The organism is Amycolatopsis kentuckyensis, from assembly GCF_002155975.1.
GTDB lineage: Bacteria > Actinomycetota > Actinomycetes > Mycobacteriales > Pseudonocardiaceae > Amycolatopsis > Amycolatopsis kentuckyensis.
Map to the genome: position 1 here is coordinate 1 of NZ_MUMI01000068.1, position 45,619 is coordinate 45,619.

50 protein-coding genes are annotated in these 45,619 nt (G+C 70.9%); 16 read left to right on the top strand and 34 right to left on the bottom strand.

The annotated features are described in order from the left end of the window. The 5 genes from CCN39_RS07035 to CCN39_RS07055 form a co-directional block, all read right to left on the bottom strand. A partial coding sequence (locus CCN39_RS07035; protein ID WP_086839536.1) for an ABC transporter ATP-binding protein occupies positions 1 to 724 on the bottom strand: 724 nt, incomplete at its 3' end. Then, entirely contained in the window at positions 717 to 1,256 is a 540-nt protein-coding gene (locus CCN39_RS07040) for a DUF6498-containing protein (RefSeq protein ID WP_086839538.1), read from the bottom strand. The genes CCN39_RS07040 and CCN39_RS07035, both read right to left, overlap by 8 nt. Then, positions 1,253 to 1,522, bottom strand: coding sequence for a helix-turn-helix transcriptional regulator (locus CCN39_RS07045; protein ID WP_043776467.1), 270 nt, complete (start codon positions 1,520 to 1,522; stop codon positions 1,253 to 1,255). Before CCN39_RS07045 ends, CCN39_RS07040 begins: the two co-directional genes overlap by 4 nt. 69 nt (positions 1,523 to 1,591) lie before the next feature. After that, a complete protein-coding gene (locus CCN39_RS07050; RefSeq protein WP_086839540.1) occupies positions 1,592 to 3,133 on the bottom strand; it encodes a glycerol-3-phosphate dehydrogenase/oxidase in 1,542 nt (513 codons plus the stop codon). Then, the gene (locus tag CCN39_RS07055; RefSeq protein ID WP_086839542.1) at positions 3,130 to 3,693 is read right to left on the bottom strand and encodes a TetR/AcrR family transcriptional regulator; all 564 of its coding nucleotides are present in this window, start codon (positions 3,691 to 3,693) and stop codon (positions 3,130 to 3,132) included. The genes CCN39_RS07050 and CCN39_RS07055 overlap by 4 nt, the downstream gene beginning before the upstream one ends. 97 nt (positions 3,694 to 3,790) lie before the next feature. On the opposite strand from CCN39_RS07055, the gene CCN39_RS07060 reads away from it, so the two are divergent. Beyond that, positions 3,791 to 5,410, top strand: a complete 1,620-nt coding sequence (locus CCN39_RS07060) for an FAD-binding oxidoreductase (RefSeq protein ID WP_434781090.1) — start codon at positions 3,791 to 3,793, stop codon at positions 5,408 to 5,410. Here CCN39_RS07060 and CCN39_RS07065 read toward each other — a convergent pair. From CCN39_RS07065 to CCN39_RS07075, 3 genes are all read right to left on the bottom strand, one after another. After that, complete coding sequence (locus tag CCN39_RS07065) at positions 5,388 to 5,942, bottom strand: gamma-glutamylcyclotransferase family protein (RefSeq protein WP_086839546.1); 555 nt, start codon at positions 5,940 to 5,942, stop codon at positions 5,388 to 5,390. The genes CCN39_RS07060 and CCN39_RS07065 overlap by 23 nt on opposite strands. A 65-nt stretch (positions 5,943 to 6,007) precedes the next feature. Beyond that, positions 6,008 to 7,105, bottom strand: coding sequence for an S-(hydroxymethyl)mycothiol dehydrogenase (locus CCN39_RS07070; RefSeq protein ID WP_086839548.1), 1,098 nt, complete (start codon positions 7,103 to 7,105; stop codon positions 6,008 to 6,010). A 589-nt stretch (positions 7,106 to 7,694) separates the two neighbouring features. Beyond that, positions 7,695 to 8,555, bottom strand: a complete 861-nt coding sequence (locus CCN39_RS07075) for a sigma-70 family RNA polymerase sigma factor (RefSeq protein ID WP_086839550.1) — start codon at positions 8,553 to 8,555, stop codon at positions 7,695 to 7,697. A 78-nt stretch (positions 8,556 to 8,633) separates the two neighbouring features. On the opposite strand from CCN39_RS07075, the gene CCN39_RS07080 reads away from it, so the two are divergent. Beyond that, entirely contained in the window at positions 8,634 to 9,083 is a 450-nt protein-coding gene (locus CCN39_RS07080; protein ID WP_086839620.1) for a carboxymuconolactone decarboxylase family protein, read from the top strand. Positions 9,084 to 9,119: 36 nt separating this feature from the next. Here CCN39_RS07080 and CCN39_RS07085 read toward each other — a convergent pair whose 3' ends face one another. The 9 genes from CCN39_RS07085 to CCN39_RS07125 form a co-directional block, all read right to left on the bottom strand. Next, entirely contained in the window at positions 9,120 to 10,382 is a 1,263-nt protein-coding gene (locus CCN39_RS07085; protein WP_208630164.1) for a C39 family peptidase, read from the bottom strand. A 71-nt stretch (positions 10,383 to 10,453) separates the two neighbouring features. After that, positions 10,454 to 10,855: a PaaI family thioesterase gene (locus CCN39_RS07090; RefSeq protein WP_086839554.1), complete on the bottom strand. Its 402-nt coding sequence runs from the start codon at positions 10,853 to 10,855 to the stop codon at positions 10,454 to 10,456. 53 nt (positions 10,856 to 10,908) lie between these two features. Continuing rightward, complete coding sequence (locus tag CCN39_RS07095) at positions 10,909 to 12,633, bottom strand: TIGR03767 family metallophosphoesterase (protein ID WP_086839556.1); 1,725 nt, start codon at positions 12,631 to 12,633, stop codon at positions 10,909 to 10,911. A 143-nt stretch (positions 12,634 to 12,776) separates the two neighbouring features. After that, positions 12,777 to 13,355, bottom strand: a complete 579-nt coding sequence (locus CCN39_RS07100; protein ID WP_244210654.1) for a TetR/AcrR family transcriptional regulator C-terminal domain-containing protein — start codon at positions 13,353 to 13,355, stop codon at positions 12,777 to 12,779. Between the two features lie 34 nt (positions 13,356 to 13,389). Then, on the bottom strand, positions 13,390 to 13,524 hold the full coding sequence (locus tag CCN39_RS52560; RefSeq protein WP_279629562.1) for a hypothetical protein: 135 nt from the start codon (positions 13,522 to 13,524) through the stop codon (positions 13,390 to 13,392). A 272-nt stretch (positions 13,525 to 13,796) separates the two neighbouring features. Beyond that, positions 13,797 to 14,579, bottom strand: coding sequence for a carbohydrate ABC transporter permease (locus tag CCN39_RS07110; protein ID WP_086839622.1), 783 nt, complete (start codon positions 14,577 to 14,579; stop codon positions 13,797 to 13,799). A 29-nt stretch (positions 14,580 to 14,608) separates the two neighbouring features. Then, complete coding sequence (locus CCN39_RS07115) at positions 14,609 to 15,505, bottom strand: carbohydrate ABC transporter permease (protein ID WP_086839560.1); 897 nt, start codon at positions 15,503 to 15,505, stop codon at positions 14,609 to 14,611. Then, positions 15,502 to 16,791 (bottom strand): ABC transporter substrate-binding protein, encoded by a 1,290-nt coding sequence (locus tag CCN39_RS07120; RefSeq protein WP_086839561.1) that lies wholly within the window; start codon positions 16,789 to 16,791, stop codon positions 15,502 to 15,504. The genes CCN39_RS07115 and CCN39_RS07120 overlap by 4 nt, the downstream gene beginning before the upstream one ends. Before the next feature lie 99 nt (positions 16,792 to 16,890). After that, a complete protein-coding gene (locus CCN39_RS07125) occupies positions 16,891 to 18,519 on the bottom strand; it encodes a long-chain fatty acid--CoA ligase (protein WP_086839564.1) in 1,629 nt (542 codons plus the stop codon). A 444-nt stretch (positions 18,520 to 18,963) separates the two neighbouring features. Between CCN39_RS07125 and mihF the strand changes: the two genes are divergently transcribed. Both mihF and CCN39_RS07135 read left to right on the top strand, forming a co-directional pair. Next, positions 18,964 to 19,275, top strand: a complete 312-nt coding sequence (gene mihF / locus CCN39_RS07130; protein WP_051767699.1) for an integration host factor, actinobacterial type — start codon at positions 18,964 to 18,966, stop codon at positions 19,273 to 19,275. Between the two features lie 84 nt (positions 19,276 to 19,359). Beyond that, on the top strand, positions 19,360 to 20,511 hold the full coding sequence (locus CCN39_RS07135; RefSeq protein WP_143263974.1) for an isochorismate synthase: 1,152 nt from the start codon (positions 19,360 to 19,362) through the stop codon (positions 20,509 to 20,511). Between the two features lie 6 nt (positions 20,512 to 20,517). Here CCN39_RS07135 and CCN39_RS07140 read toward each other — a convergent pair whose 3' ends face one another. Then, on the bottom strand, positions 20,518 to 21,204 hold the full coding sequence (locus CCN39_RS07140; protein ID WP_434781091.1) for a 4'-phosphopantetheinyl transferase family protein: 687 nt from the start codon (positions 21,202 to 21,204) through the stop codon (positions 20,518 to 20,520). 328 nt (positions 21,205 to 21,532) lie between these two features. On the opposite strand from CCN39_RS07140, the gene CCN39_RS07145 reads away from it, so the two are divergent. Continuing rightward, positions 21,533 to 21,793 carry a hypothetical protein gene (locus tag CCN39_RS07145; protein ID WP_086839570.1) on the top strand — a complete coding sequence of 87 codons (261 nt, stop codon included), beginning with the start codon at positions 21,533 to 21,535 and terminating at the stop codon, positions 21,791 to 21,793. On the opposite strand, the gene CCN39_RS07150 is transcribed toward CCN39_RS07145, so the two are convergent. Then, a complete protein-coding gene (locus tag CCN39_RS07150) occupies positions 21,757 to 21,966 on the bottom strand; it encodes a hypothetical protein (RefSeq protein WP_086839572.1) in 210 nt (69 codons plus the stop codon). The two genes, CCN39_RS07145 and CCN39_RS07150, sit on opposite strands and share 37 nt — an antisense overlap. Positions 21,967 to 22,131: 165 nt before the next feature. Here CCN39_RS07150 and CCN39_RS07155 point away from each other — a divergent pair, with 165 nt between their 5' ends. Then, complete coding sequence (locus tag CCN39_RS07155) at positions 22,132 to 23,301, top strand: acyl-CoA dehydrogenase family protein (RefSeq protein ID WP_086839574.1); 1,170 nt, start codon at positions 22,132 to 22,134, stop codon at positions 23,299 to 23,301. 59 nt (positions 23,302 to 23,360) lie between these two features. Here the strand turns inward: CCN39_RS07155 and CCN39_RS07160 are convergent, their stop codons facing one another. Genes CCN39_RS07160 through CCN39_RS07175 form a run of 4 tightly spaced genes read right to left on the bottom strand, consistent with a single transcriptional unit; the run spans position 23,361 to position 26,629 of the window. Further along, complete coding sequence (locus tag CCN39_RS07160; protein ID WP_086839577.1) at positions 23,361 to 23,681, bottom strand: hypothetical protein; 321 nt, start codon at positions 23,679 to 23,681, stop codon at positions 23,361 to 23,363. 58 nt (positions 23,682 to 23,739) lie between these two features. Beyond that, positions 23,740 to 24,375, bottom strand: coding sequence for a TetR/AcrR family transcriptional regulator (locus CCN39_RS07165; protein WP_086839579.1), 636 nt, complete (start codon positions 24,373 to 24,375; stop codon positions 23,740 to 23,742). Beyond that, on the bottom strand, positions 24,372 to 25,895 hold the full coding sequence (locus CCN39_RS07170) for an ATP-dependent acyl-CoA ligase (RefSeq protein ID WP_086839582.1): 1,524 nt from the start codon (positions 25,893 to 25,895) through the stop codon (positions 24,372 to 24,374). The genes CCN39_RS07165 and CCN39_RS07170 overlap by 4 nt, the downstream gene beginning before the upstream one ends. Next, positions 25,892 to 26,629, bottom strand: a complete 738-nt coding sequence (locus CCN39_RS07175; RefSeq protein WP_086839584.1) for an enoyl-CoA hydratase/isomerase family protein — start codon at positions 26,627 to 26,629, stop codon at positions 25,892 to 25,894. The genes CCN39_RS07170 and CCN39_RS07175 overlap by 4 nt, the downstream gene beginning before the upstream one ends. Before the next feature lie 48 nt (positions 26,630 to 26,677). Here CCN39_RS07175 and CCN39_RS07180 point away from each other — a divergent pair, with 48 nt between their 5' ends. Beyond that, on the top strand, positions 26,678 to 28,264 hold the full coding sequence (locus CCN39_RS07180; protein ID WP_086839586.1) for an amidohydrolase: 1,587 nt from the start codon (positions 26,678 to 26,680) through the stop codon (positions 28,262 to 28,264). 4 nt (positions 28,265 to 28,268) lie between these two features. Here the strand turns inward: CCN39_RS07180 and CCN39_RS50645 are convergent, their stop codons facing one another. Next, positions 28,269 to 28,586, bottom strand: coding sequence for a hypothetical protein (locus CCN39_RS50645; protein ID WP_167454999.1), 318 nt, complete (start codon positions 28,584 to 28,586; stop codon positions 28,269 to 28,271). A 56-nt stretch (positions 28,587 to 28,642) separates the two neighbouring features. Here CCN39_RS50645 and CCN39_RS07190 point away from each other — a divergent pair, with 56 nt between their 5' ends. From CCN39_RS07190 to CCN39_RS07215, 6 genes are all read left to right on the top strand, one after another. Beyond that, the gene (locus tag CCN39_RS07190) at positions 28,643 to 29,083 is read left to right on the top strand and encodes a GNAT family N-acetyltransferase (RefSeq protein WP_086839588.1); all 441 of its coding nucleotides are present in this window, start codon (positions 28,643 to 28,645) and stop codon (positions 29,081 to 29,083) included. Between the two features lie 40 nt (positions 29,084 to 29,123). Further along, complete coding sequence (locus CCN39_RS07195) at positions 29,124 to 29,807, top strand: metal-dependent transcriptional regulator (protein ID WP_086839591.1); 684 nt, start codon at positions 29,124 to 29,126, stop codon at positions 29,805 to 29,807. Between the two features lie 69 nt (positions 29,808 to 29,876). After that, entirely contained in the window at positions 29,877 to 30,695 is an 819-nt protein-coding gene (locus CCN39_RS07200; protein WP_086839626.1) for an LLM class flavin-dependent oxidoreductase, read from the top strand. Positions 30,696 to 30,767: 72 nt separating this feature from the next. Continuing rightward, positions 30,768 to 31,100: a transcriptional regulator gene (locus CCN39_RS07205; protein WP_167455000.1), complete on the top strand. Its 333-nt coding sequence runs from the start codon at positions 30,768 to 30,770 to the stop codon at positions 31,098 to 31,100. 31 nt (positions 31,101 to 31,131) lie between these two features. Then, entirely contained in the window at positions 31,132 to 32,190 is a 1,059-nt protein-coding gene (locus tag CCN39_RS07210; RefSeq protein WP_208630165.1) for an alcohol dehydrogenase catalytic domain-containing protein, read from the top strand. 248 nt (positions 32,191 to 32,438) lie between these two features. After that, the gene (locus CCN39_RS07215; protein ID WP_208630166.1) at positions 32,439 to 33,065 is read left to right on the top strand and encodes an alpha-ketoglutarate-dependent dioxygenase AlkB family protein; all 627 of its coding nucleotides are present in this window, start codon (positions 32,439 to 32,441) and stop codon (positions 33,063 to 33,065) included. Here CCN39_RS07215 and CCN39_RS07220 read toward each other — a convergent pair. Next, positions 33,062 to 33,643 (bottom strand): ArsR/SmtB family transcription factor, encoded by a 582-nt coding sequence (locus CCN39_RS07220; RefSeq protein WP_086839599.1) that lies wholly within the window; start codon positions 33,641 to 33,643, stop codon positions 33,062 to 33,064. The genes CCN39_RS07215 and CCN39_RS07220 overlap by 4 nt on opposite strands. A 78-nt stretch (positions 33,644 to 33,721) precedes the next feature. Between CCN39_RS07220 and CCN39_RS07225 the strand changes: the two genes are divergently transcribed. Together CCN39_RS07225 and CCN39_RS07230 are read left to right on the top strand one after the other, a co-directional pair. Further along, positions 33,722 to 34,075, top strand: coding sequence for a hypothetical protein (locus CCN39_RS07225; RefSeq protein WP_086839601.1), 354 nt, complete (start codon positions 33,722 to 33,724; stop codon positions 34,073 to 34,075). Then, the gene (locus CCN39_RS07230) at positions 34,068 to 34,307 is read left to right on the top strand and encodes a hypothetical protein (protein ID WP_086839603.1); all 240 of its coding nucleotides are present in this window, start codon (positions 34,068 to 34,070) and stop codon (positions 34,305 to 34,307) included. Before CCN39_RS07225 ends, CCN39_RS07230 begins: the two co-directional genes overlap by 8 nt. A 15-nt stretch (positions 34,308 to 34,322) precedes the next feature. Here CCN39_RS07230 and CCN39_RS07235 read toward each other — a convergent pair whose 3' ends face one another. From CCN39_RS07235 to CCN39_RS07255, 5 genes are read right to left on the bottom strand one after another with little or no spacing between them, the layout of a single operon-like run. After that, positions 34,323 to 35,159, bottom strand: a complete 837-nt coding sequence (locus CCN39_RS07235) for a 5-oxoprolinase subunit C family protein (RefSeq protein ID WP_086839604.1) — start codon at positions 35,157 to 35,159, stop codon at positions 34,323 to 34,325. Beyond that, positions 35,156 to 35,767, bottom strand: a complete 612-nt coding sequence (locus CCN39_RS07240; RefSeq protein WP_086839606.1) for a 5-oxoprolinase subunit B family protein — start codon at positions 35,765 to 35,767, stop codon at positions 35,156 to 35,158. Before CCN39_RS07240 ends, CCN39_RS07235 begins: the two co-directional genes overlap by 4 nt. Then, on the bottom strand, positions 35,764 to 36,513 hold the full coding sequence (locus tag CCN39_RS07245) for a LamB/YcsF family protein (protein WP_086839608.1): 750 nt from the start codon (positions 36,511 to 36,513) through the stop codon (positions 35,764 to 35,766). The genes CCN39_RS07240 and CCN39_RS07245 overlap by 4 nt, the downstream gene beginning before the upstream one ends. Before the next feature lies 1 nt (position 36,514). Continuing rightward, positions 36,515 to 37,309: a putative hydro-lyase gene (locus CCN39_RS07250; RefSeq protein WP_086839610.1), complete on the bottom strand. Its 795-nt coding sequence runs from the start codon at positions 37,307 to 37,309 to the stop codon at positions 36,515 to 36,517. A gap of 9 nt (positions 37,310 to 37,318) precedes the next feature. Beyond that, on the bottom strand, positions 37,319 to 38,563 hold the full coding sequence (locus tag CCN39_RS07255; RefSeq protein ID WP_086839612.1) for an MFS transporter: 1,245 nt from the start codon (positions 38,561 to 38,563) through the stop codon (positions 37,319 to 37,321). 117 nt (positions 38,564 to 38,680) lie between these two features. Between CCN39_RS07255 and CCN39_RS07260 the strand changes: the two genes are divergently transcribed. Next, positions 38,681 to 39,403 (top strand): GntR family transcriptional regulator, encoded by a 723-nt coding sequence (locus tag CCN39_RS07260; protein WP_086839614.1) that lies wholly within the window; start codon positions 38,681 to 38,683, stop codon positions 39,401 to 39,403. A gap of 210 nt (positions 39,404 to 39,613) precedes the next feature. Here the strand turns inward: CCN39_RS07260 and CCN39_RS07265 are convergent, their stop codons facing one another. Genes CCN39_RS07265 through CCN39_RS07280 form a run of 4 tightly spaced genes read right to left on the bottom strand, consistent with a single transcriptional unit; the run spans position 39,614 to position 45,151 of the window. Next, the gene (locus tag CCN39_RS07265; RefSeq protein ID WP_086839616.1) at positions 39,614 to 40,972 is read right to left on the bottom strand and encodes a chitinase; all 1,359 of its coding nucleotides are present in this window, start codon (positions 40,970 to 40,972) and stop codon (positions 39,614 to 39,616) included. Continuing rightward, positions 40,969 to 42,828 carry a ricin-type beta-trefoil lectin domain protein gene (locus tag CCN39_RS07270; RefSeq protein ID WP_244210655.1) on the bottom strand — a complete coding sequence of 620 codons (1,860 nt, stop codon included), beginning with the start codon at positions 42,826 to 42,828 and terminating at the stop codon, positions 40,969 to 40,971. The genes CCN39_RS07265 and CCN39_RS07270 overlap by 4 nt, the downstream gene beginning before the upstream one ends. Continuing rightward, on the bottom strand, positions 42,825 to 43,886 hold the full coding sequence (locus CCN39_RS07275) for a glycoside hydrolase family 75 protein (protein ID WP_244210656.1): 1,062 nt from the start codon (positions 43,884 to 43,886) through the stop codon (positions 42,825 to 42,827). The genes CCN39_RS07270 and CCN39_RS07275 overlap by 4 nt, the downstream gene beginning before the upstream one ends. Before the next feature lie 53 nt (positions 43,887 to 43,939). Then, positions 43,940 to 45,151 carry a glycoside hydrolase family 16 protein gene (locus tag CCN39_RS07280; protein WP_086839617.1) on the bottom strand — a complete coding sequence of 404 codons (1,212 nt, stop codon included), beginning with the start codon at positions 45,149 to 45,151 and terminating at the stop codon, positions 43,940 to 43,942. Positions 45,152 to 45,619: the final 468 nt, after the last annotated feature.

Here is a 45,619-nt window from a genome sequence, read left to right on the forward strand (position 1 = left end):
CCGCGGCCCAGCCCGCGGGCGCGGCGGGCGCGGTGACGACGAGCTTGCTGCGCGCCCCCGACGTCAGCTCACCGACCGTGCCGACGGCGACCATCCGGCCGCCGCGGATGATCCCGACCCGGTCGCACAGCCGCTCGACGAGGTCGAGCTGGTGGCTGGAGAACACCACCGGCACCCCCGCGGCGGCCTTTTCGCGCAGGACGCCGCTCATCACGTCGACGGCGAGCGGGTCGAGGCCGGAGAACGGCTCGTCGAGCACCAGCACCGCGGGGTCGTGCACCAGCGCGGCGGCCAGCTGGACGCGCTGCTGGTTGCCGAGGCTGAGCTTCTGCACCTCGTCCTTGCGGCGCTCGGCCAGGCCGAGCCGGGTGATCCAGGTTTCGGCGTTGCGGTGGGCTTCGTTGGCGCTGAGCCCGTGCAGCTCGGCCAGGTAGACGAGCTGGTCGAGCACCTTCATCTTCGGGTACAGCCCGCGTTCTTCGGGCATGTAGCCGATGTGGGTGCGCGTCTCGTGCGTGACCGGCTTGCCGTCGAAGCGCACTTCGCCACCGTCGGCGGCCAGCACGCCCAGCGCGATCCGCATGGTGGTGGTCTTGCCGGCGCCGTTGCTGCCGACGAAGCCGAACAGCTCGCCGGCCCGGACGTCGAACGAGACGCCGTCCAGCGCGACCTTGGCGCCGTAGCGCTTGGAGATCCGGTCGATCTCCAGGTTCCCCTCAGGCATTTCCCATCCCCTCTTCGAAATCCTCGGGGTCGTCGTCCGGCAGCGACCAGCCCAGCACGATGGCCGGGATGGTGGTGCCGGTGACCAGCAGCGCGGACAGCATCATCGCGCCGGCTTCCGCGGTGCCGGCGACGAACAGGCCGTAGAGCATGGCGATCAGCATCAGGTAGCTGAGCGCCTGGTAGCCGATGTAGGTGACGCGGTGGCGCCATTCGCGCTCGCGTTCGTCCAGCAGGCGCGAGAAGCTGCCGCTCATCCGGCCGGTGAGGATGCGCAGCGTGATGAACGCGAACCCGCCGAGGAACAGCCCGCTCAGCCAGAAGGCCGGGAAGACCCAGATCGGTTGTGCTTTGAACTGGGTGGCCCCGGTGACCAGGGCGAGGTCGGCGAGCACGAGGAGGACGACGAGCGTCCGGCGGTGCTTCCGGGTGCGCCAGCCCGGCAGCCTCCGGGCCCGTTTCCGTTCGGCTTCCTCCATCTTGTCGAGCTGGCGTTCCCAGTAGGCCGCGAGGCGGCCCGGCTGCTCGGTCATGCTCCCCCCTCGCGGTACACCTGGGTGGAAAGAGGCGTGAACGGCTCGCGGCTGAAGACCGCCTCGACGGGCAGGTCGAACACCGCGCAGATCCGGAACGCCAGGTCCAGGCTCGGATAGTGGTCGCCGCGTTCGAGCGCGCCGATGGTCTGTGGGTTGACTTCGACGGCGCTCGCGAGCGCGGCTCGGGTCATCCCGCGCTCGGCCCGGAGCACGGGAAGCCGGTTGTAGATCGGCAGCTCTTTGCCGCGTCTGACCGGACTCATAGAACGTACTGTTGCAAAAACCCAACAGCTCGTCAACTCAAGAGAACATCAAGTCCGGTTGACGCAGGGTCAGAGAAGACCGGCCAGCGACTTGTCGACAAGTTCCGCCACCCGCGCCCACGCGGCCTCGGCGTCCGACGGGATCAACGCCAGCCGCGTCCGGCGTTCCAGGACGTCTGCCACGTCCAGCGCTCCCTCGTTCCGGACCGCCCACACCACCTCGGCCGCCGTGATCTCCGTCCCCGGTGCCACCGGGGTCGCGAACTCCGCGTCCAGCTCGCCCAGCGCCGCGACCCGGGGCGCCTCCGTGCCGTACCGGGCCACCAGCCGCGGCGCGGCGTCCACAAGGGACAGCTCCGGTCGCGGAGCCGCGCCCAGCAGAGGCAACCGGGCCGTCCGGCACGGCACGGCGGGAAGCCCCGCCAGGCGGACAGCCGCGTCGACCGCGTCCTCGGCCATCCGGCGGTACGTCGTCAGCTTGCCGCCCACCACCGTCAGCAGTCCGTCGGAACCGGCCAGGACCGCGTGCTTGCGGGACAGGTCCGCCGACCGGCCGCCCGTTCCCTCGACCAGCGGCCGCAACCCCGCGTACGACCCGGCGACGTCGGCGCGCGTGAGCGGCCGCGACAGAACCGACGAAGCCAGCGACAGCAGGAAGTCCACATCGGCCTCCGGAACCACCGGCACGGGCGGGATCGGGCCCGAAACGGGCTCGTCCGTCAGTCCCAGGTAGACCCGCCCGTCCGGCTGGGGGAGCAGGAACACGAACCGGTTCGTCTCCCCGGGCACGCCGATGTTCACCGACGTCGTCCCCATCGGCACCGTGCCCGGCGCCAGTACCAGGTGCGAACCGAGCGACGGCCGCAACCGCACCGCGCCCGTCAGTGTTCCCGCCCACACCCCCGTCGCGTTGATCACCTGCCGCGCGTGGATGTCCACTGTGGAGCCGGAAAGGCCGTCGCGTGCCTGGACCCGGTCCGCCGAAACCGAAACAGCCGAAAGCCGGGTGAGGATCCGGGCGCCGAACGACGCCGCCGTCCGGGCGAGGGTGACCACCAGGCGCGCGTCGTCGACCAAAGCTCCGTCGTAAGCCAGGAGGGCGCCGCGCAGGCCGTGCGCGGAAAGACCGGGCGCGAGGGACAAGGCGAGCGCGGCGGGGATCGAGCGCGGCCGGGGCAGCACCGAAGAAGGCGTGCGAGCCGCCCGGCGGAGAGCGTCGCCCGCGCGCAAGCCCGCCGCGACCAGGGCCTGCTGGGCGCGGGACGTGCTGGGGTACAACGGGAACAGCTGCGGCATCGCCCGCGTCAGGTGCGGTGCCGTGCGCGTCATCAGGATTCCGCGCTCCACCGCGCTTTCGTGCGCCAAGCCGAGCTCGCCGTGCGCCAGGTACCGCAGGCCGCCGTGGACCAGCTTCGACGACCAGCGGGACGTCCCGAACGCCAGGTCGTGCGCCTCCACGAGCGCCACCGACAGGCCCCGCGAAGCCGCGTCCAGGGCGATGCCCGCACCGGTGACGCCGCCGCCGACCACGACGATGTCCACGCGCTCGCCCGACGCCAGCTCCGCGAGCTCGCGTTCGCGGCGCCGCGCGTTGAGCGAGCCGGACGTCATGGCCGCAAGGCCGCGTCGAGCACGTGGGTGAACTCCGCCATCAGCGCCGCCTCGTCGACGTCGACGGTGGCCGGGCGCAGCGAGAACGCGAACGACTGCACCACCAGCAGCACCGACCGCGACTGCACCGCGACCGGCGCGCGCCGGATCGAGCCGTCCTGGTGGCCGGCCTCCAGGAGCCCGTGCAGCGCCTGCTCGGCGAACTTCTGCGTCGCGCCGAGCCGCTCCACGATGTACGGGAGCACCAGTTCCGGGTCGACGTCGAGCAGGGTGCGGAACAGCGGGTCGGTCGCCAGCGCGCGGACGCCGGCCGCCGCGATGAGCACGAGGCGGTCGCGGCTGGTCGCCGCGTCGGCGCCGCCTTCGCTCGCCGTGCGCAGCAACCCGCTGAACTCGCGGGTCATCAGCGCCGCGAGCACGCTGCGGACGTCGGGGAAGCGGCGGTAGACCGTCATCCGGCTGACGCGGGCGGTGCGGGCGATTTCGGCGAGTGTGGTGCGGCGCACACCGACGGCCAGCACGCACGAGCGCGCGGCGTCGAGCAGCACGTCATCGGCCACTCGCGTCGCCGTTTGGCGGTTGCGGGTGTCCGCGAGCGCGGAGGAACCCGCCGTCTGCGTGGTGTGACGTTTTACGTCCATATGTCACACTGTAGTCGTGAACGCTCTCATTGACCACCGCCTCCGCCGGTCCTGGACCGCGGAAGCCGCCGGCGCCGCCCCGCTGCCCGCGCGTGCGGCCAGGTGGCTCGACCAGCGTATCGGCCCCGTGGTCCCGGGTGCCGCCCCAACCGGCGACTTGCCGGTAAAAATACCGTCAACGAAACTGGCGGAACCTGCCGCGGAAGCGCTCGCCAAGGTGGTCGGCGCGGAAAACGTGCAGGTCGACGCCCCGGCGCGGCTCGCGCGGGCGACCGGGCTGTCCTACCTCGACCTCTTGCGGCGCCGTTCGCCCTCGGCGGACTTCCCGGTGCCCGACGCCGTCGTGCTGCCCGCCGATCCGGACGAGGTCCAGGCGGTCCTCGACGTCTGCGTGCAGCACGACATCGGCGTCGTGCCCTTCGGCGGCGGGACGTCGGTGGTCGGCGGCGTCTCGGCGCTGCGCGGGGAGAAGACGTCGGTGATCGCGCTCGACCTCGTCCGCCTCGACGCGCTGGTGTCGGTGGACGCCGAGTCGCGCATCGCCGTCCTGCAGGCCGGCGTCCGCGGCCCGGAGGCCGAGCGGCTGCTCGCCGGGCACGGCCTGACGCTCGGGCACGTCCCGCAGTCGTTCGAGCGCGCCACGATCGGCGGCTTCGCGGCGACGCGCTCGGCGGGGCAGGCATCGTCGGGTTACGGGCGCTTCGAGGACATGGTGACCGGCGTGCGGCTGGCCACCCCGCGCGGCGCGTGGAAGCTCGGCGTCGCGCCGGCGTCCGCGGCCGGGCCGGACCTGCGCCAGCTGGCGATCGGCAGCGAGGGGACGCTCGGCGTGATCACCGAGGTCGCGCTGCGGGTGCGGCCGGCGCCGCCGGTCCGGCGCTACGAGGGTTACGCGCTGCCCGGCTGGGCGGCCGGGGCCGAAGCGGTGCGGGACCTCGCGCAGCACCACGCGCTCGCCGACGTCACCCGGCTGTCCGATGTGGACGAGACCGAGGTGTCGCTCGCGCTGAACGCGGGGGTGAAGACGGCGGCGCTGCGCCGCTACCTCGCCGCGCGGGGCGTGCGACGGCCGTGTTTCCTGATCGTGGGCTGGGAAGGCACCGCGCACGACGTCGCGCTGCGCCGCCGGGAGACGGCCCGGAGGCTGAAGGCTTCCGGTGCCGTGCGCGTCGGCAAGGCGCTCGGCGAGTCGTGGCGGCACGGCCGGTTCGCCGGACCCCGGCAGCGGGACACGTTGCTGGACATGGGCGTCTGCGTGGAGACGCTCGAAACGGCGGCCTACTGGTCCAATGTGGACGAGTTGCGCGACGACGTCCGCGCGGCGCTGACGGCCTCGCTGGGCCGGTCGATCGTCATGTGCCACATTTCGCACGCGTACGAAACCGGCGCGTCGCTGTACTTCACGGTGCTGACGGCCCGCGACGAAGCCGACCCGGTCGGCCAGTGGCAGCGCGCGAAGGCGGCGGCCTGCGAGGCGATCGCCGGGCTGGGCACGATCTCGCACCACCACGCCGTCGGCGTCGACCACGCGCCCTACCTGAGCGCGGAAATCGGTTCGCTGGGCGTCGAAGTGCTGCGCGCGGCCAAGTCCACTGTGGATCCGACCGGGATCCTCAACCCCGGAAAGCTGGTGTGACGACTTCGCAGGGCACGCCGTGGCCGTCGGCCGCGACGCCCTCGAGCGCGGCCGCCTCGGTCTGCGAGACGTCGGCGGTGCGCACCGGCGCGCCGCCGACCAGCAGCGGGTAGCGGATCGGCGCGGCGCCGACGTACGTGTGGACCTCGGTCAGGCGGGTGCCGTCCTCGAGGGTGATGTCGGGGTCGGTGAGCCGGGCCAGGTGGTAGCGGGTGCCGCGGCCTTCGCAGCGGTCCAGGACCGCGAGCTGGTCCGGCGTCACGAACCAGATGGCGTGCTCCTCGACGCCGGGCAGCGCGGTGAGCGTGGCCGGGCGCTGGTCGTCGACCACGCGGAAACCGGCCGCCCACACCGCGGCGAGCCCGGCGCAGCGCGCGTGTGCCACGACGACCGGGCCTTCGAGGCCGAGCCGCCCGCGCAGCCAGGTGATCTTCGACGGGTTGGCGTTCGAACCGTAGGCCAGCACGGCCATCCGGTCGCGCCAGCCCGCGGGGGCGGATGCCAGGGGGTGCCCGACGCCGTCGACGTGCACGAACGAGTGACCCGGCCGGGCGCCCGGGTAGGGCTCGGCCGGGTACTCGTCGTCGGTGAAGAGGGTCAGAAGGTCACCACGCTGCGCAGGACGTCACCGTGGTGCATCCGCTCGAAGGCCTGCTCGACGCCGTCGACGCCGATCCGCTCGGTGACGAACTTGTCGAGCGGCAGCCGGCCCTGCAGGTAGAGGTCGACGAGCATCGGGAAGTCCCGGCTGGGCAGGCAGTCGCCGTACCACGAGGACTTGAGTGAGCCGCCGCGCGAGAAGAAGTCGATCAGCGGCAGGTCGTTCAGCCGCATTTCCGGGGTCGGCACGCCGACCAGCACGACCGTGCCGGCCAGGTCGCGCCCGTAGAACGCCTGCCGCCAGGTCTCGGGCCGCCCGACGGCGTCGATGACGACGTCGGGGCCGAAGCTGTTAGTGGCGTCCTGCATGGCTTCGACGACGGCCTCTTCGGAGAGGCCCTTGCTGTTGATGGTGTGCGTCGCGCCGAAGTCCTCGGCCCACGCGAGCTTCCGGTCGTCCATGTCGATGGCGACGATCGTGGTGGCCCCGGCGAGCTTGGCGCCGGCGATGGCGGCGTCCCCGACACCACCGCACCCGATGACGGCGACCGAGTCCCCGCGCGTGACGGCGCCGGTGTTGATGGCGGCACCGAGCCCGGCCATGACACCGCACCCGAGCAGCCCGGCGACGGCGGGTTCGGCTGCCCTGTCCACCTTCGTGCACTGTCCGCTGTGGACAAGGGTCTTCTCGAGGAAGGCCCCGACGCCGAGCGCGGGCGACAGCTTGGTGCCGTCGCCGAGCGTCATGGGCTGGGTGGCGTTGAAGGTGGAGAAGCAGTACCACGGCTTGCCGCGCTTGCAGGCCCGGCAGGTGCCGCAGACGGCGCGCCAGTTGAGGATGACGTAGTCGCCGGGCTCGAGATCGGTGACGCCCGCGCCGACGGCCTCGACGACCCCGGCGGCCTCGTGACCGAGCAGGAACGGGAACTCGTCGTTGATGCCGCCCTCGCGGTAGTGCAGGTCGGTGTGGCAGACCCCGCAGGCTTGGACGTTCACGACGGCTTCGCCGGGACCGGGATCGGGCACGAGGACGGTCTCCAGCGAGACGGGCTCGCCCTTCGCCCGCGAAACGACCCCCTGGACCTCGTACGGCATTCGAACCACCTTCCGGCTGCACTGCTGGTCGACCGCAGCTAATCACGGATCATGCGGAGATGGCGACATCCGCATGAGTGAGGTTTTGCGCAACATGTTGCGTGTTACGCAACTGCAGCGCGCCAGGTGGCGATGGTGGCGAGGTCTTGGCCGGTGAGGCCGGTGCGTGCCTCGACGGTGTGCAGCAAGGCCGGGCCGGGGTGGTGGCGCTGCCGCCGCCGAGCCCGCCGGGGGCGGTCGATGCCGCGGGGTGGCCGCAGCTGCGGCGCGGACGATCGGCACGGCTGAGGCCGGCGCGTGGCTCGCCCCCTCGCGGAACTGGCTCGGCATGTGCCTTCGACCTCGAACGGCTCGGCGGGTCGCTCGGGGCAGGGCCAGTGCAGGCCCGTGGCTCGGAGCGGTCCGGTCCGGTCCGGTGCGTGGCGCGGTCCGGTCCGTGGCTCGGTGCATGGCAGGCGCGGTCCTTCGGTCACCCGGGACTGGCTCGGCGCGTGCCTCCACCCTCGCGGAACCGGCTCGGCGCATGCCCCACCCTCGCGGAACCGACCCAGCGCGTCGCAGGCGCGGGCCTCCGGCCCCGGTTTCCAGCTTACCGAGCACCACCGACAGTTCCCGGCGGCTCCGGCAGGGCCATCGACGCCAGCTTCACCGGGTCCGCCACCGCGGCGATGGTCGTGATCCGGCCTTCCGCCACCGTGAACGCCACCACCGACAGCGGCGTTCCGTCCGCTCGCCACGCCACCACCCCCGGCAAGCCGCCCACCAGGACCGTGCGGCCACCCGCCGCCGCGCCGAAGCGGGCTCCGGTGGCCACGTTCGTTGCTCCCAGGACCACCACCACGCCGTCCGGGGTGTCCACCGTCAGGCGGACCTCCGGGTCCAGAACCCGCAGCAGCTGCTCGAAGTCGCCGTCGCGGGCTGCTGTCAGGAATGCCTGGACCACCTCCCTCTGCGAAGATCCCGTCGGTGGCGGAGGCGTCCGGACCTTGCGACGGGCTCGGCTCGCCAGCATCTTGGCCGCCGCCGTCGACTTGCCCAGGATGCGGCCGATCTCCTCGAACGGGACCGCGAACAGGTCGTGCAGCACGAACGCCAGCCGCTCGCTCGGGCCGAGGGACTCCAGGACCACCAGCAGCGCCAAGCCCACCGAGTCGGCGAGCTCCGCGTCCTCGTCCGGGGAGGGGCCGTCGTCGGGCGTCACGACGATCTCTTCGTACGGCGCCTCGGGGCGCGATCGGCGCGAGCGCAGCACGTCCAGGCTGATCCGGCCGACCACCGTCGTCAGCCAGCCTTCGAGGTTCTCGATCGTGGCCGCGTCCTGGCGGGACAGGCGCAGCCAGGCCTCCTGGACCACGTCTTCCGCGTCGGCGTGGGAGCCGAGGATGCGGTGGGCCACCGCGCGCAGCCGGTCTCGCTGCGCTTCGAACGTCGAAGCCACCCTGTCGGACATGGTCGTTACCTTCCTCGCTGCTGCTCCGTCGTGGACATGACGGGCCCGGAGGGGCACAGGTAACCGATGGAGGAACCGATGGAACCACGGCTGAAGACGCAGAGCGATCCCGAAGTGACCGGCGCGGTCCAGCAGCTGTTCAAGGTGGTGCACGCCGCCGGGGTCGATCCGCTGCTGCTCGAGCTGGTCCACCTGCGGGCCAGCCAGATCAACGGCTGCGCCCCCTGCACCTACGCGGGTGTCCGGGCGGCGAAGCGGCAGGGGGAGACCGACGACCGGCTGCACAGCGTCGTCACCTGGCGCGAGACGCCGTTCTTCACCGAGCCGGAACGGGCCGCGCTCGCGCTGACCGAAGCCGCCACGCGGATCCAGGACGGCCAGCCCGGCGTGACCGACGAGATCTGGGCGGCCGCCGCCGCGCACTTCGACGAGACGCAGCTGTCCGCGATCGTCACGCACATCGCGCTCACCGGCTTCTTCAACCGGATCAACCGCGCGATCCGGGAGCAGGCCGGCAAGGCCTGGTGAGCCCGGCGGGGCGCCGGAACGGCGCCCCGCCAGGGGTCAGGCCGGCGTGATGATGTACGCGATGCCGCCCGGGCCGCCCGCCACGGTGCCGTCCGCGCGGTACCGCTTCGTCCGCTGCCAGATCTTCTCGAACTGGTCGCGCTTGTAGACGTTGCGCACCTTGTCGTTGCTACTCGACGCCGGGTCGTTCGCGATCACGTCGCCGTCCTTCGTGAAGCCGACGACGACCATGATGTGCCCCGCCGTGCCGTAGCCGGCGCCGTCGAGCTCCGACGACAGGAACGACTGCGACGTGATCACCGGGATGCCCCGCGCGATGTAGTTCTCCAGCTCGTTCAGCGAGTGCAGCCGCGTGATGTGGCCGCGCAGCCCGCGCGACGCCGCGTACGCCGTGTTGAACGGCCAGTTGCCGGTGCCGTCGTAGGCGTGGTCGTAGGTGTAGCGCGCCGCGAAGGCCACCTGCGGGTCGACGTAACCCGCCGGGATCCACGCCATCTCCTCGGCGGACGGCTTCTTGCCCCAGTACTCGGCCACCATCTCGGTCGACGTCGGGCTGCACCAGGCCTCGCCGCCCCCGCCGTACTCCGGGAACTGTCCCTTGTGGAGGTTCTGCGCGTACGCGGGCACCTTCAGCTCGATCCCGGTGGCGCGCCCGGGCTTCGTCGGCTGGACCTCGAAGCGGTCCGGGACGGCCGAAGTCATCGCCCCCAGCAGGCTCACCGACGGCGTCGCGCGCGACCCGGCTTCGCGGTAGAGGCTGATCCGCAGGTGGTAGGACTTCAGCGTCACGCCGGTCTTCATGACCAGCGTGTCGACGTCGACCATGGCGTTCGCGTCGTCCTGGCCGTCGACGCTGGTGCGCAGGATGTCGGCGTCGCCGCTGGCCCACCGGCCCAGCACGTACCAGGCGGTTTCGGCACCCGCCGACGTCCGGCCCCGCGCCTCGACCTGTAGCCAGGTCTTCGCGGGCGTCTTCGCGTTCCAGGACGCGACCAGCTGCGTCGCGCCGAAGCCCGGCCGGTACTCCGGCGACGTCCACTGGCCGTACTCGTAGGTTCTGGTCGTGCCGAGCTCCGGCTCGGTGTGCTCGACCGTGCCGGCCGGGTGCGTGATGCGCAGGCCGTCACGGGTGAGCGCGACCCCGGCGAAGCCGCCTTCGTGGAAGCGGCCGCCGGTCCACTCGTGGTAGTCGATCGCCTCGTCGTCGCGCGGCCGGACCGGCGCGGCCTCGGCGACTTGCGTGGTTACCGCAGACAACACAACCACTGACAATAAGGTGAACAACTTGCGTGCGCGCATCGCGGCTCCCTGATAGACCCACCCAGTAGCCAGGGATTTTCGCCGGTCCGGCCCGCCCTGTAAACAGGTACCTACAGGACGGCCTGCGTCTGTGTCACTTTCGCGACCAGCTTGCCGTCGTCGTCGTGGATTTCGGTTTCCACCACGACGAACTTGCGGCCCGCGTGCAGTGGTCTGGACGACGCAACGGCGTAGCCCGAACGCACCGCGCGCAGGAAGTTCGTCTTCGACTCGACGGTCGTCGTGCCCTGGCCGCCCTCGGGCAGGTTGAGGAACGCGCACACGGCGCCGGTCGAGTCGGCCAGCGCCATGAGCGCGCCCCCGTGCAGCGCGCCGCCGAGCGTGCAGAGGCTCTCGTCCCACTTCAGCCGGCTGCGGACGAGCTCGCGCCCGTGCTCCAGCACCTCCACGCCGAGGCGCTCGGAAAACGGCATGGAGCGGTGGAAGAGCTGCGTGCCCTCGAAATCGGTCATGCTCCGCAGCTTGCCCGAAGATCGGCGGCCGGGCGATTACCTCCGGCGTAATCTCAGCTGAGCGGGTTGACCAGCAGCAGTTCGGTGTTGTGGTCCTCGGCCGCGCCGACCCGGCCGAGGTCGGTGTGGATGTCGTTGTAGGACAGCTCGCGGTACAGCGACGCAAGCGCTTGCGGCGTCCGGGCGTCGTAGTCCACGGCGTACGGCGCTTCCGCCTCGATCAGCGTCGTGAACAGCGACAACGTGCCGTCGGTGTTGTCCGCGACCTCGACGATCCGCGCGTGCTGCGGGAAGTCGACGTGCGACGCCGTGTTGATCTCCCAGAAGCCCTGCTGCGGCGTGTTCCCGGCGTGCGGCGTGATCTTGTTGAGGTGCGTGTGGCCGTTGACCCAGGCCAGCACGTTCGGGAACCGCTTGAGCAGCGCGACGAAGGCGTTGCCGTCCAGCCGCGGGTCGAGCGGGTGGCGCGAGTCCGGCAGCAGGTTGCCCATCGAACCGCTGGTGTGGTGGCTGAACAGGAGGAACAGCTCGTCGGTGACGGAGTGGGTGACCTTGCGGCCGAAGAAGTCGTAGTACGTCGAGCTGTTGCGCTTGAGCGTCGACTCGACCCAGGAGTACTGCGCGAGGCCGATCGAGCCGTCCGCGAACCCGGCGTCGGTGGTCGTGTCGAGGCTGATCCCGGTGATCCCCGGCGCGATCCGGAAGGTGTAGTAGACGTTCTGGCCGTCGGCGTTGGCGCTGGTGAAGCCGTGCCCGGCCGGGCCGGGACCGGTGTTGGCGCCGTCGAGGTGGGCGCGGACGAACTCGCCGGTGCTGAACGGGCGGCGCCGCGCGTCCGGCGTGACCTCGCGGATGGTGCCGCTGCCGCCGAACAGCTCGGCGACCGGGACGCCGGAGCCCTTCTTGATGGCGTCGGCGAGCTTCTTGGCGGTGGTCTCGTCCTTGCCGATCACCTTGTACCTGCCGGTGTACCAGGCGTCGATCCCGGGGATCTGCGCCGGCAGCGAGCCGACGATGCTGTCGTCGTGGTTGCCGAAGGTGCAGAACCACGGGACGTCCAGGCCGGGCGCGGTGAAGGCCTGCATGCCCGCTTCGAGCAGGCCGGGCAGCTGCGGGAAGCCCTTCGCCGAGTACTTGTCGCCCACGCCGGGGATCGAGGGGTTCCAGTACTCGTCGTTGCCCGAGCTCTGGACGCCTTCGTACGCGTTGGCGTCGCCGGAGTTCGGGGTGACGGTGCCGCCGTTGAGGACCTTGAGGAACCAGTCGAGCTCGATCAGCTCGTGGTTGTCGGTGTTGTCGCCGGTGGTGACCATCAGGTCGAACGGCCGTCCGGTGAACGGGCCCTGCCGCACGCTGTTGACGCGCTCGACCAGCGCGCTGGTGGCGACGGTGCCGAGCGCCTCCTGCGGCCGGTGCGCGGAGCCGATGAAGGGGTGCAGGTACTCGAACCGCGCGGGGCTTTCGGCGTCGGTGATGTGCAGGTCGGTGAACTGGACGAAGGCGGACAGCGCCCGGCGCCGGTCGTCGCGCCCGCTCTTCGCGGTGGCGAGATCGCTCCGGACGACCAGCGGCCACCCGGGGCCCGCGGAGAGGCGCGAGTAGGTGCTGGTGCCGCCGCCCGCCGCGACCTGCTCGAGCGTGGTGCCGGCGGTGGTGACCGAGCGGGTGCTCGTGAGCCGCAGGGCGCGGTCGAGGGCGTTCGCGGTGGGCGTGCAGAGCAGGAGCCCGACACCGGCGGCGCCCGCGGTGGTGAAGGTGCGCCGGGTGAGTTCGGCCATGAGTTCGCTCCCCAGTCTTCTCGGTTGACCGGCACGCTGCCGGACTGAAGTGGACGCGGGGTGAACGTGAAAAACATTCACCGTGACAGTTCAATCCACCCTGTCACAGATCACGAGGCGCGCTGTACCGCCGAAGGTTGTGGTCATTTCCGCCGGTGGGCGAGGCCGTCGAGGATCACCTCGGTGCCGAGGGCGAAGAGGTCGTCGGCGGTGGTGCGGGCGAAGATCGGGCCGAGCGTGCGGACGGCGGGGTAATCGTCGAGCCGGCCTTCGAGCCCGCCGGTCTTCGGGGGTGTTTCGGCCGAGGCGAGGACGTGGGCGGTCAGCAGCCGGGCGATCCCCGCGGTGTCTTCGGGGGTGAAGCCGGCGTCGAGCAGGATCCGGCACGTCGTTTCGATGTGGGCGAGCCGGTTCGGGCCCGGCGGCCGTTCGCGGAGCAGGGTCGCGGCGTCGCGGTGCTTGAGCAGGAGCGCGCGGAACTGGTGCAGGCCCTGCGCGAGCTGGTCCCGCCACGGCTTCGTGGTGTCGATGTCGAACGCGTCTTCGCAGATGGCCTCGGCGAGCAGGTCGAGTAGCTGGGCCTTGTCTTCGACGTGCCAGTAGAGCGTCGGCGAGCTGACGCCGAGCCGCGCGGCGAGCCGCCGGGTGCTCAGCTCGGCCAGCCCGGCTTCGTCGAGCAGTGCGAGGGCGGCTTCGGTGATCTGGCGGCGATCGAGCGGCACCCGGCGCACTCTATCAGTGATAGATTGGTCCCTATCACTGATAGAGGGGGTGGCGGATGCGCTGGTGGGTGGCGGTTTGTTCGCTGGTGTTCGCGATCGGCACGGCGATCCAGAACTTCGTGGTGATCGACCACGACCTGGTGGCCCGCGCGGCTTTCCTGGCGGGCACGCCGCTGTCGGACGGCTTCCTGACCGGGTTGCGCCTGGTCGGGGACGGCTACCTGGTGGGGAACCTGCTCGGGCTGCTCGTCCTGACCGGGCGCCGGTGGGTGTTCTGGCTGGTGCTGGCGGTGAACGCCACCCAGGCGGCGGGGGTGTTCGCGATCCCGCCGTCGGTGTGGCGGGCGACGCTGGACCTGTACGGCTGGCCCGGTCTGCTGCCTTCGCTGGTCACCGACGGCGGGGCGCTGGTGCTGACGCTGGCCCTGCTGTGGTGGCGGTTCAGCCCGTCAAACCGGACTCGGCCACGCCGCGCACCAGGTACCGCTGCAGGAACGCGAACAGCAGCACGATCGGCAGGATCGACACCGCGGCCGCCAGGAACAGCAGGTTCAGCTGCGGGTTCTGCGCCGTCAGCAACCCCGACAGCGCCACCTGGACCGTCCACGAATCCGGGGACTGGGCGATGATCAGCGGCCACAGGAACGCGTTCCAGCTGCCGATCACGGTGATCACGGCGATCGCCGCGAAGAAGCCCTTCGAGTTGGGCACCACGATCCGCCAGAACACGCCCCAGCGGGACAGGCCGTCCACCCGGCCCGCCTCCTCCAGCTCGCGCGGGAAGTCCAGGAAGTACTGGCGGAACAGGAACACGCTGAACGCGCTGAACAGCCCGGGGATCACCAGGCCGCGGAAGTCCGACAGCCAGCCCAGCGACGAAACGACCACGAAGCTCGGCACGAACGTCACCGACGTCGGGATCATCAGCGTCGCCAGCACGGCGTAGAACACGATCCTGGAACGCCGGTACGGGATCCGGGCCAGGCCGTAGCCCGCCAGCGAGCAGATCACCAGCAGGCCGGCCGTCTGCAGGGTCGCGACCAGCGCCGAGTTCAGCAGGCTGCGGGCGAACGGAACGTCCGAAAGCGAGAACAGCCGCGAGAAGTTCTCCCAGTGCACTGTGGACGGAAACAGTGTCCACTCCGGAGCGGTGAGGTCCGCGCGCGACGCCAGGCCGTTGCGCAGCAGCAGGTAGAACGGCAACAGGAACAACACCGCCGCCACCACCAGGCAGGTCCACCGGAGGAACGCCTTCACGAAACACGCCCGAACCGCAGCACCCGGCCCTGCAGCAGCGTCACCAACGCGATGATCAGCGCCAGGATCACCGCGCCGGCACTGCCGCGGCCGAGGTCCTGGCCGCCCGAACCCAGCGACGTGTAGTACAGGTAGACCAGCGGCGGCCGCGCGAACGGCGGGTAGCCGCGCGCGTCACCCATGATGTTGTAGAACTCGTCGAACGCCTGGTACGCGTTGATCAGGTTGAGCAGCAGCACGGCCACCGCCGTCGCGCGCAGCTGCGGCAGCGTGATGTGGCGGAACACCTGCCAGCCCGGTTCGGCGCCGTCCAGCCACGCCGCTTCGTACAGCCGGACCGGGATCCGTTGCAGCGCCGCGATGAACAGGATCATGTAGAACCCCAGCTGCAGCCACAGCCGCGCCGTCACCAGCACCACCCAGTACAGCGGCGGGTCGACCGTCCCGGTCCAGGCCACCGGGTCGACGCCGAACGAGCCGAGCAGCGTGTTCGCCAGTCCATATCGGACACCCGAGAACAACGACGTCTTCCAGATCAGCGACGCCACCACGTACGAGCACGCGAACGGCAGGAAGAACACCGACCGGAAGAACGCCCGCGCGAACCGCAGCTGGTTGACGCCGAGGGCGAGCGCCAGCGACAACACGAACGTCAGCGGCACGATGAACACCGCGAACACGCTGAACGTCCCCAGGCTCGACAGGAACGGCTCGTCGGTGAGCATGTGCCCGTAGTTGTCCAGCCCGACGAACTCGGTCGGTGTCACCGTGTTGCGCGCGTCGAAGAACGACAGGTACGCGCTCCAGCCGATCGGCAGGTACGCGAAGATCGCCAGCCCGATCAGGAACGGCCCGACGAACAGCCAGAACGCGCGCGCATCGCGCCGCTTCATCCGAACAGGCGCTTCAGTTCGGAGCGAGCCACCTCGACCGCCGTCTTGACCTGCGCCGCCGGGTCCGCGCCCTCCTTGGCGATCTTCGCGACCGCGTCGGACAGCGCCGTGTTCGACTGCTGCGTCCACACCGGGCCGCCCACGAGGTGGCTGTTCTCCTTGACGAACCGGGCCGCGTCGGCGGCCGGGCCGGACTTGAGGTTGTCCGCGCGGTCGATCAGGCTCTGCCGGGCCGGCACGTGGAACCCGAACTTCGTCGCGAACTCCAGCTGGTTCTGCGTCTGGTCGACCCACAGCCACTTCACGAACGCCTTGGCCTCGGCGACGTGCGCGCTCTTGGCGTTGACCATCGCGCCGTACGCGCCGACCGGCACCGACGGCGCGCCGCTGCCGTCCAGCTTCGGGAAGGGCAGGACGCCGAAGTCGTCGTCGAACGCCTGCCGGATCTTCGGCACGTTCCACAGCCCGGTCCACTGCATCGCCGTCAGCCCGTCGATGAAGGCACTCGGGTCCGACCAGTCCGCCGGCGCGCCGAGCAGCAGGGAACCGTTGGCGTTCAGCGTGTGCAGCTTCGCCAGCGCGGTCGCCGCGCGCGGGTCGTCGAAGCCGACCTCGCGGTTGCCGTTCTTCAGGAAGTCGAGCCCGGCCGACCACAGCAGCGGGCCGGTGAGCACGCCGACGCCGCCGTCGTTGCCCGCGAAGAAGCCCTTGACGCCGTCCTTGGTGAGCTTCGTGGCCGCGTCGACGAGCTCGTCGACCGTCTGCGGCGGCTGCACTCCGGCGGCCTGCAGCAGGCTCTTGCGGTAGAAGAGCACCTGCGTGTCGGTGGCCTGCGGGATGCCGTAGACCCGGCCGTCGACGGTCTGCGCGGCCAGCACGGCCGGGCTGAAGTCGCCTTTCACCGGCCCGATGACGTCGTCGAGCGGGACGACCTGCTTCTGCCGCACCCAGTCGATCTTGACCTGCGCCTCGAAGACGTCCGGCACCTTGCTGTTCTGCAGGGCGGTGACGATCTTCGAGTCGTAGTCGCCCGGGTTCCACTGCACGGTCACGGCCGCGCCGGGGTAGCTGGCGGCGTACCGCTTGACGGCGTCCTGGACGCCTTCCTCGCCGTACGCGTGGTACCACTGCTGGAGCGAGACCTTCGGGGCGGCCGACGGCGGCGGGCCCGCCGAGTACGCCGTCGAGGGCGGCGGGTCACCCTGCCGCCCGGTGTTCGACCCGCAGGCCGTCGCCAGCGCGCCCATCCCGGCGAGCGCCAGGAAACTCCGCCTGTTCCGCTGCATCCCCAGAACCCCTCCGACGTGCTCTGAAGGCCACCATAAGGGCGCAAGGGTCCCTTATGGTGACCGCCAGAGGCATGAGACTCGCCGGAGATTTACCCGTTAGAGCTGTGCGATGTCGAGCTTTCCCTCGGAGTAGGACGCGCGGATCCGCTTCTTGTCGAACTTGCCGACGCTGGTCTTGGGCACCTCGTCGACGAACGTCCAGTTCTCCGGCAGCTGCCACTTCGCGACCTTGTCGCTGAGGTAGTCGCGCAGCTCCTCCGGCGTGACGCTCTGCCCTTCCTTGAGCACGACGGCGACCAGCGGCCGCTCGTCCCACTTCTCGTCCGGGATGCCGACGACCGCGGCCTCGGCCACGGCGGGGTGGCCCATCACCTGGTTCTCCAGGTCGACCGAGGAGATCCACTCGCCGCCGGACTTGATGACGTCCTTGGCGCGGTCGGTCAGCGTCAGGAAGCCGTCGGCGCTGATCTTGCCGACGTCACCGGTGCGCAGCCAGCCGTCGTGGAACTTCTCGGGATCGACCTCCGCGCCGCCGTAGTACGACGCCGCGATCCACGGACCCTGGACCTCGAGCTCGCCGACGGCGTCGTTGTCCCACGGCAGCACCGCGCCGTCGTCGTCGATCAGCCGCGCCCGCACCGACGCCGGGAAGCGGCCCTGCGTGTAGCGGTACTTCCAGATGTCCTCGCCGGTCGCCGACGCCGGCGGGCGGGCGACGCTGCCCAGCGGCGACGTCTCGGTCATGCCCCAGGCGTGCAGGATCGGGACGTTGTGCCGCTCCTGGAAGGCGTGCATCAGCGACGGCGGCACCGCGGACCCGCCGACGACGACCTCGCGCAGGTGCGAGATGTCCTGCGGGTGGGCTTCGAGGTGGGCGAGCAGGCCCTGCCAGACGGTCGGCACCGCGCCGGCGAACGTCGGCTTCTCGGCGGCCAGCATCGCCGAGACCGGCGCCGGCTGGAGGAAGCGGTCCGGCATCAGCAGCGACGCGCCGACCATCAGCGACGCGTACGGCAGGCCCCACGCCATCGCGTGGAACATCGGCACGATGGCCAGGGCCTTGTCCTGCTGGGCGAGCTTCATGCTGTCGGTCATGCAGACCTGCATCGAGTGCAGCCAGATCGACCGGTGTGAATAGGCGACGCCCTTGGGGTCACCGGTCGTGCCCGAGGTGTAACACATCGCGGCGGCCGAGCGTTCGTCGACGTCCGGCCAGTCGAAGGTGTCGGGCTGGGCGGCCAGCAGCTCGGCGTAGGAGTGCACCTGGACGCCGTCGGGGGCTTCGAGGGCCGCGGCGTCGCCGTTGGCCACGATGACGTGCCGGACCGTCTTGAACTGCGGCAGCTGCTTCGCCAGCAGGGGGACGAGGGTGCCGTCGACGATGACGACGTGGTCCTCGGCGTGGTTGGCGACGAACACGAGCTGCTCGGGGAACAGCCGGATGTTCAGCGTGTGCAGCACGGCGCCCATGGCCGGAACGGCCAGGTAGGCGGCCATGTGCTCGGCGTTGTTCCACATGAACGTGCCGACGCGCTGGTCGCCCGTCACACCGAGGCTCCGGAGCGCGTTCGCGAGCCGGGCGGCGTTCCGGCCGAGGTCGCCGTAGGTCTCGCGACGGGCTTCTGAACCGGTCCAGGTGATGACTTCGCTCGCCGAGTGCACCGACGTGCCGTGGCGGAGCAGGTTCGCCAGCGACAGCTGGCCGTCCTGCATGGTGCTCAACATGGTCGCTCCCGGGGGTCGCTCGCCGGTGAACTGGGGTTGCGCCGACTCTAGTGCGGATCGGGTGAAGCGGGCATGGTCAACAACGGCTCCGTTCGGTCACGGTCGTCGCGCGATCGGGCGACGACCGGACGATGATCAAGATCATCAGTTTTTCGGCTTTTCCTTATGTGCAAGGAAATGTGCACGAGAACAGTGGGTAACGGAGGCTCCACTTCCGGGTGAGAAGGGCCACGCGGACCACTTCTTGGGAGCGTTTCCGCAGGCCGGAGCGGGTTGCCCGGTATCACCTCCGGGGGTAATAAGTGCGTGTCGGTTGCACGGCCATGAAGCGGGTGGCGTTTACTGGGCCCGTGGCAAGAGACGGCTGAGCAGCGCTTGCAGGAGCAAGCGCTCACAAAAGCTGTCGGCCGCGAAAGCGGAGACCTGAGAGGAAAGGACACTACGTTGGCTCTGCCTACGTTGACTCCGGAGCAGCGCGCCGAGGCCCTGGCCAAGGCCGCCGAGGCTCGCAAGGCGCGTTCGGAGCTGCTCGCGTCGATCAAGTCCGGCAAGGAGAGCATCGAAAAGGTGCTCAAGCAGGCCAAGGAGAACAAGACCATCGGGAAGACGAAGGTCACCCAGCTGCTGAAGGCCGTCCCCGGCCTCGGCGCGGTGAAGGTCGCCGCCCTGCTCGAGCAGGCCGGCATCGACCCGGACCGGCGTGCGGCCGGCCTGGGCGAGCGCCAGCGCGAGGCGCTCATCGACGCGCTCAAGTAGCCGTCACCAGGAGCTGACCGCGAGGGGAGTGTCGCTGGCGACACTTCCCTCGCGGATCTCCCCTCGCCTGGGAGGCTGGGTCTTGTGAGTTCTCCTGATCCGGCGACCCCGGCTGACCTCGCCGCCCGCTACCAGCGAGGCGACTTCCTCTTCACGACGGCCTCGCGCGCACTGCTCGCGCAGGGCACGATCCGCACCGTCACCGAGACGGACCCGCAGCGGCTCGCTTCGGCGATCCCCGGCGTCCTGGCCGAGACGGGCGCCCCGCTGGCCGTCGGCATCCTGCCGTTCGACACCGGGCCCGACACGAAGGTGCCGGGCCATCTCGTGGTGCCCCGGACCGTCCACCGCTCCTCGGGAACGCCCTCGCTGCCGCGGGAGACCCTGCCGGCGCCCGTGCGGGTCCGTGCGGTGCCGTCTCCGGCGTTGCACATGGCGGCGGTGCGTTCCGCGGTCCTCGCCCTGGGCGAGCGCGACCTGCAGAAAGTCGTCCTGGCCCGCGCTCTGGACCTCGAGTTCGCCGCGCCGGTGCCCGCCGAGAGCATCGTGCGGAACCTGGCGGTGGGCAATTCCCGGCACTTCACGTACGCGGCCGAGCTGCCGGGCGGCCGGTCACTGGTCGGCGCGACGCCCGAGCTGCTGCTGCGCCGCACGGGCCGGACGGTGTTCTCGTCACCGCACGCGGGATCGATGCCGCGCTCGGCGGACCCGGTGGTCGACCGGGCCAACGGCGAGGCGCTGCGGACGTCCCGCAAGGACCAGCTCGAGCATGCGGTGGTGATCGACTACCTGGTCGAGGCGTTGCGGCCGTTCTGCCGGACCCTGGACGTCCCGGCCGGCCCGGAGCTGGTGACGACCCCGGCGATCTGGCACCTGCGCACGCCGATCACGGGCGAGCTGGCCGACCCGGACATCACGGCGCTGGACCTGGCGGCGGCGTTGCACCCGACCCCGGCGGTCTGCGGCACCCCGACGGAGGGCGCGCGTGACCTGGTCCAGGAGCTGGAGCCGTTCGACCGCGACTACTACGCGGGCGCGGTCGGCTGGGTGGACGCAGCGGGCGACGGCGAGTGGGCGGTGGCGATCCGCTGTGCGGAGATCGCCTCGACATCGATGCGGCTGTATGCGGGGGGCGGGATCGTGGCGGAGTCGGATCCGCAGTCGGAACTGGCCGAGACGACGGCGAAGTTCCGCACGCTGCTGACGGCGATGGGCCTGGAGGACCTGCCGGTCTGAGCCTGCCTACGGAACCCAGTGCTCCTCGGTGACCGACAGCTCCTCGGTGGTCAGCACCGCGATGGCCGCGCGGTACCCGTCCGCGGCCTTCAGGTCCACCAGCCGGGTCGTCGCCGGGGCCAGGGCCGGGTCGCCGGAGGACACCAAGCTCGCCGGTTCGTCGTAGCGGGAGAAGGTGATGCTCTGCAGGGGGATGCGCAGGCCCTTGCCCGTGGCCTTCATCACCGCCTCCTTGCGGGTCCAGTAGACGAAGAACGCCGCCGCCTTCTCCGCCGGGTCCAGGCCCGCCAGGTGCTCCGCCTCCGCCGGGCTCAGTGCGTACTCGATCAGGCCGTCGTCCGCGCGGCGGGTGGCCGTCTCGACGTCGAGGCCCACCGGGACCGACGGTGTCGCGGCGATGCCGATCAGGTCGCCCGAATGCGAGATCGACAGCGTCAGGTCCGCGCCCGGGATGCGGGGCCGCCCGTGGGGCTTGCCGCAGTCTTCGCAGGTCGCGTCGAACTTCACCGTCTCCAGGGCCAGGCCGAGCCGCTCGGCCGCGACCGTCTTCGCCAGGACGCGGCCGGTGAGGAACCGCCGCTTGTCCGCCTCCTGCCGGTACGCGTCGAACCGGCCTTGCTCGACCTCGTCGAGCAGGCGCAGGAAGCGATCTTCGGCGGGCAACGGCGACGACCAGCGGACCTCGATCTCCATCACCCCTCCGATCCTTCCGGGCTTGGAAGCCGTTGTCACGGGGATCGGGCACAGGACAGGGGGTGTCACAGCCGGCGCGGTACGGACGGGACGCGCGGCAGGGGGTCGAGGGACCGGCCGTAGCCGTGGTGGCCGTGGCGTCGAGGCGTGGGCTGCCCCGGCCGGGCGTCGACGTGGTGCTCCTCGCGCAGGTTGTTCTCGGTGAGGTCTCCGGTCTCGATGGTGTTCTCCTCCTCGCGGTTGTCGTAGGCGGGATCGGTGGCGGGCCCGCTCGCGTTCGTGCCCGCGGTGTCGTGGCGGGCATGGTGATCACCACGTCGGAGCCGGTGTGCGGATCGTGCGCGCCGGCCTGGTCGAGCGCCTGGGTTTCGCCGCCGTCCTGCAGCAGGGCGACGGCCTCGGACGGCTCGATCCGCACCCGGTGCGGTCCGGCGGCCAGCTCGACGACCAGCCGGCGGCCGTGGCGGCGGAACATCAGGGCGGCGAGCGCGGCGAGAACGCGTTCGCGGAAGCCGGGGTACGTGCGGCCGAACGGCTGGGTGTCCGAGATGGTCAGCGGCGGCCGGCGGCCCGGGCGGGTGCGGTCTGACGCTGCACGAGCAGCGCGCACAGCGCGCGGTTGCCCGCCTGGCGCTGCAGGGCGAGGGCGGAGCCGGCGGCCAGCCCGCTCCGCGGGCCGGGGCGTGCGGCGACTGCCGGCGCGGGCATCGCCCGGGTGGCAGCGCGTGGCTCGTGCTCACCGGTGTGCGTCGCCTTCGCCACGCGGACACGGTAAGCCGGGCCGCGGCCGCCCGTCCCGCCCCCGGATGCCGCCTGCCGGGCTGTTCCGGCTGCCCTCGGCGGTCCCGGCGTCCTTGCGCCCGCGTGGTGCGTGGCGCACTATAGGAGTAAGCAAGCGCTTAGCCAGAGTCGGAGGAGCACGCGGGCATGGACTTTTCACTCAGCACCGAAGAACGGGAAGTGCGCGACTGGGTCCGCACCTTCGTCCAGCGGGAGCTGGTCCCCCTCGAGCAGGAAGTCCTCCGGCGCGAGCGTGCCCACCAGCCCGGCCTCACCGGCGAGGAGCTCAAGGACCTCCAGCTCAAGGCGAAGGAGTCCGGCTTCTGGGGCGTGCTGACCCCGGAGGAGTACGGCGGCATGGGCCTGTCCGCCGTGATGGCCGCGCTGCTGGAGGCCGAGCTCGGCCGGACCTTCGTGCCGTTCCGCTTCGGCGGGGCCGCCGACAACATCCTGTTCCACGCCAACGAAGAGCAGAAGCAGGCCTACCTGCTGCCGACGATCTCGGGCGAGCGCAAGTCGTGCTTCGCGATCACCGAGCCGGGCGCCGGGTCGGACGCCAAGGCCATCCGGACCACCGCCCGCAAGGACGGCAGCGACTGGATCATCAACGGCGAGAAGACCTTCATCACCGGTGGCAACGAGGCCGACTTCACCATGGTCTTCGCCATCACCGACCCCGAGAAGGGCGCGAACGGCGGCGTCACCTGCTTCCTCGTCGACCGCGAGGCCGGCTGGAAGTCCGAATACATCGACACGATGGGCGAGTGGGGTCCCGCGTCGCTGATCTTCCAGGACGTCCGCGTCCCGGAGACGCAGATCCTCGGCGAGGAGGGCCGCGGCTTCGAGCTGGCCATGCAGTGGATCGGCCAGGGCCGCTACCTGCTGCCCGCCCGCGCGATCGGCTCGTGCGAGCGGCTGATCTCGATGGCCATCGAGCACGCCAACACCCGCGAGACGTTCGGGCAGAAGATCGCCGAGCGGCAGGCCATCCAGTGGATGATCGCCGACTCCGGCGTCGAGCTGGAAGCGCTGCGCTGGCTGGTGCTGCACGCCGCCTGGCAGGTCGACCAGGGCGTCGATTCGCGCCACGCGCAGTCGATGGCGAAGCTGTACGGCGGCCAGAAGGCCAACGAGATCGTCGACCGCGTCCTGCAGATCCACGGCGGCATGGGCTACACGCGGGAGCTGCCGGTCGAGCGGTGGTACCGCGAGCTGCGGCTGCTGCGCATCTACGAAGGCACCGACGAGATCCAGCGCCGGACGATCGCCCGCAACCTGCTCAAGGGGCACGTCAAGGTCGGCGGGACGCTGGGCTGAAAACGCGAGAAGCCGTCAAGGCCACCCGGGAAGGTGGCCTTGACGGCATTTCGAGCTGCTTACTTCTTGTTGCGGATGGCGATCGGGACGCCCGCGAGGTCCTCTTCGTTGCACAGGAGCTTCACGTCGTAGTACGGCGAACCCTGGCGGTCGTCGTAGTCGAGGTGGATGGCCAGCACGTCGAGTGGCTCGCCGAGCCACTCCTGGGCCTGCCGTAGCCAGGCGGAGCACCGTTCCAGGGCGGTGGGGAGATCGTCATCGCGGAACTCGACGGGGCGATAGGGGACATCCTGCACCTGATCGCGGGGGTGTGCCGGCGCCGGGAGGCCCGGCGCGAGACCCGAGTCGTCCAGTTCCAGTTGGATCGTTTCCTCAGTCACCCTTCGAGCGTCCCCCACCCGCGCCGTCTGGGCAAGGCGTACACAGGTAAAAGCGCCGCTAAACGGACACGCCCCACTCTTTCGCGACGATTTCCCGGCACCGCCGCAAGTCGGTCACACCGGGCGCGGACGTGCAGCCCAGCGCCCTCGACGCCAGTTCCGCGTAGTGCTCCGCCAGCTCGTCCAGCGCCAGCGGACCGCGTGGCGAATACCACCTCGCGACGCCGCTGCACATCTCGAGCAGGGCGAGCCGGGTCACCGCCGGGTGCTCCACACGGAACACCCCGGCGGCCACGCCTTCGTCGATCGTGGCCGCCCACAGCCGTTCGTAGGCGTCCCGCAGGGCCACCACCGGCTCGCGCGCGGCCGGGGACAGGACGTCGACTTCGTTGTCCACCACCCGGGTTTCCGCCGGGCCGACGGCGTGCGCGAGGACGTGCAGCGCGACCAGCGTGCGCAGCCGGTGCACCGGGTCACCGCCGCCCGCGGTCGCCTCGCGGGCCGCGTCGAGGAGCCGGTTCAGCGCGGTCCGCATGATCTCCGCGAGCAGATCCTCCTTGGTTCCCATGTAGTGGTACAGGCTGGCCGAGGAGAGTTCCGCCTCCTGCGCCAGATCCCGGATACCGGTGCCGTGGAAGCCCTTGGTGGCGAACAGCTTCACCGCCGCCGCGCGCACCCGCTCCCGGCTGCTCACAGCCATGCTCCCGCCTTCGCGTCCCAGGAGCCGGCGCGCGGGTCGGCGACCTTCCGCAGCTCGCCCTTGGCCACCCGCTCCGACGGTGTCATCGGCAGCGAGTCGGCGAACGCCCAGAACCGCGGAACCTTGAAGTAGGCCAGTTTTCCGGCGCAGAACTCAGCGAGCTCGGCGGGGTCCGGCCGGTCGCCGTCGCAGACGACGTACGCCTTGATCTCCTCGCCGCGCAGCTCGTCGGGCACCGCGACGACGGCCGCCAGCCGCACCGCCGGGTGCAGCAGCAGCGCGCGCTCGACTTCGTCGGCGGAGACGTTCTCGCCGCTGCGGCGGATCATGTCCTTCGTGCGGCCGACGTAGTAGACGCGGCCGGCGGTGTCCATCCGGGCGAGGTCGCCGGTGTGGAACCAGCCGTTTTCGAATGCTTTCGCCGTCGCGTCCGGATCGTCGTGGTAGCCGTGCATCAGGCCGATGCCGCGGATCAGCAGCTGCCCGGTTTCCCCGCGCGGCACCGGCTTCCCGTCGTCGCCGGCGATCAGCACCTCGCGGTCCCGGCTCGGCCGCCCGATGCAGCCGGTGCCGACGGTCTCGTCGTGGTCGGCGGCGGTCATCCGGATGTCGCCGCCCGTTTCGGTCATCCCGAACGCCTCGTACCACGGCACGCCCCAGCGCGCCTCCAGCTCGGCGTGCAGGTCGTGCGGGATGGCGGACGCGCAGATCGCGCGGACCCGGTGGTCGCGATCGGCCTCCGACGGTTCCTGCCGCAGCAGCAGCGTCGGCATCAGGCCGAGGCAGTAGAACCAGGTGACGCCGTGCTCGCGCACCTTCGCCCAGAACGTGCTGGGGTGGAACCGGTCCAGGACGACGAGGGTGGCGCCCCCGGCGAGTCCCAACGCGACATTCCACTGTGGATCGATGTAGTGGAACGGCTGCGCGGTCAGGATGACGTCGTCCTCGCCGACGGCCGGGAAGTCGGTGGCCAGGCTCACCGCGAGGGTGGTCCAGTAGCGGTTCGGCAGGACGCAGCCCTTGGGCGCGCCGGTGGTGCCGGAGGTGTACTGGACGTTGACCGGCAATTCGGGCACCGGGGTGAATTCCGGCGGTGCGGCGTCGGTGCGGAGTTCGTCCGGGGTGACGACCTCGGTCACCCCGATCCGGCCGAGCAGGTCCGTGAACTCCGCCGCGGCGACGACCAGTTTCGCCCCGGAGTGCCGGAGGATGTGGGCGCCGTCGAACTCCTGGTAGTTCGTGTTGACCGGCACCAGCTGCGCGCCGATCTTCGCCAGCGCCAGCCAGGTGAGCGGGAACCCGGGTACGTTCCGCAGCATCACCGCGACCCGGTCGCCGGGGCCGATGCCGCGCTCGGTCAGCGCCGCGGCGATGCGCGAGCTTTCGCGGTCGACCTCGGCGAACGTGAACTCCTCGTTCAGGTGGTCGAACACCCAGGCCGTGCGGTCCGGCCAGAGCTCGGCGGCGCGCGTGACGAGCTCGGCGAGGGTCCCGATCTCGGCCAGGGGCGTCACGGCCGGCTCCGGAAGGCTTCGGTGGACGCGGCGACCGCGGCCGAGTGCTCGGTGATCAGGGCGTGGCTGACCTCGAGTTCGAGGGCGGGCTCGACGTCGATCGGGGTGTCGAGGACGCGCTTCGCCATCGCCGCGGCGGCCGGCGGGTGCTCGGCGATCCGCTTGGCCCAGCTCAGCGCTTCGGCCGGCAGCCGCTCGGCCGGGACGGCGGCGTTGACCATGCCCAGCTCGGCGGCCTTCCGGCCGTCGAATCGCTCGCCGAGCAGCAGAAGTTCCTTCGCCTTGAGCGGGCCGACCAGCAGCGGGAGCAGCCGCGACGCCGCGCCGGTGACGCTCAGCCCGAGCGAGACCTCGGGGAACGCGAACACGGCGTCCTCGGCGGCCAGGATCAGATCGCAGCCGAGCGCGAACTCGGCGCCGGCGCCGATCGCGTAGCCGTGGACCGCCGCGATCACCGGCTGGCGCAGCCCGCGCAGCCGTCGCGTGACGTCCTGGAGCCGGTCCAGCCGCGCCCGCGAGTCACCCGCGGGGGTGGGTTCCTTGAGGTCGTGGCCGGCGCAGAAGGCCCGGCCGTTCCCGGACAGCACGACGACCCGGGCGTCGCTGCGGGCGGCCGCGTCGAGGGCGGCGAGGAAGTCGTCGACCAGGACGGCGGCGACCGCGTTCAGCCGCTCGGGCCGGTTCAGCCGGATCTGCGCGATGCCGTCCTCGACGGCGAAGTCCACGGTGGGCATGAGGGCGATGCTAGACGTTCGATCGATCGATCGATAGCCTCTGCACCTGTGCGAGTCGATGCGGTCTACGAAAACGCCACCGTCTGGACGGGCGCGGGCGTCACCAGCGCCATCGCGGTCCTGCACGGCCGGGTGGTCGCGCTGGGGGACGACGCCCGCTCGCTTTCGGCGCGCTCGCGGGTCGACCTCGCCGGCGGGTTCGTCGTGCCCGGCTTCCACGACGCCCACAACCACATGGCGTGGTTCGGCATGGGCCTCGACGACGTGCCGCTCAGCGACTGCCGCAGCGTCGAGGAGGTCTACGACGCCGTCGCCGCGCGCGCCGCGACGCTGCCGGCCGGGAGCTGGGTGGTCGGGAGCGGGTACGACCAGAACAAGCTCGCCGGCGGGCACCCGGACCGCCACGGCCTCGACCGCGCCGCCCCGGGGATGCTCGTGCGGCTCAAGCACACGTCCGGGCACATGACCGTGGTCAACTCGGCCGTGCTCGACCAGCTCGACCTGGCGCACGTCCCGGTCGGCGGCGACGTCGTGTTCGCCGCCGACGGCTCGCCGACCGGCCTGCTGCGCGAGCAGGCCCAGCTCCTGCTGCGGCCGCTGACCTACCCGACGCCGGTGGCGCGGGTCGTGCGCGGGCTCGAGCGCGCGTCCGAGCGGTACCTGGCCGAGGGCATCACCAGCGTCCAGGAAGCCGGGATCGGCGGCGGCCTGGTCGGCGAGACGCCCGCCGAGCTGGCCGCCTACCAGGAGGCGCGCGACCGCGGCGTGCTGCGCGTGCGCAGCACGGTGATGGTCGCCGCGAGCGTGCTGCACGACCTGCCCGACGACGCCGGCTTCGGCCTCGACCTCGGCCTGCGCACCGGCCTCGGCGACGAGTGGCTGCGCGTCGGCCCGATGAAGTTGTTCGCCGACGGCTCCCTGGTCGGGCGCACCTGCGCGATGCACGACCCGTTCGACGGCGAGCCGGACAACCGCGGCTACTTCCAGGTGCCCGAGGACGAGCTGGCCCGCACGATCCGCCGTGCCCACGAGGCGGGCTGGCAGATCGCGACGCACGCGATCGGTGACCGAGCGGTCACCGTCGTCCTCGACGCCTACGAAGCCGCGTTGGCCGGTTCGCCGCGCACGGACCACCGGCACCGCATCGAGCACTGCGCGGTGCTTCAGCCCGCGGAGCTGTCCCGGCTCGCCTCGCTCGGCATCATCCCGTCGCCGCAGGGACGGTTCGTCAACGAGCTCGGCGACGGCATGCGCGCCGCGCTCGGCGAATCCCGCGTCCCGTGGTGCTACCGGCTGCGAAGCGTCCTCGACGCGGGTTGCGTGCTTCCCGCGTCCTCGGACCGGCCCGTCGTGAACGGCGCGCCACTGCTCGCCCTGGCCGACATGGTGCGTCGGCGCACGGCGTCAGGCGAGCCCTTCGCACCCGAAGAGGCGCTGACGCCGGAGCAGGCGTTGCGCGCGTACACGTACGGCTCGGCGTACGCGACCTTCGCCGAGCGTGACCTGGGCACGCTCGAACCCGGGAAGCTCGCCGACTTCGCCGTGCTGTCCGGTTCGCCCCTGGACGAGTCCGCTTTGGACGACCTCCGCGTGCAAGGCACCGCCGTCGGCGGCGAACTGCGTTATCAAGCCTGATGACTCACCTCCCCACGAATTCGTGTGCTTCCTCGGCCAGCGGGGCCCAGGGGTGTGGCGACCCCGGGTCCAGCGCCAGCCATTCCTTCATCGGGGTGCCCTTGTTGGCGTCGAAGCGCACCCCGTGCCCACCCTCGACCAGTTCGTCCACCCGGGCTCGGGGCAGCTTGAGCACCAGCCGCCCGCGGACGAACATCGCGAAGATCCGGCCGTCCGCGCGCAGCGCCGAGCGCCCGAACCCGCCGGTCGTGCCGGGTGGCGTGATGCCCGGACGTCCGGTGAACTCGTCGACCAGGTCCTCGAACTTCTCCTCTGGTGACATCGACCACCTCCGAGCACGACCGTAACGACCACCACCGACAAAAACCGGGAGGCGAGATGCCCGTCCGCGACGCCGTCTTCGAAGACATCGAGGAAATCTGCGCGCTCATCGAGGAGCACGCGGTCTACGAGGACAACCACGACCTGAAGCTGGACCGCGCCGAGATGAGCGGGCACCTGTTCGGGCCGGACCCGAAGGCGTGGGTGCTGATCGCGACCCCGCCCGGCGAGCCGGGGACGGTGGCCGGCTTCGCCTTCTGCAGCTGGAACTTCTCCACCTGGGAGGCCCGGCCGGGGATCTGGCTGGACGACCTGTTCGTCCGTCCCGCCCACCGGCGCTACGGGCTCGGCAGCGAGCTGCTCGACGAGCTGCGCAACCGCACGAGCGGGCGCGTCGAGTGGGACATGCAGGAAGGCAACGAAAAAGGCGCGGCGTTCTACGCCCAGCTCGGCGCCGAACCGGTGCCCGGCTGGATCCGCTACCGCTGGCGGCCGTGAACTTTCACGAGAAAGAACCCGGCCCCGTATCGTATGCGGTATGGGAGATGGTTCGGTCCGGAGGTCCTCGTCGGTCGAGGACTACGTCCGGGTGATCTACGGCCTGGTCGAGCGGGGAGAGGCGGTCACCAACGCGTCGCTCGCCGGCCGGCTGGAGGTCAGCCCGTCCTCGGCGTCGGGGATGGTCACGAAGCTGTCCCAGCTCGGGCTGGTCACCCACGCCCCGTACCGCGGCATCGAGCTCACGGCCGACGGCCGGCTCCTGGCGCGGTCGGTGCTCCGGCGGCACCGGCTGATCGAGACGTACCTGGTTTCGGAGCTCGGCTACACGTGGGACGAGGTCCACGCGGAGGCGGACGCGCTGGAGCACGCGGTGTCGGACAGGCTGGTCGAGCGCATCGCGGCGAAGCTCGGCAACCCGGTCCGCGACCCGCACGGCGACCCGATCCCGGCGCCGGACGGGAGCGTGGAGGAGCTGCCGGTCCGCATCCTGGACGACCTCCCGCCGGGCGCGGTCGGCGAGATCGTCCGGGTCTGGGACACGGACCCGGAGCTGCTGAGGTACCTGACGGAACACGCGATCAACCTGGGCGAACGCATCGAGGTCGTGGAGCGCCAGCCGTTCGGCGGCCCGATGGTGGTGAAGGTGGGCTCACCGCCGGATGCGGCGACGCACGCGATCGGCAAGGAGATCGCGCAGGCGTTGTCGGTCACCCTGCGCTGAGGGACGTACGCGCGGGTGACGTCGTGGAGCGGATGTGGTGACCGCCTCCCGCTCGCGACCATGGCCTGCATGAAACCCTTTCGCTTCGGCGTCGTCGCCGGTCACGCTCCCGACCTCACCTCGTGGACCGCTCAGGCCGAGCGGGTCGAGAAGCTCGGCTTCGACACCCTGCTCGCCACCGATCCCGTCGGGACCGCCGATCCCTTCGTCCTGCTCGGGGCCGCCGCCGCGGTGACCCTGGACCTCACCGTCGGCACCTTCGTGCTCGCCGACCCCTTCCGGGACGCGCAAGCCCTCGACTGGCAGGCGCAGACCCTCCACCGGCTGACCCGCGGCCGGTTCGAGCTCGGGCTCGGTGTCGGGCGGCCCGGGGGCGAAACCCACGCCGCGACCCTCGGCCGGGAATTCCCCTCACCGGGTGAGCGCATCACACGGATGGCCGCCACCATCGCGCACCTCAAGCGCACGCCCGACCGGCCGCGGCTGGTGCTGGCCGGCGGCGGGCCGAAAATGCTGGCGCTCGCCGCGCAAGAAGCCGACACCCTCACCTTCACCTGGCTGCCGCGGACCACCGAAGCCGAGGCCCAGTCCATTGTGGATCGATTCCGGGAACTCGCCGGGCCGCGGCTGCCGGAGATCGAGCTCGGCCTGAACCTGATGGCCGTCGGCACCGAACCGTCGCCGGTGATCGCGCGGTGGGCCGGGGCCGACGTGCCCGAACTCGCCGCCGGGGGTGCGGTGACCGTCCTGCCCGAGGAGCCCTCCGCGGCCGCGGAAACCCTTCTCCGCTGGCGGGAACGGTGGGGGATTTCCTACGTCACGATCAACTCCGGCTACGCGGAACCGTTCGCGGCGATCGCGGACGAGGTGCGCAAGGCAGGTGGGTGAGGGCCCTTCCGATCTTGGGAAGCGGCGCCTACGCTCCAATGTTCGTATTCGGGAGTGCTTCGGAGCGTTGTGATGACCGGTCAGCGAACACGCACCATCGACCGGGGGGAACAGGCGGAGCTGGGCCGGCTGCTGGCAGCCGGACCGTTCGACGTGGCCCTGCGGGCGGCGATCCGGGCCCGCGGCCTCGGCCTCGAGCGGATCCGCTATCGCTTGCGCGGCAGGGGAACCACGGTCAGCCTGGCCACCCTCAGCCACTGGCAGTCGGGACGGTGCCGGCCCGAGCGGCCGGAATCGTTGGAGGCCCTGCGGAATCTCGAGGACATCCTGAACGTGCCGGACGGCTCGCTCAGCAAACTCCTCGGCCCGCCGCGCAGCAGGACGAGGTTCCACGCGCTCAACTGAGCGGTGGCAACGGGAAGCTAGGCTCGCGCCCATGCGAGCTGTGGTCATGGAGGAGTTCTGCGTCCCGCCCGTCGTGCGGGACGTGCCCGAGCCGGTGGCCGCGCCGGGCGGTGCGGTGATCGAGGTCGACGCCACCGGCGTCTGCCGCAGTGACTGGCACACCTGGCAGGGGCACGACGCCGCCGTCACGCTGCCGCACGTCGCCGGGCACGAGCTCGCCGGCCGCGTCGTCGCGCTCGGCGACGGCGTCCGCGGCTGGGAGCTCGGCGCGCGCGTCACCGTGCCCTTCGTCTGCGCCTGCGGCAGCTGCCCGCAGTGCGCTCGTGGTGACCAGCAGATCTGCGACCGCGAGTTCCAGCCCGGCGCCACGCACTGGGGGTCGTTCGCCGAGCGCGTCGCCATCGAGCAGGCCGAGACGAACCTGGTCGCGCTGCCGGACTCGCTCGGCGCCGCCGAGGCCGCGGCCCTCGGCTGCCGGTTCGGCACGGCGTTCCGCGCGGTGCTGCGGCAGGGGCGCGTCAGCGCGGGCCAGTGGGTCTCGGTGTACGGCTGCGGCGGCGTCGGGATCTCCGCGGTGCTGCTGGCCGTCGCGGCCGGCGCCAAGGTCGTCGCCGTCGACGTCTCGACGGCGGCTCTGCAGCTGGCCGCGAAGTCGGGCGCGGCCGTCACGGTCGATTCCTCGGCGTTCGACGGCCCGGAAGCCGTCGCCGCGCACGTCCGCGAGCTGACCGGCGGCGGCACGCACGTCTCGCTCGACTGCCTCGGCGCGCCGTCGACCTGCGCGGCGTCGGTCGGCAGCCTCCGCAAGCGCGGCCGGCACGTCCAGGCGGGCCTGATGCCGCCCGCGCAGGGCATCGCCCCGATCCCGATGCACCGCGTCATCGGCGGCGAGCTGGAACTGGTCGGCATCCACGGGCTGCAGGCCCACGAGTACCCGGAGCTGCTGCGCGTCGTCGAGACGGCGGGCATCGACCTCGCCGCGCTGATCGGCCGGCGCATCGGGCTCGACGACGTCCCGGCCGCGCTGGCCGCGATGAACAACCCCGTTCCAGCTCAGGCGGGCGTCACCGTGGTGACGTTCCGTGATTGATCGGCGGCACCGCGGTCAAGAGACCGGTTCGTAGCTGATCCACGCTGGCTTGTGACATTCAGGTGTGGGAACGTCTACTTCATGGTGGCCCAGAGCGAGGGGATGCGGTCGCAGGACCGTCCCGTTGGTCCAATGGGGCGGCTCCTGCGACTGTTCGCCGCCGCGGGCGTCACGTTCCGCGGTCATCGCGTGGTGCCTTCGACGATCACCGAACGTGTGCGGCGGGAGTCTCCGGCACAATCGAGGTGATGGACGCCCTCCTGCCGCGCCCGCGTGCCGAACTCGCGCCCGGGGCGGTGCACCTGCCCGACTGGCTCGGCTTCGACGAACAGCGCGAGCTCGTCGCGGCCTGCCGCGGCTGGTCCGGCTACCGCCACACCCGGCTGCCCAACGGCGGGGTGATGTCGGTGAAGTCCGTCTGCCTGGGCTGGCACTGGTACCCGTACGGCTACTCGCGCACCACGGGCGCGGGGGCGCCGGTGCTGCCGTTCCCGGACTGGCTCGGCGACCTCGGCCGCCGCGCGCTGGCGGCCGCGTACGGGGAGCCCGCCGAGGCGTACGCGCCGGACATCGCGCTGGTCAACTTCTACGACGCCACCGCGAAAATGGGGCTGCACCAGGACAAGGACGAGCGCAGCCTCGAGCCGGTGGTCTCGTTCAGCCTCGGCGACGCCTGCGTGTTCCGCTTCGGCAACACCGAAACCCGCGGCCGGCCCTACACCGACGTCGAGCTGCGGTCGGGGGACGTGTTCGTGTTCGGCGGCCCGTCCCGGCTCGCCTACCACGGCGTGCCGAAGACGCTGCCGGGCACGGCGGACCCGGCGCTGGGCCTCGACGGGCGGCTGAACATCACGCTCCGGGTGTCCGGCTTCTAGTCCTCTGTGGACTCGTCGTCCTCCGGCACGACGATGAACCGGACAGCCAGCGCCCGCGAGCCTTCGGGGTGCTGCCCCGGCTCGGTGGCGTACTTCCAGAGCAGGTCCTGGTACTCCTCGACGAAGGACGTGACCTGCTCCTTCGTCAAGTGGAGTCCGGCGCGGTAGATCTGGTTCCAGCCCCCGGCGTCGTCGTAGCCCACGTAGGCCCGCGTGACCAGGCTCAGGTCGTGGCTCATCTTGAGGGCGCCGAGCTTGAGCATCGCCTCGCGCTCGTCCGGCGCCAGGTCGAGGCCGGGCGGGGTGTAGATGTCCTTCGACCGCGCCTTCCACCAGCGCTCGCGGCCGTCTCCGCGGTCCTCGAGTTCCTCGATCAGCTCCAGGTCGGCGAGCTTGCGGAGGTGGTAGCTGGTCGTCCCGGTGCTCTCGCCGAGGGCTTTCGCGACGCTCGTCGAGTTCGCTTCGCCGTGTTTGCCCAGGTAGCTGAGGATGTCTCGGCGCACCGGGTTGGCCAATGCCTTGTGGAAGGCCTTGAGGTCCGCGCCGGTCAGGACGCGTTTTTCGGGACGTTCGACCATGCCGGGAGGATACTACAGAGATTGTTTGCAAAGAATCTCTGCAATCGGCTACCTTGGATCGGGAGATCGGGGGTTGCGATGAAGAAGCTGTTCTGGGCGGCGGGGTTGTGCCTGCTGCCGTGGATCGCGGTACTGGGGATGACGCTGCCGGACGTCGTGGCGGCGCAGCACTGGCGGCTGGCGTGGACGGGCTTCGACGCGGCGGAAGCGGCCGGCCTGCTGCTCACGGCCTGGCTGCTGGGCCGCGGCGACGCGCGGACGCCGCTGGTGGCGACGGCCACGGCGACGCTGCTGCTGGCCGACGCCTGGTTCGACGTCGTGACGGCGGGCGACGACGTGGTGTTTTCGCTGCTCATGGCCACGCTGGAGGTGCCGCTGGCGCTGGCCTGCCTGTCGGTGGCCGCGCCGCGGCCGGTGCCGGCGCATGTCTGAGCTGGACGCGCGGCTGCGCGACGAGATCGACGACCAGGTCGCCGAGGCCCTCGACGCCTACCTCGCAGAGCTGAGCGTGCGGCGGCCCCGGCGCGCGTGGCCGGTGGTGGTGACGGTGGCACTGGGGGTCGTCACCACCGGGCTGGTCCCGGACGCGGCATGGGCGGCGTGGCTCGCGATCGCGGTCACGAACGTCGCCTGGCTGGTGGTCGTGAGTGGCAAGGCGGGTTAGCGCCCGCCTTGCCACTCACGACGCTGGGAGGAAGCGCACTTTCTGGCCCGGCCGCAGCTGGGCCGCCACATCGAGGTCCTCCTCCTCGACGACCGCGATCACCGGGTAGCCACCCGTCGTCGGGTGGTCGGCGTGGAACAGGATCGGCCGGCCCGAGGGCGGCACCTGCAGCGATCCCGGCACGCACGCCTCCGACGGCAACTCGTCGTGGCGCGCGCGGGCCAGTGCCGGCCCTATCAGCCGGATGCCGACGCGGTCCGAGTCCGGTGACACCGTGTACACAGTGGACAACAGTTCCTCCGGTGCCGTGAACCAGTCGCGACGCGGGCCCGGTGTCACGCGCAGCACCGGTTCCGCCGGCAGAGACGCCCGGGGCGCGAGGTCCACCACCGGAAACGCCCTCGGCGCCGGGCCGATCGGCAGCAGCATCCCGGCCGTCACCGGGGGCGGGCCGAGCTTGCCGAGCGTGTCCGTCGCGCGGGACCCGAGCACCGGCGGTACGTCGATCCCGCCGCGGACCGCGACGTAGCACCGCAACCCCGACACCGCCGTGCCCAGCGCCAGTTCTTCCCCCGGCCACAACGTGATCGGCCCGTTGAGCCCGCCCTTCGAGAGCGGGCAAGAAGCGCCGGTGACCGCCACCGTCGTCACGGCCGACGCCCGCAGCACCAGTCCGCCCAGCGTCACCTCCAGGGCCGCCGCTTCCGGAGGGTTCCCGACGAGCCGGTTGGCCAGCCGGAACGATCCGCGGTCGGCCGCACCCGACCGGCCGACGCCGAGGGCCGCGTGGCCCGGGCGGCCGAGGTCCTGCACCGTCGTCGTGAACCCGGGCCGGACGACTTCGAGCTTCACGACCGCACCGCCGTGAAGCGGACCCGGGTGCCCGGCGGCAGCAGGTTCGGCGGGTCGCGCTCGACGTCCCACACCGGCACGTCCGTGCGGCCCAGCAACCGCCAGCCGCCCGGTGACGCGCTCGGGTAGACCGCGCTGTACTCGCCCGCGATCGCCACCGAACCCGCCGGGATGCGGGTGCGCGGCGAAGACCGGCGGGACACGTGCAGGGCGGGGTCCGATCCGGTGAGGTAGGCGAAGCCCGGCGCGAAGCCGCAGAACGCCGAGACGTACGTACCCTCGGTGTGCCGGGAAACCAGCGAAGCCACGCTCATCCCCGTCTCCGCGGCGACGTCGGCCAGGTCTTCACCGTCGTACACCACCGGGATCACCACCACACCCGCTTCGGCCACCACACTGTCCACAGGGGACACCTGACGCAGCAGCGCACCCAGCCGTTCCGCGTTCGTCACCGACGGGTCGAAGCGGACCAGCAGGGTCCGTGCCGCCGGGACGAGTTCGACGACCCCGTCCGGCGGCGACTGCGTCAGGGCCGCTTGAAACCCCAGCACGTCGTCCGGCTCCACCAGCACCGCACGCCGCCCGCACGGCAGCAACCGGACGGTCATCCGGTGAACGCGCCGAGCTGGATGCCCGCCCCGAGCAGGGCCGCCTCGATCCGCCGGGCCAGCTCGACCGCGCCCGGCGTGTCCCCGTGCACGCACAGGGAATCCGGGCGCACGTCGAGCTTGGTGCCGTCCTCCGTCACGACGCCGCCGGTCGCCATGCCGACCGCGCGTTCGGCGACCACGTCGGCGTCGTGGAGGACCGCGCCCGGCTGCTTGCGCGACACGAGCCGGCCGTCCGCGGTGTAGGCCCGGTCGGCGAACGCCTCCGCGTACGCCACCACGCCCGCCGTCTCCGCCTGCCGCTGCATCTCCGAGTTCGGCAGGCAGAGCAGCGCCAGCGCGGGGTCGTAGCGGCGCAGGCCCTCGACGATCGCCGCGGCCTGCTCGGCGTCCCCCGCCGCGGTGTTGTACAACGCGCCGTGCGGCTTCACGTACGTCACGCGGCTGCCGGCCGCGCGGGCGAACGCGTCCAGCGCGCCGATCTGGTAGAGCACCTCGTTCGCCAGGTCGTCCGGTGCGATGTCGAGGGCGCGCCTGCCGAACCCGGCCAGGTCGCGGTAGCCGACGTGCGCGCCGATCGCAACGCCGCGTTCGGCCGCCAGCTCGCACACCCGCCGCATCACCGACGGGTCGCCGGCGTGGAAGCCGCACGCGACGTTCGCGCTGGTCACGATGTCGAGCATGGCTTCGTCGTCGCCCATCTTCCAGGCGCCGAAGCCTTCGCCGAGATCGCTGTTCAGATCCATTTCAACCCACCCGGTATTCGCTGTCGTACCGATCGGTGATGAACATGTACCCCGGTGCGTGGGTGATCGCAAAGGGGGGCCGGGACGCCATCAGCGCCGCCTGCGGGGTGACCCCGCAGGCCCAGAACACCGGGACGTCGCCGGGTTCGGCGTCCACCGGATCGCCGAAGTCCGGCCGCGAAAGGTCGTCGATGCCCAGTGCGCCCGGGTCGCCGATGTGCACCGGGCCGCCGTGCACGGCGGGCATCGCGCGGGTGATCCGGATGACGTCGGCGACGCGGTCCTCCGGGATCTGCCGCATCGACACCACCATCGGGCCGAACAGCCGCCCGGCGGGCTCGCACGGCCGGTTCGTCACGTACATCGCGACATTGCGGCCCTGGTCGACGTGCCGCAGCGGAACGCCCTCGGCGGCCAGCGCCGTCTCGAACGTGAAGCTGCAGCCGATGGAGAAGGCGACCATGTCGCTGCGCCACAGGCCGGTCGCGTCCGAGACCTCGCCGGCGAGGACGCCGTTCTGCCAGATCCGGTAGCGCGGCAGGTCGGTGCGCAGGTCCGCGCCCTCGGCGAGCCGGGTTTCCGGGTCGCCGGGGTCGGTGACGTCGAGCAGCGGGCACGCCTGCGGGTTGCGGGTGCAGAACAGCAGGACGTCGTAGGCCCAGTCCTCGGGCACGGCGATCAGGTTGGTCTGGGTGAAGCCGTTGGCCCAGCCGGTCGTGGGATGGGCGGTGCCGGTGCGGAACGCCGCCCGGGCCTGTGCCGGCGTGTAGGTGGCCGGCTCGTCGAAGGTCGTCATTTCGCCCCCTCAGTCCACGAGTTCGATGCCGCGGGTCTCCGGAAGGCCGAGCAGGGCCAGCACCGCGATGCCGTAGCCCAGCGCGCCGAACACGATCGCGCCGCCCGCGCCGAGGAAACCCACGATGGTCGGGAAGATCGCCCCGACCGCGCGGCCGAAGTTGTACGTGAAGCCCTGCCCGGTGCCGCGCAGCGCGGTCGGGTACAGCTCGGCGAGGAACGCGCCGAAGCCGCTGAAGATCGCGGACATCGAGAAGCCGAGCGGGAAGCCGAGCACCAGCACGAGACCGTTGGCGCCCGTGGGGATCTGCGTGTAGGCGACGATCAGCGCGGCCGAGAGCAGCGCGAACGTCAGGAACGTTTTCTTGCGCCCCAGCAGGTCGGTCAGGTAGCCGCCGCAGACGTACCCGACGAAGGCGCCGGTGATGAGGAACGCGAGGTAGCCGCCGGTGCCGATCACGGTGAGCTCGCGCGTCTTCTTCAGGTAGGACGGCAGCCACTGCGAAATCGTGTAGTACCCGCCCTGGACGCCGGTGGCCAGCAGCGCGGCGAAGAACGTCGTGCGCAGGAGGTCGCCCTTGAAGATCTGGCCGAGGGTGCCCTTCGGGCGTTCGGCCTTCAGGCGTTCTTCGGCGCGGGGCGCGTCCTGGACGCTCCTGCGGACCCACAGCACGAACAGCGCCGGGAGGACGCCGGTCCAGAACATGATCCGCCAGGCCATGTCGTCGCCGGCCACGCTGAACACCACGGTGTAGACGATCACCGACAGACCCCAGCCGACGGCCCACGCGCTCTGCACGAACGCCACGGTCCGGCCGCGGTACTTGGCCTGCGAATACTCGGCGACCAGGGCCGCGCCGGCCGCCCACTCGCCGCCGAAGCCCAGGCCCTGCAGCGCGCGGAAGACCAGCAGCGTCTCGAAGTTGGGCGCGAAGCCACAGAGCACGGTGAAGATCGTGTACATCGCGATGGTGATCTGCAGCGTCCGGACGCGGCCGATGCGGTCGGCGAGCATGCCGGCGCCGACGCCGCCGACCGCCGACACGACCAGCGTCGTCGTGCCGAGCAGGCCGGCTTCGCCGCTCGAAATGCCGAAGTACGCGGTGATCGCGGCCAGGCCGAGCGGCAGGGTCTGGTAGTCGAACGAGTCCAGGCCGTACCCGCCGAACGCGCCCGCGAAGGCGCGGCGACCACGTTTTCCGAGTGTGCGGAACCAGTCGAACGGCCGAGCCTCGGTAGCGGTAGTGGCAGTCATGGGGCACCTCCTGGCCAGTGTCTCTCATGGTGGCGTGCCTCACACGGTAGAGATTGTTGAACAATTCCACAAGATGCCAATTGGATCGTCCCCCGAGTGGCGGGTAGCCTTGGTGACGTGGTCATCGAAGACAGCGGCGCCTCGGGCCTGGAAGCCGATCGCGGCCTGGTCACGCGCAAGAGCACGGCCGAGCGGGTCGCCGGCGTCCTCCGCAAGCGCATCGCGGAGGGGTTCTTCCTGCCCGGCGGGCGGCTGTCGGAGCAGGACATCGGCAACGCGCTCGGCGTCTCCCGCAACACGCTGCGCGAGGCGTTCCGGCTGCTCACGCACGAGCGGCTGCTCGCTCACGAGCTCAACCGCGGGGTCTTCGTCCGCATCCCGAGCGTCGAGGACGTCGTCGACATCTACCGGGTGCGCAAGATCATCGAGTGTGCCGCGGTCCGCGGGCTGAAGGCCAAGCCGGCGTCCTTCGCGCGGATCAAGGAGAAGGTCGACATCGGCGACGAGGCCGCGCGCACCGGCAACTGGAAGGACCTCGGCACCGCGAACGTCTGGTTCCACCAGGAGCTGGCCGCGCTGTCGGGCAGCGAGCGGGTGAACGAGCTGGTCGGCAGGCTGACCGCCGAGCTGCGGCTGGTGTTCCACATCATGGCCGAGCCGCGGCGCTTCCACGAGCGCTACCTGCCGCGCAACCACGAAATCCTGGACCGCATCGAGGCCGGCGACGGCCCGGGCGCGGAACAGCTGCTGCTGAAGTACCTCGAAGACGCCGAAGAACAGCTGGTGGACGCGTACGCCGACCGTGCCGACGCGGCCCGCGCGGCGATCGCGGCCGAGTAGGTCCATTCGGGCACGGTTGGCGTCCGGACGGCCCCAGCACGAGCCGCGCGCCACACGCGGTCGATAACCTCGGGGTCGGTCCCGCCGCCGGATACCCCCAGCGGCAGGCGGGACCCCACGCTGCCGGGTCGCCGCTTCCCCAGGGCCGCGGCCCGGCAGCCCAAACGCCGTGAAGGCCGCCTCGCGACGGCCTTCACGGACTTGCCGGGGTCAGCCGGCGTAGCGGGCGAAGATCCTCGTGAAGTCCCACGCCTGCTGGGAAACGCCGGAACAGGTGTCGTTGTTCGGGTAGCCGCCGGGGCACGGGCGGTCGCGGTTCGCGGACCAGAACGTCAGCCGGGCCAGGTGGTGCGCGTTCGCGTAGCCCAGGATGGTCGTGAAGTCGTTGAGCGTGACCGTCTCGTTGTTGTCGGTGATGCCGTTCATCGACGAGATGCCCATGTGCCGGTAGGCCGTGTCGTCGTCGTAGCCGTACGCGCTCTTGACGACGTTCTTCAGGCCCTCGGCCGCCCGCTGCGTCAACGTGCCCATGTTCTGGCCCGCGCCGCCGAAGTCGAACGGCATGATCACCCAGCCGTCGACCGTGAGACCGGATTGGGCCGCCCGGTTGACCAGGCTGTTGTCGGGCCCCGACTGGCCGGTGCCGAAGGTGACGTAGAGCTTGATACCCGGGTTGTTCGCCCGGACCGTCTTCAGCGCGTCGACCGTGCGCTGCTGCACGGTGGGGTTGCTGTAGGCGTCGGCCTCGATGTCGATGTCGATCGCCTTGAGGCCGTAGGCGTTGATCACCTTCTGGTAGCCCGCCGCCAGTTCGCCCGCGCTGCCGCACGACGACTCGAGCTTGTTGCCGGAGTAGCCGCCGAACGACGGGATGACGTCGCCGCCGCCCGCGCGGACGGTGTTGATCGTGTTCTGGTCGACGCCGCCGGTCAGCGCCCGGCCGCCGTCCCACTGCGGGTTGCAGTAGCCGTTGGACAGGATGAAGGCCAGCGTGAACCACTTGACGCCGGTGGCGTTCTGGATCGTCGCCGGGTTGGGCGGGTCGCCCCAGCCGTTGTAGAGGTAGGGCGCGACGGCCATCACACCCGGTCCGGGCGGCGGGGTGGTGCCACCGCTCGGCAGCGTCCACTGCTGGTTGGCCGTGCTCGCGCAGGTCCAGATCTGCAGGCGGGTGCCGTTGGCGCTGGAGTTGCCGGTGGCGTCGAGGCACTTGCCGGACCCGGTGTTGACCAGGTTCTTCGCCGCGTTGGCCGTCCACTTCTGGGCGGTGGAGCCGTTGCAGTCCCAGAGCTGGATCGTCGTGCCGTTCGCCGTGCCCGCGCTGGTCACGTCGAGGCACTTGCCCAGCGCCTGCAGGGAGCCGTCGCTGCCGACCGTCCACTGTTGAGCGTTCGTGCCGTTGCAGTCGTAGAGCTGGACGGCGGTGCCGTTGGCGGTGCTCGCGCCGGCGACGTCGACGCACTTGCCGCCGAGGCCGGTGATCGGGCCGGTCGCCGCCTGCGCGACGCCCGGGGCGAGCACCAGCGCCGAAGCGGCGACCAGCGCGCTCAAAGCTGCTGTCTTCTTCATGCGGGTACGTTCCACTTCTGGTTGGCGGCGCCGGTGCAGGTCCAGATCTGCAGCCGGGTGCCGTTGGCGCTGGAGTTGCCGGTCGCGTCGACGCACTTGTTCGAACCCGCGCCGACGAGGTCCTTGGCCGCGGTGGCCGCCCACCTTTGGTTGGCCGTGCCGCCGCAGTCCCACAGCTGGAGCTGTGCTCCGTCCGCTGTGGACTGCCCGGTGACGTCGAGGCACTTGCCGAGGGCCTGCAGGGTCCCGTCGGTGCCGACGGTCCACTGCTGGGCACCCGAGCCGTTGCAGTCGTAGAGCTGGACCGCGGTGCCGTTGGCGCTGTTCGCGCCGGCGACGTCGACGCACTTGCCGCCGAGGCCGGTGATCGGGCCGGTCTTGCCGGTGCCGCCGCCGCTGCCCTGGTTGCCGCTCCAGGTGAACGTCGCCGACGTGCGGCCGGGCAGGGTGTAGGTGAACGAGGAGTTGCCCCAGTTCACCCGCACGCTCTGGTTGCCGGTGCCGGAGTTGTAGGCGATGAGCGCCTTCGAGCCGTCCGGGTTCTTCCAGGCGACGTTGCGGACGGTCGCGTTGTCGTTCGAGTCGATCCGGTAGGCGCCCGGCTTCACGAACTTCGTCAGGTGCCCCATGGTGTAGTACTCGACGGTGTAGTCGACCTGCCCGCTGCGCGAGTCTCCGTTGTGGACGGTGATCAGGCCGGTGCAGGTGCCGCAGCCGCCGTTGTGCGGTCCCATGTTCTGGTCGACGCCGAGGCTCCACTTGACGAAGCTCTTCGACCAGTTCCGCGTGTAGTCGACGATGTTGTTCATGTCCTCGGCCTGCTGGTTCGAGATCCAGGTGCCGCCGGAGTGCTCGGTCGAGTAGGCGTTGACGTTCGGGTACTGGTTGTGCGTGGTCGTCTGCTGGGCGATGTTGCCGCCGTAGCCGTGCCAGGCCACGCCCCCGAAGTTCGGGTGGGTGCGGATGGCCGCGTCGTCCATCGTGGGCGCGCCGTAGGAGGCGTAGGTGTCCCAGTTCCAGTCGAGCGCGAGGACCTTTGTGGGCAGTCCGGCGTTCTGGAGCGCGGGCAGCAGGTTGTTCTTGGCGAAGTACGCCAGGCCGGCCCCGTTCCAGTTGGTCGACGGGTAGCTCGCGCAGCACGTCGGCTCGTTCTGCATCGAGACGTAGTCGATCGGCACGCCCGCGGCCTGGTAGGCCTGGAGGTACTTGACGAAGTACTGCGCGTAGGCCGGGTAGTACTGCGATTCGACCCAGCCGAGCAGGTAGCTGTCGTTGTCCTTCATCCACGGCGGCGCGCTCCACGGCGACGCCATCACCTTGGCCTGCGGGTTGAGCTGCTTGGCCTGCTTGGTCAGCGGCAGCACGTCGGCCTGGTCGTGGGCGATGGAGAAGTGCGTCAGGTTCGGGTCGGTCTGGCCGGCCGGCACGTCGTCGAAGGTGTAGCTGTAGCGGGCCAGGTCGGACGCGCCGAGCGGGTTGCGGATGAAGCTCAGCCCGATGCCGCTGCTCGGGTCGAACAGCTTGCGCATCGTGTCGTCGCGGGTGGCCTGGGACAGTGCCCCGCTCGAGTTCAGCAGCCAGGCCGCGGTGTCCGTGAAGGACGCGCCACCGCCCTCGAACTGCTGGTAGGTGGTGTTCTCGTTGACGTTGATGGTCACCCCGCCGCTGCCGGTGCCGGCGGCGAACGTGACCGGCGTCTGCTGCTGGAGGCCGCGGGTGACCGTCCGGCCGCCGGCGTCGCTGGTCGTGGTGAGCCAGACGTTGACCGGTTCGCCCGCGGCCTGCGCGGGTGCGGCGAGGGTGGCCGCGGCGACGGCGGTCACCCCGGCCAGTGCCAGGAGAGAGCGTTTTCTCATGGGAGCGTCCACTTCTGGTTCGCGCCGGACCCGCAGGTCCAGATCTGGAGCCGGGTGCCGTTGGCACTGGAGTTGCCGGTGGCGTCGAGGCACTTGCCGGACCCGGCGTTCACGAGGTTGCTCGCCGAATTGGCCGACCACTTCTGGGCGCTGCTGCCGTTGCAGTCCCAGAGTTGGGTCGGCGTGCCGTTCGCGGTGCCCGCGCTCGTGACGTCGAGGCACTTGCCGAGCGCCTTGAGGGTTCCGTCGGTGCCGACCGTCCACTGCTGAGCGCTGGTGCCGTTGCAGTCGTAGAGCTGGACGGCGGTTCCGTTGGCGGTGCTCGCGCCGGCGACGTCGACGCACTTGCCGCCGATGCCGGTGATCGAGTGTTGGGTGGGCGGTGTCGTGGTGCCGCCGGCGAACTGCGTCGCGACCTGCTCGCCGAGGCTGACCGCGTTGGCGTGGTTCTCGATCGGGTTGACGTGCGTGTTCGGGAAGACGATGTACGTCACCGGGCCTTCGGTGCCGCCGTTCTTCGGGTCGGGGTTGATGCCGAGGCTGACAGCGGTGGCGTAGGAAGCCTCACCGATGATGCTCGTCGGGCCGGTGTCGCCGACCACGGCGTAGGTGACCTGGTTGTTGTAGATCACCGCCACGACCGAACCGCCGTCGATGCCGTAGTTGCGGTAGTCCCAGGTGGACGTCGGCTGGGGCAGGACGATGTACGGGAGCTGTGCCGCGTTGAGCGGCTGGTCGGTCGAGGTGTGGAACGCGGTGTCGGGGTAGAAGCAGCAGTCGGTGTTCTCGTTGCACTGCGTCGTGCGGACGCCGTCGCAGTCGATGTCCATGTCGGCCGTGAAGAACACCGCGCCGTTCGCCTGGCAGACGGGCACGGCGGCCGCGCCGCCTTCGTCGAAGGAATACTTGCCGTTCGAGATCTGCTGGCAGGATTGGGTTTTGGCGAGCAGCTGGCTCGCGGACGGACCGGCGTCCACTGTGGCCTGGGCCTGGCCGGTCGTGAGGAAGGAAAGCGCTAACAGGGCACACCCCATTAGCGCGACGAGGATTCGCCGCACTTCGGTTCTCCTTGGGGAGTGGGCCGGGAGCTACGCGCTCCCGGCCCCGGGGATCAGGGAGTGGTCCACTTCTGGTTCGCGCCGCCGCCGCAGGTCCAGATCTGCAGGCGGGTGCCGTTCGCGCTGGAGTTGCCGGTGGCGTCCAGGCACTTGTTCGCGTTCGGGTTGACGATGTCCTTCGCCCCGGTCACGACCCATTGCTGCGCACCGGTTCCGTTGCAGTCGTAGAGCTGCACCGGTGTCCCGTCCGCGGTGCCGGCGCCGGAGACGTCCATGCACTTGCCGAGGGCGCGGATGGTGCCGTCGGTGCCGACGGTCCAGTTCTGCGCGGCGTTGCCGTTGCAGTCGGTGATCTGGATCGGCGTGCCGTTGGCGGTGTTCGCGCCGGCGACGTCGACGCACTTGCCGCCGATGCCGGTGATCGTGCCGGTCCGGCCGCCGCCGCTGCCCGAGGTGTTCGTGACGTGCACGTAGTCGACGACCAGCTGCTGCGGGAACTGCGTGCTGCTGTTGGGATCGCCGGGCCAGTACCCGCCGACGGCGAGGTTGAGGATGAGGAAGAAGCTGTGGTCGTACACCCAGCGGTTGCCGTTGAGGTCCGACGGCGTGCGCGTCTGGTAGAGGTTGCCGTCGACGTACCACTTGATCTGGTTGGGCGCCCAGTCGATGGCGTAGGTGTGGAAGTCGTCGGAGAAGTTCGGGCCGTTGTAGGCCGCGCCGATGCCGCCGGCGCCGGAGTAGCCGGGGCCGTGGATGGTGCCGTGCACGGTGTTCGGCTCGAAGCCGACGTTCTCCATGATGTCGATTTCGCCGTCGGTGGGCCAGTTCCCGCCGCCGAGCATCCAGAAGGCGGGCCACATGCCCTGCCCGCGCGGGAGTTTCATGCGCGTCTCGAAGTGACCGTAGGCCTGGCTGAACCTGCCGGCGGTGTTGAGGCGCGCGGAGGTGTACTCGCAGCGGCCGTACCAGCAGTTGTAGTTGCCGGGGTTTTCCTTCTTGGCGGTGATGACGAGGTGGCCTTGGCCGTCGAGCTGGGCGTTGTTGGTGCCGGAGGTGTAGTACTGCCGCTCGTGGTTGTTGACGTTGTCGCCGGTTTCGAGCTGCCACTTGGACCCGTCGACACCGGCGCCCGCGGGGCCGTTGAAGTCGTCGGTGAACGTGGCTGCCGCCGCGGCCGGCGACGGGTTGATGACTTGCTGCCCGAGGAGGAGCAGCGAACAGGCGGCGAGGAGTGCCGCCCAGCGGTTCTTTTTGGAGGTGGACATCGTTGTCGCCTCTCTCACCGTGGGGGAACGGCGTTCCGCGCGCAGCACGGAACGCGGGGAGGGGGAAGGTAGGCCGCGCCTGCCGGGGCGGCGGCAGGAGTGACCGTGCGTGTGTGCGCCGGGGCCCGCGACGGTGCACGGGCGGCGGCTTTGTTGTGTCTGGCAACAAAGTATGCATGGTCCAGACAAGGCGGGCAACCGTCGGGCGGGCATTTTTTTTCAACCCGAATTAAGGGTTGGTTGATGACGTGGCCCAGGGGGTTGGGTTGGCGGGACGCGTGGTGCGGTGCTGGTGGTGGGGGTTCCCGGTCAGCGGGGCATGTGCTCCGCTTCGGGTGGTGGCCGCTGGCTTGGTTGCGTCCTTCCGGCACCCCGAAGCTGTCATTGTGACTACGGCCGGCAGGGCCGCGTCAAGGCGGGAAAGCGTGCCTTGACCCGGCCCTGCCGGCCGTGTTTCGGCTTCGGATC

Coding starts and splice junctions, on each gene's coding strand:
- CCN39_RS07040 (WP_086839538.1), bottom strand. CDS start 1,256: ATGACCGAGCAGCCGGGCCGCCTCGCGGCCTACTGGGAACGCCAGCTC.
- CCN39_RS07045 (WP_043776467.1), bottom strand. CDS start 1,522: ATGAGTCCGGTCAGACGCGGCAAAGAGCTGCCGATCTACAACCGGCTT.
- CCN39_RS07050 (WP_086839540.1), bottom strand. CDS start 3,133: ATGACGTCCGGCTCGCTCAACGCGCGGCGCCGCGAACGCGAGCTCGCG.
- CCN39_RS07070 (WP_086839548.1), bottom strand. CDS start 7,105: ATGCCGTACGAGGTCCAGGGGGTCGTTTCGCGGGCGAAGGGCGAGCCC.
- CCN39_RS07075 (WP_086839550.1), bottom strand. CDS start 8,555: ATGTCCGACAGGGTGGCTTCGACGTTCGAAGCGCAGCGAGACCGGCTG.
- CCN39_RS07080 (WP_086839620.1), top strand. CDS start 8,634: ATGGAACCACGGCTGAAGACGCAGAGCGATCCCGAAGTGACCGGCGCG.
- CCN39_RS07085 (WP_208630164.1), bottom strand. CDS start 10,382: ATGCGCGCACGCAAGTTGTTCACCTTATTGTCAGTGGTTGTGTTGTCT.
- CCN39_RS07090 (WP_086839554.1), bottom strand. CDS start 10,855: ATGACCGATTTCGAGGGCACGCAGCTCTTCCACCGCTCCATGCCGTTT.
- CCN39_RS07095 (WP_086839556.1), bottom strand. CDS start 12,633: ATGGCCGAACTCACCCGGCGCACCTTCACCACCGCGGGCGCCGCCGGT.
- CCN39_RS07115 (WP_086839560.1), bottom strand. CDS start 15,505: ATGAAGCGGCGCGATGCGCGCGCGTTCTGGCTGTTCGTCGGGCCGTTC.
- CCN39_RS07120 (WP_086839561.1), bottom strand. CDS start 16,791: ATGCAGCGGAACAGGCGGAGTTTCCTGGCGCTCGCCGGGATGGGCGCG.
- CCN39_RS07125 (WP_086839564.1), bottom strand. CDS start 18,519: ATGTTGAGCACCATGCAGGACGGCCAGCTGTCGCTGGCGAACCTGCTC.
- CCN39_RS07140 (WP_434781091.1), bottom strand. CDS start 21,204: ATGGAGATCGAGGTCCGCTGGTCGTCGCCGTTGCCCGCCGAAGATCGC.
- CCN39_RS07155 (WP_086839574.1), top strand. CDS start 22,132: ATGGACTTTTCACTCAGCACCGAAGAACGGGAAGTGCGCGACTGGGTC.
- CCN39_RS07175 (WP_086839584.1), bottom strand. CDS start 26,629: ATGCCCACCGTGGACTTCGCCGTCGAGGACGGCATCGCGCAGATCCGG.
- CCN39_RS50645 (WP_167454999.1), bottom strand. CDS start 28,586: ATGTCACCAGAGGAGAAGTTCGAGGACCTGGTCGACGAGTTCACCGGA.
- CCN39_RS07190 (WP_086839588.1), top strand. CDS start 28,643: ATGCCCGTCCGCGACGCCGTCTTCGAAGACATCGAGGAAATCTGCGCG.
- CCN39_RS07195 (WP_086839591.1), top strand. CDS start 29,124: ATGGGAGATGGTTCGGTCCGGAGGTCCTCGTCGGTCGAGGACTACGTC.
- CCN39_RS07200 (WP_086839626.1), top strand. CDS start 29,877: ATGAAACCCTTTCGCTTCGGCGTCGTCGCCGGTCACGCTCCCGACCTC.
- CCN39_RS07205 (WP_167455000.1), top strand. CDS start 30,768: ATGACCGGTCAGCGAACACGCACCATCGACCGGGGGGAACAGGCGGAG.
- CCN39_RS07210 (WP_208630165.1), top strand. CDS start 31,132: ATGCGAGCTGTGGTCATGGAGGAGTTCTGCGTCCCGCCCGTCGTGCGG.
- CCN39_RS07215 (WP_208630166.1), top strand. CDS start 32,439: ATGGACGCCCTCCTGCCGCGCCCGCGTGCCGAACTCGCGCCCGGGGCG.
- CCN39_RS07220 (WP_086839599.1), bottom strand. CDS start 33,643: ATGGTCGAACGTCCCGAAAAACGCGTCCTGACCGGCGCGGACCTCAAG.
- CCN39_RS07225 (WP_086839601.1), top strand. CDS start 33,722: ATGAAGAAGCTGTTCTGGGCGGCGGGGTTGTGCCTGCTGCCGTGGATC.
- CCN39_RS07230 (WP_086839603.1), top strand. CDS start 34,068: ATGTCTGAGCTGGACGCGCGGCTGCGCGACGAGATCGACGACCAGGTC.
- CCN39_RS07240 (WP_086839606.1), bottom strand. CDS start 35,767: ATGACCGTCCGGTTGCTGCCGTGCGGGCGGCGTGCGGTGCTGGTGGAG.
- CCN39_RS07245 (WP_086839608.1), bottom strand. CDS start 36,513: ATGGATCTGAACAGCGATCTCGGCGAAGGCTTCGGCGCCTGGAAGATG.
- CCN39_RS07250 (WP_086839610.1), bottom strand. CDS start 37,309: ATGACGACCTTCGACGAGCCGGCCACCTACACGCCGGCACAGGCCCGG.
- CCN39_RS07255 (WP_086839612.1), bottom strand. CDS start 38,563: ATGACTGCCACTACCGCTACCGAGGCTCGGCCGTTCGACTGGTTCCGC.
- CCN39_RS07265 (WP_086839616.1), bottom strand. CDS start 40,972: ATGAAGAAGACAGCAGCTTTGAGCGCGCTGGTCGCCGCTTCGGCGCTG.
- CCN39_RS07270 (WP_244210655.1), bottom strand. CDS start 42,828: ATGAGAAAACGCTCTCTCCTGGCACTGGCCGGGGTGACCGCCGTCGCC.
- CCN39_RS07280 (WP_086839617.1), bottom strand. CDS start 45,151: ATGTCCACCTCCAAAAAGAACCGCTGGGCGGCACTCCTCGCCGCCTGT.